Annotated in this window: 72 protein-coding genes and 1 other annotated feature (1 of these 73 only partly in view); of the genes, 68 read left to right on the top strand and 4 right to left on the bottom strand. The window is 48.0% G+C overall.

All coding sequences use genetic code 11. The annotated features are described in order from the left end of the window. A protein-coding gene (locus DP091_RS26875; RefSeq protein WP_071221035.1) for a nucleoside triphosphate pyrophosphohydrolase family protein crosses the window boundary here: on the bottom strand, window positions 1-38 show its beginning. Its footprint begins 358 nt before the window's first position; the window shows 38 of its 396 coding nt (coding positions 1-38); it begins with the start codon at window positions 36-38; its stop codon lies off the left edge, out of view. 394 nt (window positions 39-432) lie between these two features. Between DP091_RS26875 and DP091_RS26870 the strand changes: the two genes are divergently transcribed. The 4 genes from DP091_RS26870 (at window position 433) to gltX (ending at window position 4,313) form a co-directional block, all read left to right on the top strand. After that, on the top strand, window positions 433-1,521 hold the full coding sequence (locus tag DP091_RS26870; protein ID WP_113061162.1) for a PIN/TRAM domain-containing protein: 1,089 nt from the start codon (window positions 433-435) through the stop codon (window positions 1,519-1,521). Between the two features lie 77 nt (window positions 1,522-1,598). Further along, window positions 1,599-2,294 (top strand): 2-C-methyl-D-erythritol 4-phosphate cytidylyltransferase, encoded by a 696-nt coding sequence (gene ispD, locus DP091_RS26865; protein WP_113061161.1) that lies wholly within the window; start codon window positions 1,599-1,601, stop codon window positions 2,292-2,294. Beyond that, window positions 2,291-2,779, top strand: a complete 489-nt coding sequence (gene ispF / locus DP091_RS26860) for a 2-C-methyl-D-erythritol 2,4-cyclodiphosphate synthase (protein WP_071221032.1) — start codon at window positions 2,291-2,293, stop codon at window positions 2,777-2,779. The genes ispD and ispF overlap by 4 nt, the downstream gene beginning before the upstream one ends. Before the next feature lie 70 nt (window positions 2,780-2,849). Then, window positions 2,850-4,313: a glutamate--tRNA ligase gene (gene gltX / locus DP091_RS26855; RefSeq protein ID WP_113061160.1), complete on the top strand. Its 1,464-nt coding sequence runs from the start codon at window positions 2,850-2,852 to the stop codon at window positions 4,311-4,313. Window positions 4,314-4,602: 289 nt separating this feature from the next. On the opposite strand, the gene DP091_RS31150 is transcribed toward gltX, so the two are convergent. Next, window positions 4,603-4,827, bottom strand: a complete 225-nt coding sequence (locus DP091_RS31150; RefSeq protein WP_146747021.1) for a hypothetical protein — start codon at window positions 4,825-4,827, stop codon at window positions 4,603-4,605. Window positions 4,828-5,008: 181 nt separating this feature from the next. Between DP091_RS31150 and cysE the strand changes: the two genes are divergently transcribed. From cysE to DP091_RS26550, 61 genes are all read left to right on the top strand, one after another. Continuing rightward, entirely contained in the window at window positions 5,009-5,701 is a 693-nt protein-coding gene (gene cysE, locus DP091_RS26850) for a serine O-acetyltransferase (protein ID WP_113061178.1), read from the top strand. A 58-nt stretch (window positions 5,702-5,759) separates the two neighbouring features. Further along, window positions 5,760-7,166, top strand: coding sequence for a cysteine--tRNA ligase (cysS, locus tag DP091_RS26845; protein WP_113061159.1), 1,407 nt, complete (start codon window positions 5,760-5,762; stop codon window positions 7,164-7,166). After that, window positions 7,163-7,606, top strand: a complete 444-nt coding sequence (locus tag DP091_RS26840; RefSeq protein ID WP_113061158.1) for a Mini-ribonuclease 3 — start codon at window positions 7,163-7,165, stop codon at window positions 7,604-7,606. Before cysS ends, DP091_RS26840 begins: the two co-directional genes overlap by 4 nt. Window positions 7,607-7,694: 88 nt before the next feature. Continuing rightward, window positions 7,695-8,447, top strand: a complete 753-nt coding sequence (rlmB, locus tag DP091_RS26835; RefSeq protein WP_113061177.1) for a 23S rRNA (guanosine(2251)-2'-O)-methyltransferase RlmB — start codon at window positions 7,695-7,697, stop codon at window positions 8,445-8,447. A gap of 5 nt (window positions 8,448-8,452) precedes the next feature. Further along, the gene (locus DP091_RS26830) at window positions 8,453-8,971 is read left to right on the top strand and encodes an NYN domain-containing protein (RefSeq protein ID WP_071221026.1); all 519 of its coding nucleotides are present in this window, start codon (window positions 8,453-8,455) and stop codon (window positions 8,969-8,971) included. A gap of 204 nt (window positions 8,972-9,175) precedes the next feature. Next, window positions 9,176-9,820 carry an RNA polymerase sporulation sigma factor SigH gene (gene sigH / locus DP091_RS26825; protein ID WP_006212942.1) on the top strand — a complete coding sequence of 215 codons (645 nt, stop codon included), beginning with the start codon at window positions 9,176-9,178 and terminating at the stop codon, window positions 9,818-9,820. Between the two features lie 574 nt (window positions 9,821-10,394). Next, window positions 10,395-10,544: a 50S ribosomal protein L33 gene (gene rpmG, locus DP091_RS26820; protein ID WP_006212941.1), complete on the top strand. Its 150-nt coding sequence runs from the start codon at window positions 10,395-10,397 to the stop codon at window positions 10,542-10,544. Between the two features lie 24 nt (window positions 10,545-10,568). After that, window positions 10,569-10,760: a preprotein translocase subunit SecE gene (secE, locus tag DP091_RS26815; RefSeq protein WP_006212940.1), complete on the top strand. Its 192-nt coding sequence runs from the start codon at window positions 10,569-10,571 to the stop codon at window positions 10,758-10,760. Window positions 10,761-10,781: 21 nt separating this feature from the next. Continuing rightward, complete coding sequence (gene nusG, locus DP091_RS26810; protein WP_006212939.1) at window positions 10,782-11,315, top strand: transcription termination/antitermination protein NusG; 534 nt, start codon at window positions 10,782-10,784, stop codon at window positions 11,313-11,315. 71 nt (window positions 11,316-11,386) lie between these two features. Continuing rightward, window positions 11,387-11,812, top strand: a complete 426-nt coding sequence (gene rplK / locus DP091_RS26805; protein ID WP_006212938.1) for a 50S ribosomal protein L11 — start codon at window positions 11,387-11,389, stop codon at window positions 11,810-11,812. A gap of 80 nt (window positions 11,813-11,892) precedes the next feature. Then, on the top strand, window positions 11,893-12,585 hold the full coding sequence (rplA, locus tag DP091_RS26800; protein ID WP_009591966.1) for a 50S ribosomal protein L1: 693 nt from the start codon (window positions 11,893-11,895) through the stop codon (window positions 12,583-12,585). A 69-nt stretch (window positions 12,586-12,654) separates the two neighbouring features. Next, window positions 12,655-12,813: a sequence feature (ribosomal protein L10 leader region), on the top strand. A gap of 58 nt (window positions 12,814-12,871) precedes the next feature. Further along, a complete protein-coding gene (rplJ, locus tag DP091_RS26795) occupies window positions 12,872-13,375 on the top strand; it encodes a 50S ribosomal protein L10 (protein WP_009591975.1) in 504 nt (167 codons plus the stop codon). A gap of 67 nt (window positions 13,376-13,442) precedes the next feature. Next, window positions 13,443-13,805 (top strand): 50S ribosomal protein L7/L12, encoded by a 363-nt coding sequence (gene rplL, locus DP091_RS26790; RefSeq protein WP_071221025.1) that lies wholly within the window; start codon window positions 13,443-13,445, stop codon window positions 13,803-13,805. Between the two features lie 183 nt (window positions 13,806-13,988). After that, a complete protein-coding gene (locus tag DP091_RS26785) occupies window positions 13,989-14,594 on the top strand; it encodes a class I SAM-dependent methyltransferase (RefSeq protein ID WP_113061157.1) in 606 nt (201 codons plus the stop codon). 348 nt (window positions 14,595-14,942) lie between these two features. Further along, window positions 14,943-18,488 (top strand): DNA-directed RNA polymerase subunit beta, encoded by a 3,546-nt coding sequence (gene rpoB / locus DP091_RS26780; RefSeq protein WP_113061156.1) that lies wholly within the window; start codon window positions 14,943-14,945, stop codon window positions 18,486-18,488. A gap of 94 nt (window positions 18,489-18,582) precedes the next feature. Next, window positions 18,583-22,197, top strand: coding sequence for a DNA-directed RNA polymerase subunit beta' (gene rpoC / locus DP091_RS26775; protein WP_113061155.1), 3,615 nt, complete (start codon window positions 18,583-18,585; stop codon window positions 22,195-22,197). A 171-nt stretch (window positions 22,198-22,368) separates the two neighbouring features. Beyond that, complete coding sequence (locus tag DP091_RS26770) at window positions 22,369-22,620, top strand: ribosomal L7Ae/L30e/S12e/Gadd45 family protein (protein WP_113061154.1); 252 nt, start codon at window positions 22,369-22,371, stop codon at window positions 22,618-22,620. Window positions 22,621-22,760: 140 nt separating this feature from the next. Then, window positions 22,761-23,180 (top strand): 30S ribosomal protein S12, encoded by a 420-nt coding sequence (gene rpsL / locus DP091_RS26765; protein ID WP_006212930.1) that lies wholly within the window; start codon window positions 22,761-22,763, stop codon window positions 23,178-23,180. A 53-nt stretch (window positions 23,181-23,233) separates the two neighbouring features. Next, on the top strand, window positions 23,234-23,704 hold the full coding sequence (gene rpsG, locus DP091_RS26760) for a 30S ribosomal protein S7 (RefSeq protein WP_006212929.1): 471 nt from the start codon (window positions 23,234-23,236) through the stop codon (window positions 23,702-23,704). A gap of 48 nt (window positions 23,705-23,752) precedes the next feature. Next, complete coding sequence (fusA, locus tag DP091_RS26755) at window positions 23,753-25,834, top strand: elongation factor G (RefSeq protein ID WP_071221021.1); 2,082 nt, start codon at window positions 23,753-23,755, stop codon at window positions 25,832-25,834. A 95-nt stretch (window positions 25,835-25,929) separates the two neighbouring features. Continuing rightward, complete coding sequence (gene tuf / locus DP091_RS26750) at window positions 25,930-27,120, top strand: elongation factor Tu (protein ID WP_071221020.1); 1,191 nt, start codon at window positions 25,930-25,932, stop codon at window positions 27,118-27,120. Window positions 27,121-27,578: 458 nt separating this feature from the next. Next, window positions 27,579-27,887: a 30S ribosomal protein S10 gene (rpsJ, locus tag DP091_RS26745; protein ID WP_009589214.1), complete on the top strand. Its 309-nt coding sequence runs from the start codon at window positions 27,579-27,581 to the stop codon at window positions 27,885-27,887. A gap of 41 nt (window positions 27,888-27,928) precedes the next feature. Next, a complete protein-coding gene (gene rplC / locus DP091_RS26740) occupies window positions 27,929-28,552 on the top strand; it encodes a 50S ribosomal protein L3 (RefSeq protein ID WP_113061153.1) in 624 nt (207 codons plus the stop codon). Between the two features lie 26 nt (window positions 28,553-28,578). Then, complete coding sequence (rplD, locus tag DP091_RS26735) at window positions 28,579-29,202, top strand: 50S ribosomal protein L4 (RefSeq protein ID WP_071221019.1); 624 nt, start codon at window positions 28,579-28,581, stop codon at window positions 29,200-29,202. Further along, complete coding sequence (gene rplW / locus DP091_RS26730; protein WP_006212919.1) at window positions 29,202-29,495, top strand: 50S ribosomal protein L23; 294 nt, start codon at window positions 29,202-29,204, stop codon at window positions 29,493-29,495. The genes rplD and rplW overlap by 1 nt, the downstream gene beginning before the upstream one ends. A 29-nt stretch (window positions 29,496-29,524) precedes the next feature. Next, window positions 29,525-30,355, top strand: a complete 831-nt coding sequence (gene rplB / locus DP091_RS26725) for a 50S ribosomal protein L2 (RefSeq protein WP_076326223.1) — start codon at window positions 29,525-29,527, stop codon at window positions 30,353-30,355. Window positions 30,356-30,426: 71 nt separating this feature from the next. Next, window positions 30,427-30,702 carry a 30S ribosomal protein S19 gene (gene rpsS, locus DP091_RS26720; RefSeq protein WP_113061152.1) on the top strand — a complete coding sequence of 92 codons (276 nt, stop codon included), beginning with the start codon at window positions 30,427-30,429 and terminating at the stop codon, window positions 30,700-30,702. Between the two features lie 36 nt (window positions 30,703-30,738). Further along, window positions 30,739-31,071 carry a 50S ribosomal protein L22 gene (gene rplV, locus DP091_RS26715; RefSeq protein ID WP_015737624.1) on the top strand — a complete coding sequence of 111 codons (333 nt, stop codon included), beginning with the start codon at window positions 30,739-30,741 and terminating at the stop codon, window positions 31,069-31,071. A gap of 13 nt (window positions 31,072-31,084) precedes the next feature. After that, window positions 31,085-31,750: a 30S ribosomal protein S3 gene (gene rpsC, locus DP091_RS26710; RefSeq protein ID WP_006212915.1), complete on the top strand. Its 666-nt coding sequence runs from the start codon at window positions 31,085-31,087 to the stop codon at window positions 31,748-31,750. Window positions 31,751-31,752: 2 nt separating this feature from the next. Then, the gene (gene rplP / locus DP091_RS26705) at window positions 31,753-32,187 is read left to right on the top strand and encodes a 50S ribosomal protein L16 (protein WP_009589221.1); all 435 of its coding nucleotides are present in this window, start codon (window positions 31,753-31,755) and stop codon (window positions 32,185-32,187) included. Beyond that, window positions 32,177-32,374 carry a 50S ribosomal protein L29 gene (rpmC, locus tag DP091_RS26700; RefSeq protein WP_007132561.1) on the top strand — a complete coding sequence of 66 codons (198 nt, stop codon included), beginning with the start codon at window positions 32,177-32,179 and terminating at the stop codon, window positions 32,372-32,374. Before rplP ends, rpmC begins: the two co-directional genes overlap by 11 nt. 45 nt (window positions 32,375-32,419) lie before the next feature. Continuing rightward, window positions 32,420-32,686, top strand: coding sequence for a 30S ribosomal protein S17 (gene rpsQ, locus DP091_RS26695; protein WP_009589223.1), 267 nt, complete (start codon window positions 32,420-32,422; stop codon window positions 32,684-32,686). Between the two features lie 36 nt (window positions 32,687-32,722). After that, window positions 32,723-33,091, top strand: coding sequence for a 50S ribosomal protein L14 (gene rplN, locus DP091_RS26690; protein ID WP_006212911.1), 369 nt, complete (start codon window positions 32,723-32,725; stop codon window positions 33,089-33,091). Between the two features lie 77 nt (window positions 33,092-33,168). Next, window positions 33,169-33,525, top strand: coding sequence for a 50S ribosomal protein L24 (rplX, locus tag DP091_RS26685; RefSeq protein ID WP_006212910.1), 357 nt, complete (start codon window positions 33,169-33,171; stop codon window positions 33,523-33,525). 28 nt (window positions 33,526-33,553) lie between these two features. Next, window positions 33,554-34,096, top strand: coding sequence for a 50S ribosomal protein L5 (gene rplE / locus DP091_RS26680; protein WP_007132558.1), 543 nt, complete (start codon window positions 33,554-33,556; stop codon window positions 34,094-34,096). Between the two features lie 46 nt (window positions 34,097-34,142). Beyond that, on the top strand, window positions 34,143-34,328 hold the full coding sequence (locus tag DP091_RS26675; RefSeq protein WP_074961883.1) for a type Z 30S ribosomal protein S14: 186 nt from the start codon (window positions 34,143-34,145) through the stop codon (window positions 34,326-34,328). A gap of 33 nt (window positions 34,329-34,361) precedes the next feature. Next, window positions 34,362-34,760, top strand: coding sequence for a 30S ribosomal protein S8 (rpsH, locus tag DP091_RS26670; RefSeq protein WP_006212908.1), 399 nt, complete (start codon window positions 34,362-34,364; stop codon window positions 34,758-34,760). 29 nt (window positions 34,761-34,789) lie between these two features. Next, entirely contained in the window at window positions 34,790-35,332 is a 543-nt protein-coding gene (rplF, locus tag DP091_RS26665) for a 50S ribosomal protein L6 (RefSeq protein ID WP_071221018.1), read from the top strand. A gap of 111 nt (window positions 35,333-35,443) precedes the next feature. Continuing rightward, a complete protein-coding gene (rplR, locus tag DP091_RS26660; protein WP_071221017.1) occupies window positions 35,444-35,812 on the top strand; it encodes a 50S ribosomal protein L18 in 369 nt (122 codons plus the stop codon). Window positions 35,813-35,838: 26 nt separating this feature from the next. Continuing rightward, window positions 35,839-36,336, top strand: coding sequence for a 30S ribosomal protein S5 (gene rpsE, locus DP091_RS26655; RefSeq protein WP_009589212.1), 498 nt, complete (start codon window positions 35,839-35,841; stop codon window positions 36,334-36,336). A 12-nt stretch (window positions 36,337-36,348) separates the two neighbouring features. After that, window positions 36,349-36,534, top strand: coding sequence for a 50S ribosomal protein L30 (gene rpmD, locus DP091_RS26650; protein WP_006212904.1), 186 nt, complete (start codon window positions 36,349-36,351; stop codon window positions 36,532-36,534). A gap of 46 nt (window positions 36,535-36,580) precedes the next feature. Next, the gene (gene rplO, locus DP091_RS26645) at window positions 36,581-37,021 is read left to right on the top strand and encodes a 50S ribosomal protein L15 (RefSeq protein WP_071221016.1); all 441 of its coding nucleotides are present in this window, start codon (window positions 36,581-36,583) and stop codon (window positions 37,019-37,021) included. Beyond that, on the top strand, window positions 37,021-38,319 hold the full coding sequence (gene secY / locus DP091_RS26640) for a preprotein translocase subunit SecY (protein WP_113061151.1): 1,299 nt from the start codon (window positions 37,021-37,023) through the stop codon (window positions 38,317-38,319). The genes rplO and secY overlap by 1 nt, the downstream gene beginning before the upstream one ends. Window positions 38,320-38,408: 89 nt before the next feature. Next, window positions 38,409-39,053, top strand: coding sequence for an adenylate kinase (locus DP091_RS26635; protein WP_071221014.1), 645 nt, complete (start codon window positions 38,409-38,411; stop codon window positions 39,051-39,053). A 5-nt stretch (window positions 39,054-39,058) separates the two neighbouring features. After that, window positions 39,059-39,811 carry a type I methionyl aminopeptidase gene (map, locus tag DP091_RS26630; protein WP_113061150.1) on the top strand — a complete coding sequence of 251 codons (753 nt, stop codon included), beginning with the start codon at window positions 39,059-39,061 and terminating at the stop codon, window positions 39,809-39,811. Between the two features lie 9 nt (window positions 39,812-39,820). Continuing rightward, entirely contained in the window at window positions 39,821-40,126 is a 306-nt protein-coding gene (locus DP091_RS26625; RefSeq protein WP_113061149.1) for a KOW domain-containing RNA-binding protein, read from the top strand. Between the two features lie 2 nt (window positions 40,127-40,128). Continuing rightward, window positions 40,129-40,344, top strand: a complete 216-nt coding sequence (infA, locus tag DP091_RS26620) for a translation initiation factor IF-1 (RefSeq protein WP_006212898.1) — start codon at window positions 40,129-40,131, stop codon at window positions 40,342-40,344. Between the two features lie 131 nt (window positions 40,345-40,475). After that, window positions 40,476-40,589, top strand: a complete 114-nt coding sequence (rpmJ, locus tag DP091_RS26615) for a 50S ribosomal protein L36 (protein ID WP_003333770.1) — start codon at window positions 40,476-40,478, stop codon at window positions 40,587-40,589. A 20-nt stretch (window positions 40,590-40,609) separates the two neighbouring features. Beyond that, window positions 40,610-40,978, top strand: a complete 369-nt coding sequence (gene rpsM, locus DP091_RS26610) for a 30S ribosomal protein S13 (RefSeq protein WP_006212897.1) — start codon at window positions 40,610-40,612, stop codon at window positions 40,976-40,978. Between the two features lie 19 nt (window positions 40,979-40,997). Then, on the top strand, window positions 40,998-41,393 hold the full coding sequence (gene rpsK, locus DP091_RS26605) for a 30S ribosomal protein S11 (protein ID WP_009589209.1): 396 nt from the start codon (window positions 40,998-41,000) through the stop codon (window positions 41,391-41,393). Window positions 41,394-41,527: 134 nt separating this feature from the next. After that, on the top strand, window positions 41,528-42,472 hold the full coding sequence (locus DP091_RS26600; RefSeq protein ID WP_113061148.1) for a DNA-directed RNA polymerase subunit alpha: 945 nt from the start codon (window positions 41,528-41,530) through the stop codon (window positions 42,470-42,472). 39 nt (window positions 42,473-42,511) lie between these two features. Then, window positions 42,512-42,877 (top strand): 50S ribosomal protein L17, encoded by a 366-nt coding sequence (rplQ, locus tag DP091_RS26595; protein ID WP_071221011.1) that lies wholly within the window; start codon window positions 42,512-42,514, stop codon window positions 42,875-42,877. A 313-nt stretch (window positions 42,878-43,190) separates the two neighbouring features. After that, window positions 43,191-43,973: a tRNA pseudouridine(38-40) synthase TruA gene (gene truA, locus DP091_RS26590; protein WP_113061147.1), complete on the top strand. Its 783-nt coding sequence runs from the start codon at window positions 43,191-43,193 to the stop codon at window positions 43,971-43,973. Between the two features lie 309 nt (window positions 43,974-44,282). Then, window positions 44,283-44,720: a 50S ribosomal protein L13 gene (gene rplM, locus DP091_RS26585; RefSeq protein WP_071221009.1), complete on the top strand. Its 438-nt coding sequence runs from the start codon at window positions 44,283-44,285 to the stop codon at window positions 44,718-44,720. A gap of 20 nt (window positions 44,721-44,740) precedes the next feature. Then, entirely contained in the window at window positions 44,741-45,133 is a 393-nt protein-coding gene (rpsI, locus tag DP091_RS26580; RefSeq protein ID WP_006212891.1) for a 30S ribosomal protein S9, read from the top strand. A 319-nt stretch (window positions 45,134-45,452) separates the two neighbouring features. Beyond that, a complete protein-coding gene (locus DP091_RS26575; RefSeq protein ID WP_071221008.1) occupies window positions 45,453-45,905 on the top strand; it encodes a MarR family winged helix-turn-helix transcriptional regulator in 453 nt (150 codons plus the stop codon). Window positions 45,906-45,914: 9 nt separating this feature from the next. After that, a complete protein-coding gene (locus DP091_RS26570; protein WP_113061146.1) occupies window positions 45,915-47,564 on the top strand; it encodes an MDR family MFS transporter in 1,650 nt (549 codons plus the stop codon). 190 nt (window positions 47,565-47,754) lie between these two features. After that, a complete protein-coding gene (locus tag DP091_RS26565) occupies window positions 47,755-48,447 on the top strand; it encodes a phosphoadenylyl-sulfate reductase (protein WP_113061145.1) in 693 nt (230 codons plus the stop codon). A 57-nt stretch (window positions 48,448-48,504) separates the two neighbouring features. After that, window positions 48,505-49,674 (top strand): sulfate adenylyltransferase, encoded by a 1,170-nt coding sequence (gene sat / locus DP091_RS26560; protein ID WP_113061144.1) that lies wholly within the window; start codon window positions 48,505-48,507, stop codon window positions 49,672-49,674. Window positions 49,675-49,744: 70 nt separating this feature from the next. Then, window positions 49,745-50,518 carry an N-acetylmuramoyl-L-alanine amidase CwlD gene (cwlD, locus tag DP091_RS26555; protein WP_113061143.1) on the top strand — a complete coding sequence of 258 codons (774 nt, stop codon included), beginning with the start codon at window positions 49,745-49,747 and terminating at the stop codon, window positions 50,516-50,518. A gap of 61 nt (window positions 50,519-50,579) precedes the next feature. Continuing rightward, window positions 50,580-51,674 (top strand): Mrp/NBP35 family ATP-binding protein, encoded by a 1,095-nt coding sequence (locus DP091_RS26550; RefSeq protein WP_113061142.1) that lies wholly within the window; start codon window positions 50,580-50,582, stop codon window positions 51,672-51,674. Between the two features lie 83 nt (window positions 51,675-51,757). Here DP091_RS26550 and gerD read toward each other — a convergent pair whose 3' ends face one another. Continuing rightward, complete coding sequence (gene gerD / locus DP091_RS26545; protein WP_113061141.1) at window positions 51,758-52,474, bottom strand: spore germination lipoprotein GerD; 717 nt, start codon at window positions 52,472-52,474, stop codon at window positions 51,758-51,760. A gap of 238 nt (window positions 52,475-52,712) precedes the next feature. On the opposite strand from gerD, the gene DP091_RS26540 reads away from it, so the two are divergent. Continuing rightward, window positions 52,713-53,306, top strand: a complete 594-nt coding sequence (locus tag DP091_RS26540; protein WP_113061140.1) for a KinB-signaling pathway activation protein — start codon at window positions 52,713-52,715, stop codon at window positions 53,304-53,306. 57 nt (window positions 53,307-53,363) lie between these two features. On the opposite strand, the gene pdaB is transcribed toward DP091_RS26540, so the two are convergent. Next, a complete protein-coding gene (gene pdaB / locus DP091_RS26535) occupies window positions 53,364-54,167 on the bottom strand; it encodes a polysaccharide deacetylase family sporulation protein PdaB (RefSeq protein ID WP_113061139.1) in 804 nt (267 codons plus the stop codon). Window positions 54,168-54,261: 94 nt separating this feature from the next. On the opposite strand from pdaB, the gene DP091_RS26530 reads away from it, so the two are divergent. Next, a complete protein-coding gene (locus DP091_RS26530) occupies window positions 54,262-54,870 on the top strand; it encodes a stage II sporulation protein M (protein WP_113061138.1) in 609 nt (202 codons plus the stop codon). A 211-nt stretch (window positions 54,871-55,081) separates the two neighbouring features. Beyond that, window positions 55,082-55,312 (top strand): hypothetical protein, encoded by a 231-nt coding sequence (locus tag DP091_RS26525; protein ID WP_009592811.1) that lies wholly within the window; start codon window positions 55,082-55,084, stop codon window positions 55,310-55,312. The last annotated feature ends 266 nt before the right edge of the window (window positions 55,313-55,578 follow it).

The following is a 55,578-nucleotide window of genomic DNA, read 5'->3' as shown; positions in this document are numbered from 1 at the left end:
ACTTGGTCCTGAAAAGCCTGTAAACTAGGAGCGCTCATTTATACATCCACCTCGATATTATGAATTGAGTTCATTATATTCCACTACTTCAGGCGATTTCAACCAATTTGAGGTGTCTGCAGGCGGTCAATTCCATTTGTGAGGTTGATGTCAGTACACGTCAAAGCCTGATGGGGGTAGGCAAAACCGGTAGAATATGGGGATATGGAAATATTATAAAAAAACATCAATCGGCGTACTTCAAGAGAAGATACGCCGCTTTGTGAGGGTGTTTATCCTGCGATGATCCAATTTATTGGGTTCCACCGAAAAACTTTACATTCGATAATCTTAAAAAAAGATGGATCGGCACGATTACGACTTTATAAATTGGACCATACTGGAAAATAGAAGCAAAGATATTCAGGTATAAAAGGAGGTGTGCGGAAGCTCATGGTAAAAAAAGCTATTTTAGCATTTACAGTATTATGCGGAGCATGGGGCGGGTATACGTTATATCATACAATGGAACGGTCTTTCTCAGGGCTCTCGCCTATTTTTGGACAAGGTTTATTTGCAGCGGGAAGCGGAGCCTTCGCGGTGCTTGGAGGATTATTGTTTGGCATGATCGGCGTGCTGTCGGCGGATCGGGTCACGAGATGGCTGCACAGCCTGATCGCTTCGTTCTCCCGGATTCCGATGAATGAGCTGGCTGCGGGCACAGCCGGACTGTTGAGCGGTCTGCTGCTGTCGCTATTGCTGTCACCGGGGATGTCTTTACTTGGGCAAGCAGGGCAGCTGCTGCAGGTTGGCATTACGCTGCTTGGCGGTTACATCGGGTTTCGCATTGGACTGGAGAAGAAGGATGAACTGGCGTCCTTGTGGATGTCGGGCAAGTGGAGTCAAGCGGCAGAGCCTGAGGGCCGGCGCATAGAGGAACATAAGATTTTGGATACGAGCGTCATTATTGACGGGAGAATTGCGGATATTTGCAAGACCGGATTTATCGAAGGAACGATTGTCATTCCTGAGTTTGTTTTGGAGGAGCTTCAGCATATTGCGGATTCCTCGGACCTTCTTAAGCGAAATCGCGGTCGGCGCGGCCTTGATATTTTGAACAAAATCCAAAAAGAGCTGGACGTCAAGGTACTCATTTATGAAGGCGACTTTGAGGAAATATCCGAGGTCGACAGCAAGCTGGTGAAGCTGGCCAAAGTGCTTCAAGGCAAAGTGGTCACCAATGATTTTAACTTAAATAAGGTTTGTGAGCTGCAGGGTGTGTCGGTCCTGAACATTAATGATCTCGCTAACGCGGTCAAACCGGTGGTCCTGCCAGGGGAAGAAATTCTGGTACAGATTATCAAGGACGGCAAGGAGCATGGTCAAGGCGTCGCGTATCTCGATGACGGCACGATGATCGTCGTGGAGGGCGGCCGCGAGTACATCGGCACGATGATGGAGGTGCTCGTTACCAGCGTACTGCAAACCTCGGCGGGCCGGATGATCTTCGCAAAACCAAAACTGTTGGAAAAAGCCCAGTAAAGGGGTATGATGGGGATATACATATCCGCTATTCGTCCGTTTGGGGCGTGTTGGGTGAGACAGGAGTTTGGTGCTTGATGAGTAACTTCGGCGCTGTCATTGTAGCGGCGGGAAAAGGAACGAGGATGGGCACCCGGGAGAGCAAGCAGTACCTGGCTCTGAACGGAAAGCCCATTATCGTTCATACGCTTGAAGCATTCAGCCGGATACCATGGCTGCAGGAAATTGTGCTTGTGACGGGGAAGGAGGATGTCCCTCGCTGCGAATCCTGGATACAGGAGTATGGTTTGGACAAGGTGTCCGCTGTAATCCCGGGGGGAAGCGAGAGGCAGCAGTCCGTATACCAAGGCATCAAGCAAATTTCTTCAGAATGGGTAATGATACATGACGGCGTAAGGCCGTTTGTAACGCAAGAGGAGATTGAAGCCTGCCGCGATGCGGCAATCCGCGAGGGCGCCTCGGTGCTTGGGGTTCCCGTGAAGGATACGATTAAACAGGTGAACGGCAGGGGTCAGATTACAGGCACCCCGGACCGTCAAAGTCTGTGGGCCGTTCAGACCCCACAGGCTTTTCGTCTTTCCGACCTGCTGTCCGCCCATGAGGCAGCGGCAAAGGATGGGTTTACAGGCACCGACGATGCCATGCTGATGGAGCGGGCAGGACATCCGGTAACCGTGGTGGAGGGGAAATACAGCAATATCAAAATCACCACGCCGGAGGATCTGGAATATGCGGCTTTTTTACAGAAACGTAAGGGAGAGGACATGGAATGATTCGAGTAGGACAGGGGTTTGACGTACATCAGCTCGTAGAAGGAAGGCCGTGCATCATCGGAGGCGTCACGATTCCTTATGAGAAAGGGCTTCTCGGGCACTCCGACGCCGACGTGCTGCTGCATGCCGTAACGGACGCGATCCTGGGGGCGCTTGGGCTCGGCGACATTGGGCGCCACTTTCCCGATAACGATCCTGCCTTTAAAGACGCCGACAGCCTGAAGCTTTTGGAGCAGGTATGGGTCATGGCCAAGGAACGCGGGTATACACTTGGTAATATCGATTCCACGATTATTGCGCAGAAGCCAAAGATGGCACCCTATATTCCGCAGATGGCGGAAGTGATCGCCAAAGCGCTGGATGCTGAGGTGGATCAGGTGAACGTGAAGGCGACCACTACCGAGCAGCTCGGGTTTACCGGCAGGGGCGAAGGAATCGCCGCGCAATCGGTTGTCTGCCTCGTAAAAGGTGTGCTATCATCTTGAAGTATGTGTTCAATAAGGGATTATTTTGAGCTAGGAATCTTGAAAGAATAGGGAAGCGGAGGGGTTTACAATGACCGGAGAAGTCCGCGTGCGCTATGCACCGAGTCCAACGGGACATTTACATATCGGCAATGCCAGAACGGCATTATTCAATTATTTATTCGCCCGCAAAAACAACGGGAAATTCATTATTCGCATCGAGGATACGGATGTAAAACGCAACGTAGAAGGCGGAGAGCAAAGCCAGCTGAAATACTTGAAGTGGCTGGGCATGGACTGGGATGAAAGCGTGGATGTCGGGGGCGAGTACGGGCCTTATCGCCAAACCGAGCGTCTTGATATTTATAAACAATATTGGCAGGACCTTCTGGATCGCGGGCTCGCTTACCGCTGCTACTGCACGGAAGAAGAGCTGGAGCAGGAGCGGGAAGAGCAGATGACTCGCGGCGAAACGCCGCGTTATTCCGGGAAGCACCGGGAGTTGACGGAAGAGCAGCGTCAGGCATTTGAGGCTGAAGGCCGTGTGGCCAGCATCCGCTTCCGCGTTCCGGAAGATCGTATCTACACATTCGATGATATGGTGAAGGGTACGATTTCGTTTAACAGCAAAGAGACGGGCGACTTCGTTATCGTCAAAAAAGACGGCATTCCTACCTACAATTTCGCGGTAGCCTTAGACGATCATCTGATGAAGATCAGCCATGTGCTCCGAGGGGAGGATCATATCTCCAATACGCCGCGCCAGCTGATGATCTATGAAGCCTTCGGGTGGGAGCCGCCTCAGTTCGGACATATGACCCTGATCGTGGGCGAGGATCATAAGAAGCTGAGCAAGCGTAATGAATCGATCATCCAGTTCATCGAGCAGTATGACCAGCTTGGCTATTTGCCAGAAGCGCTGTTCAACTTCATCTCGCTGCTTGGCTGGTCTCCGGAAGGGGAAGAGGAAGTGTTCTCCCAAGAGCAGCTGATCTCGATCTTCGATGAGCATCGTCTGTCCAAGAGCCCGGCGGTATTCGATACGAACAAGCTGGCTCATATGAATAACACGTACATTAAGAACGCGGATCCGGACCGAATTGCCGATTTAGCCATTCCGCATCTGCAAAAAGCCAGCCGCTTGCCGTCCGAGCTTACGGCCGAGCAAGAGGAGTGGGCACGCGCGCTCGTGGCGCTCTATCAGGAGCAGCTGACGGCGGCTTCGGATATCGTGGATCTGTCGGAAGTGTTCTTCCGTACGCATCTGGAGCTGGATGCCGAAGGAATTGAAGTGATGGGCGGCGAGCAGGTGCCAGTCGTATTGTCGGCATTCCTTGCGAAGATCGAGCAGGCGGATGAGTTTAACGCTCCGAAGATTGCGGCGCTGATCAAGGAAGTTCAGAAGGAGACCGGATTTAAGGGCAAACAGCTCTTTATGCCGATCCGCGTAGCCTTGACGGGACAAACCCATGGCCGCGACCTGAACCAGACGATCTGGCTGCTTGGCAGGGATCGCGTGCTTGACCGTTTGCGTTCTCAGATCAAAGGCGCATAAAATTCGGGCGGCTTACTCGATAAACGTTCCTTGTCAGCCCGTATATCATCAGTTATAATTACACCAAACTATAAGTGAAGTATTCTTTGATCTAGGGTTTTATTAAATGGAGCATTTACTCATACAGGGAAGTTAGCGGAGAGGACGGAATCGTGTTGTAGAAGCGAAGCGTTCGCCTTTGTTTTCGGATTTCAACTATGTAGATGTATGTTCAAGAAATCTGAAAACAACAGCGATCGAAAGCACGATCCGTCAGCGCAGCGTCTCTAGTGAGCAACGGGTTCATTAATCACTGACTTAGATCAACAAATATAAACGTATAAAAAGCTACGATCAGGAGAAGTACGCGTAAAACAGGCACGTTCCAGAGAGGACAATCGGCAGAAGACAAGGACCACTTGAATTTGCCGGCTGAGAGTTGTCCCGTCGCCTGCAGCGGAAATGCACCTGTGAGCTGCATGGTTGAAGCGAACACAATCGTTAGATCATGCCGGTCGTCTGCCGTTAATGACATGAAGAGAATCGGTAGAATCCGTCCCTGACGAAGGGAGGAAGCTTGTGCCGGTTCTAAGCAGAGTGGAACCGCGGTCTAGCGCCTCTGCAGCGAAAAGCTGCAGGGGCGTTTTTTAGTTGCAGGAATAACGATGGATAGCAAGTTGCATGCGCGATTGGAAGAGGGGAAAGAGGGAGCGTTCATGTTTAAACAGATGAAATCGGATATTCGGACAGTGTTCGAGAATGACCCGGCTGCCCGGGGACTTTTTGAAGTGGTATTCACCTACTCGGGGCTTCACGCACTGTGGGCGCACCGGGTAGCTCATGCATTATTTAAGCGGCGATGGTATACGCTGGCCCGGTTGATTTCCCAGTTCAGCCGGTTTATGACAGGGATCGAGATTCATCCGGGAGCCCGTATCGGGCAGCGGCTGTTCATTGACCATGGGATGGGGGTTGTCATTGGGGAGACCTGCGAGATTGGGGATGACGTGGTGATCTACCAGGGGGTTACGCTTGGTGGAACCGGTAAGGAAAAAGGCAAGCGGCACCCGACCATCGGCAACAACGTGGTCATCGGATCGGGGGCGAAAGTGCTAGGTTCCTTTACGATTGGGGATAACTGTAACATTGGTTCCAATGCAGTCGTATTAAGACCTGTTCCTCAAAACAGCACCGTAGTCGGCAATCCGGGGAAAATCGTGAAACAGAACGGGGAGCGGGTGCGCGACCGGCTGGATCACACGAATCTGCCCGATCCGATTGTTGATATGCTCCGCTCGATGCAGAAGGAGATCGATCAGCTCCGGGCGGAGCTTCATGAGAGCAAACGAAACCAGCCCAAAGGCATGGTAACCGAGGCCGCCGTTGTGTCTTCGGCCAAAGAAGAGTAAGCCCGTAAGCCGTGAAGGAATAATAAGCGATGGAATGAAAGGATTGAGATGATACCCTATGGCACTGCAAATCTATAATACGCTAACCCGCATGAAAGAAACGTTTGTTGCTCAGGAACCCGGGAAGGTAAAGATCTACGTGTGCGGTCCTACCGTGTACGATTATATCCATATCGGGAATGCTCGGCCGATGATCTTTTTCGACGTGGTTCGAGCTTACTTTGAGAACCAGGGTAATGATGTGAATTACGTCGTGAACTTTACGGATGTGGATGACAAAATGATCCGGAAAGCGGAGCAAACCGGGACGACCGTTCCGGAGGTCGCGGATAAGTTTATTAACGCCTATTACGAGGATCTGGACGGTCTTGGCATACCAAGAGCGACATTGAATCCACGGGTAACGGACAATATGGAGAACATTATCGAATTCATCCAGGAACTCATTGACCGCGACTTTGCTTATGAGAACGGGGGAGATGTATTCTACCGGACCCGCAAATTTGACGATTACGGGAAGCTGTCCCAGCAAAATCTCGATGAGCTGCAATTCGGGATCCGGATTGAGGTGGATAAGCGGAAAGAAAATCCGGAAGACTTTGTTCTATGGAAAGCCGCGAAGCCTGGAGAGATCTACTGGAGCAGTCCTTGGGGCGACGGCCGCCCGGGCTGGCATATTGAGTGCTCCGCCATGGCCCGTCGTTATCTCGGGGATACGCTGGATATCCACGGCGGCGGCCAGGACCTGCAGTTCCCGCACCATGAATGCGAAGTTGCGCAGTCGGAGGCGCTGACAGGCAAACCGCTGGCGAACTACTGGATGCACAATGGATATATCCGCATAAATAATGAGAAAATGTCGAAATCGTTAGGCAATGGTGTATTGGTTAAGGAACTTCGTGAACAATATACGAAAGAAGCTATCCGCTATTTCATGTTGTCCACCCATTACCGCAACCCGCTGAATTATAGCGATGAGGTGATGGAGCAGGCGCAGAACAGCGTGGAACGTCTGGCGAATGCGGCGGCCAATATCGAGCATCGATTGAGTACCGCGATCGGTTCGAAGGAGGATACCGTAAGCCAGGAAGTTGGGGATAAAATATCGGCCGTCCTTGTCGAATTTCACCAGAAGATGCAGGATGATTTCAACACGCCGGACGCCATCACCGCTATGTTCCAATGGGCCAGCGAGGCGAATCAGCTGCTGAAGGAAGCCTCGATCCCTGCGGCGGACCTGCATGAAGTGCTGCGCGCTTTCAACGAAATGAACAGCGTGCTGCGCATCGTAAATACAGGCACGGATGAATTGCTGGATGAGGAGATTGAAGCTCTGATTGCCGAACGTATCGAAGCCCGGAAGAATAAAAACTGGGCCCGAGCGGATGAAATCCGCGACAAGCTGGCGGACGAAGGCATCGTGCTTGAGGATACGGCGCAAGGTATGCGCTGGCGGCGTAAATGAGCGGGCCTGAGTTTCATGATCCCGCAGCAGGCTGGTTCGATTTTCCGCCGTCGAAGCCGGTCCGGTTAATCCCGCCCATCGTGCTTGCCTATATCGGAGATGCCATTTATGAGGTGGCGGTGCGGCAGTTTTTGATATCACGGGCGAATCTCCGTCCCCACCATCTGCACCGTACAGCAACAGGATTTGTGTCGGCGAAGGCACAGAGCCGAATATTGGCTTATCTGGATCCGGAGTTGGCAGAAGAAGAGCGAGATATTGTGCGTCAGGGACGCAACGCCAAATCTGGCAGCATTCCCAAAAATGCCGACGTCCTCGAATACCGGCATGCAACGGCATTTGAGACGCTGGTTGGGTATTTATATTATACGGGTGAGCATGATCGGCTGCGTGAGCTCATAGGGAAGAGCATCGAGTATATTGAGGGGTCTGTTAAATAGACCGTTAGACAATATTGCATCACATTGAAACGATACAGCCGGTGTTTCCGTAAGGGGGACGCCGGCTGATATGCAGGAGGAGACCTACATGTTGCAAGAAGAGGAAGTAGTAGCTGGTAAGCACTCCGTAACGGAAGCGCTCAAATCAGGACGTACGATCAACAAAATATGGATTGCCGAAAATGCGCAAAAGCACCTGACCCTGCCGATCATCGCGGAAGCGAAAAAACTGGGTATTGTCATTCAGCATGTGGACAAACGCAAGCTGGATCAGATGGTTCCGGGAGTTCAGCATCAAGGCGTGGTTGCCCAAGCGGCACCCTATGCTTATGTGGAAGTGGAGGATTTGCTGAAGGTTGCGGAGGAAAAAGGCGAACCGCCTTTCTTGCTGCTTCTTGACGAGATCGAGGATCCGCACAATCTGGGCTCGATTCTCCGGACGGCAGACTGCACGGGTGCGCATGGCGTCATACTGCCTAAGCGCAGATCCGCACAAGTAACGGCAACGGTATCCAAAACATCCGCCGGCGCAGTGGAGTACGTGCCCGTAGCTAGGGTGACCAATCTGGGCCAAACCATCGATCAGCTGAAGGAAATGGGTGTATGGGTTGTCGGGACCGTTGTTGATGCCGTTCAGGAATTGTATGACACCGAGGTTTTTGACGGGCCGGTCGCTATCGTTATCGGTAATGAGAATAAAGGGATGGGGCGTCTGATCCGTGAGAAATGCGATGTGCTTGTGAAACTGCCGATGGCCGGAAAGATCAATTCGCTTAACGCCTCGGTTGCCGCAGGTGTCGTTATGTACGAAGTGCTTCGCCGTCGCCGCCTTCAAGGTTAGCAATGATGGCCGATTGGCGGGATGTGCTGCTGGTCGACGGTTATAATATGATCGGCGGCTGGCCATATCTTGCGAAGCTCGCCAATAGCAGCATGCATGAAGCGCGAGACATGCTGCTGGAGAAATTAGCGGATTACCAGGCGTTCTCAGGCCTCAGAGTCGTGGTGATTTTTGACGCATACCGTGTTCCTGGACTGGGGAAATCCTACACGCAAGGTAAGGTTCAGGTGTTTTTTACGAAGGAGAAAGAAACCGCCGATGAGTGCATTGAAAGGCTAGTCGGAGAGTTCAGCCACCGTCGGCGTAAAATTTATGTGGCGACCAGCGATTTAATTGAGCAGCACGTGATTTTTGCTCGGGGAGCACTCCGGCTGTCCGCCCGGGAATTGCTTAACGAAGTGGAGCAGAGCGAGCGCGAAGTGAAGCAGAAAATAACGAAAGAGCAGACCAAGAGCAGGAATACACTTGACGGGAAGCTGCCGCCGGATGTGAGACAGGCGTTTGAGCGCTGGCGAAGGGAATAGAATTGTTTTACACAATGGGGACGAGAGGCCGGCTCATTTGGAGAATGAAACGGTATATGAATCTATGAAAAAGTTTACATTATATGTTATTATCGGCGTAATTTAGGCAGATCGTGGTTGACGGTCTAGTAGACATCATATATACTTGTCATATATTTCAAGCGAGTGACGGGCTACCGTGCGTTCCGGGCCGGAGGGATTCTATTGAGTGTGGACCTCAAGGAAGTCATGTTGTCAGGGTATGATGTGATAAGCGATGAAGACATTGTCGAGGCGGTCCGCGAGGGTGATAGCGGGGCGCTGGAGTATTTGATCAATAAATACCGGAATTTTGTACGTGCTAAAGCCCGCTCCTATTTTCTGATTGGCGCTGACCGGGAAGATATTGTCCAGGAAGGCATGATCGGGCTGTACAAGGCAATTCGTGATTTTAAAGGGGATAAGCTGTCCTCGTTCAAGGCCTTTGCCGAGCTCTGCATTACCAGGCAGATCATTACGGCAATTAAGACCGCTACGAGACAGAAGCATATTCCGCTCAATTCGTATGTCTCATTGGACAAGCCGATTTATGATGAGGATTCGGACCGTACGCTGCTGGATGTCATTTGCGGTACTGCGGTAAGCGATCCGGAGGAACTGATCATCAATCAAGAGGAATTTGTCGGCCTGGAAGACAAGATGTCAGAAATCTTAAGTGATCTGGAACGGAAAGTCCTGATGCTTTATTTGGACGGTCGATCCTATCAAGAGATTGCGGTAGACTTAAGGCGTCATGTAAAATCGATTGACAATGCACTCCAGCGAGTAAAGCGAAAGCTTGAACGTTACCTGGAAGTCAGGGATAATTAATAGCAAGTGTCGGATAAGAAGCAGAAGGCTCAATCAGAGCCTTTTTTTAATTGCCTGATCGCTATTGAATCAGGATGGCTGGCAAAGGACTCTTATATACTTTGCCGCCATTTATTTTTAGTTGGCAGATAGGATAGGACGATATTCCAAGATGTCCATTTTCGCCAAACGCAAAATGTGTAATATTTGGTGTTTCATCTCTTGGAAGATTGAACATACTGGATATAGACTAAATGCTATGCAGGATGGACAAAGACTGTGAAACGCCACAGTTTTTTACAGCGAGATGTTTACGATATTCCGGGGACTCATTCCCTGGTTTAGCTGGCAATGGCATTTATTGCAGCCCGCAATCAGAGAGAAAAAGGCTTGAAATGGCGCTATCCTTGTGATAAAGTGTTTTAGGTAGGCCTAAATTCGCGTGTTTTATGAATGGATCGTTGTTACAGCTTTTGGAACAACGGTTTTATTCATCTCGCAGAAATAACCGGGTTTCGATGAGAACAAGGTTGTTTCTACTAGGATCAATATCGATTCTTCTGACAAAGAAGGACGTCTTCGGGAGGTGCACATCATGCGGGTAATTATCACTTTGGCTTGTACAAGCTGCAAACAAAGAAACTACACAACCACCAAAAACAAGCGAAATCACCCCGACCGCATGGAGATGAAGAAATTTTGCAAGTTCTGTAACGAGCAAACTCCTCATCGCGAAACCAGATAGTTTTCTTTTGGAGGTGTAGTCGGCGTGAAACGTGGTTTCAAGTCTCTGTTTTCCTTTTTCTCTGAAAGCTGGGCGGAACTTAAAAAAGTTCGCTGGCCCAATCGTAAAGAACTGACGAACTATACTTTAATTGTTCTCGGCACCATTGTGTTTGTCACGATTTATTTTTGGGTTGTAGACATCGGTATTTCCGCTGTGATCGAAGCGATAATTTAGAAGGGTCCCAGGTGGCTTGATATGGAAAAAAGATGGTACGTAGTTCATACCTATTCTGGGTATGAGAATAAAGTCAAAGCCAATTTGGAAAAACGTGTCGAGTCCATGGGCATGGAGGACAAAATATTCCGCGTTCTTGTTCCGATGGAAGAAGAAATCGTAAACAAAGACGGCAAGAAAAAAACCGTCATGCGTAAAGTTTACCCGGGATATGTCTTGGTCGAAATGATTCAGACCGATGATTCTTGGTATGTTGTCCGCAATACACCAGGAGTGACCGGTTTTGTTGGTTCGACAGGGTCCGGTTCTAAACCGACGCCTTTGCTTCCAGAAGAAGTAGAACAGATTCTGAAGCATATGGGCATGGAAGAGCCGAAACCGAAGATCGAATTCGACATCAAGGAATCCGTTCGTATCAAGGTTGGTCCTTTTGCGAATTTTGTGGGCTCCGTGGAAGAGATTTTGGCTGAAAAGAGCAAGTTGAAAGTTCACGTCAACATGTTTGGACGGGAAACCCCCCTGGAGTTGGATTATACTCAAGTGGAGAAGATCTAATTCTTCAGGTTTCTTGTGGGAGGGCGTGTCAAAGCGTCCGCTACCACTATTGATGCAAGGAGGTGTCAACCATGGCTAAGAAAGTTATCAAGATTGTGAAACTGCAAATTCCTGCAGGTAAAGCGAATCCGGCTCCTCCAGTAGGTCCTGCATTGGGTCAAGCGGGTGTCAACATCATGGCATTCTGTAAAGAGTTCAACGCACGTACTGCTGATCAAGCTGGTCTGATCATTCCGGTTGAAATTTCGGTGTTTGAAGATCGTTCCTTTACGTTCATCACCAAAACTCCACCGGCTGCTGTTCTGCTTCGTGTGGCTGCTAAGATCGAAAAAGGATCCGGCGAGCCTAACAAGAAGAAAGTCGCTACTGTTAAGCGTGACGCTGTTCGTCAAATCGCTGAGCAAAAAATGCCTGACCTGAACGCTGCATCTGTTGAAGCTGCAATGAAGATGGTAGAAGGTACTGCCCGTAGTATGGGTATCACAATCGAAGACTAATTGTCTTTTGATTGAAACCGAACTAGGTTCGGATTATGTGGGAGGAATTTCCGCTAACACCACAAAGGAGGAAAACAAACATGGCTAAACACGGTAAGAAATACGTTGAAGCTGCGAAGCTGATTGACAGCGAAGCAACTTATGAGCCTTTGGAAGCTGTAGAGCTTGTGAAGAAGGCTGCAACTGCCAAATTCGACGAAACTGTTGAAGCGGCTGTACGTTTGGGTGTAGACCCTCGTAAACAAGACCAGGCTGTTCGTGGTGTTGTTGTCTTGCCTCACGGCACAGGTAAAACACAACGCGTTCTGGTATTTGCAAAAGGTGAAAAAGCGAAAGAGGCAGAAGCTGCTGGCGCTGATTTTGTTGGCGATCAAGACATGATCAACAAAATTCAACAAGGCTGGTTCGAGTTCGATGTCTGCGTAGCTACACCTGATATGATGAGTGAAGTCGGTAAACTTGGCCGTCTGCTCGGTGGTAAAGGCCTGATGCCTAACCCTAAAGCTGGTACGGTTACATTCGATGTTGCTAAGGCTGTTCAAGAAATCAAAGCCGGTAAAATCGAGTACCGTCTGGACAAAGCAGGTCAAATTCACGCTCCGATCGGTAAAGTGTCTTTCGATGCAGCTCAATTGAATGAGAACCTCAAAGCTCTCATCGATGCATTGAATCGTGCGAAACCAGCTGCCGCTAAAGGTGTTTACCTGAAAGGCATCGCTGTTTCCTCGACAATGGGACCAAGCGCTCGCGTGAACACAACCGTCTACAGATAATATTACCATTGACTTTGGTCAATGAGGTTTGATATTATGTAACAGTTGTGAGTCTTCGAGACTGACCCTTAAAGTTGAATATGCTTACCGTAGACAGTAGGTGCCCTAAGCAGGCTTAATTTCCTACCGAGGTGTTATGATAGAACGTCAACAATTTGTCCGGTTACGCCGGCCAAATGATGATTCATCAGGCCTTCGTGATTCTACGGAGGCTTTTTTAGTGCCCGTAGGAAGAGCGGAGAGCTTGGTGCTCTTACGCTACTAATACAACCAGGAGGTGTAATCATTGGCAAACGCAAAAGTGATTCAAGCGAAACAAGAAGCGGTTGATGTCGTTGCTGCTAAGCTGCGCGAAAGCGTATCGACAGTAGTTGCTGACTATCGCGGACTGAACGTTGCGCAAGTAACTGAACTTCGTAAACAGCTTCGTGAAGCTGGCGTCGAGTTCCAAGTACTGAAAAACACGCTGCTTCGCCGTGCAACTGCGGCAGCAGAGCTGACTGATCTGGACGAAGTCTTGACTGGTCCAACAGCTGTTGCATTTGGTACCAATGACGCTGTCGCTCCAGCAAAAATCCTTAACGATTTTGCTAAGAAAAATGACGCGTTGAAATTGAAAGGCGGCGTAGTAGAAGGCCGTGTAATCGGAGAGAGCGAAATCAAAGCTCTGGCAGAACTTCCGTCCCGCGAAGGTCTCCTCTCCATGCTCCTCAGCGTGCTTCAAGCTCCAGTGCGCAACTTCGCGCTTGCAGTTAAGGCTGTTGCTGAGAAGGAAGAACAAGGCGCATAAGCTTTGTCTTGCTGAAGCTGTGTAACAACAACTATAAAATCTTAATAATAAATGGAGGTTCAACCCAATGAGCAAAGAGCAAATCTTGGAAGCAATTAAAGGTATGTCCGTTCTGGAACTGAACGATCTTGTAAAAGCAATCGAAGAAGAATTTGGTGTAACTGCTGCAGCTCCAGTAGCTGTTGTAGGTGGCGCTGGTGTAGCTGCTGAAGCAGAGCAATCCGAATTCGACGTAATCCTGACTAGCGCAGGCGCGTCCAAAATCAACGTAATCAAAGTGGTTCGCGAAATCACAGGTCTTGGCTTGAAAGAAGCAAAAGAACTGGTTGACAACGCTCCAAAACCATTGAAAGAAAAAGTAGCTAAAGAAGAAGCTGAAGCTGTTAAAGCTAAATTGGAAGAAGCAGGCGCATCCGTAGAAGTTAAGTAATTAACTTCTTGAGATTCACGTCAGCAAGAATCAAACCCCTTGAATATTTGTTCAAGGGGTTTGTTATTGTGGCGGGGGGATCACAAGGTACTGATTCTCCGCAAGAAAGGTTATACTGGGATAAGAGCGCTTAAGAGCGAAATATCTTAGGCGGGCAGACTTTGATTCAAGACGGAGGAAATGATGCCGAATCAACATTATTACTCGAATCAGCCGGAAATTGCTCATGACCGTAAAGAGTTAAAGACGGAGCTTCGGGGGCAGACTTTCAACTTTATCAGTGACGCGGGCGTATTCTCTAAAAGCGGCGTAGATTATGGGAGCAAGGTATTAATAGAGGCTATGAGCTTTAACCAGCATGCCGAGGTGTTGGATGTAGGCTGCGGATATGGTCCGATCGGACTGTCGGCGGCAAGAATGGCTCCCCAAGGCCATGTGACGATGATCGACATTAATAGCCGTGCTGTCGAATTAGCTAAGGAGAATGCGAAACGTAATGGTATATCCAACGTGACCATCTTGGAGAGCGATTTGTTTGCTGCGGTGCAGAGTCAGCAATTTGACGTGGTTCTCACCAATCCACCGATTCGTGCCGGGAAAGAGACGGTACATGCCATATTCGAAGAAGCGTGGAAGCATCTGCGCGAGGATGGGCAGCTGTGGGTTGTGATCCAGAAGAAGCAAGGCGCGCCTTCAGCGAAAGCCAAGCTGGAGAGTTTATTTCATCAGGTTGAGGAAGTAACGAAGGATAAAGGGTATCGAATATTCAAGGCGACGAAATCTTCTTGAAATAGTTCGGCTGGGCTGTTGACTTGGGTATGTCGGTATGGTATTATTATAAAATGTCAGTATTAGGATGGTCTCTTTGTCTTTAGTTGACTGAAATGTCAAGACTTAATGTGCGGAAAGATGCATAAAGTCGATCATATTGACGTATAATATGTACATTTTGGGCAAATCTACAGGATATGAGATGATTATCATAACCATGGATAAGCTGCTCTTTTTTCGAAAAGGTATTCGATAAGGGCTTTTCTCTATTTATGGGAGTGTCCTCTGTATGTTCCATTATAGTGTTACAAACAGAGGTTCGCAATGAAATTTTTAAAGTGAGTAGACATGAGGGGTGAGTTTAAGTTGGCAGGACATCTTGTTCAATATGGTCGACGCACTCGGCGAAGTTATGCTCGTATTAACGAGGTACTCGAAGTTCCGAACCTGATTGAAATCCAACAAAAATCTTATGAATGGTTTTTGGAGGAAGGACTCCGCGAAATGTTCCAGGACATCTCGCCGATTCAGGATTTCACAGGTAATTTGGTACTAGAGTTTATTGACTACAGCCTTGGAGAACCGAAATACACCGTCGATGACGCGAAAGAACGCGACGTTACTTATGCGGCGCCGCTCCGCGTGAAAGTCCGGCTCATTAACAAGGAGACCGGAGAGGTCAAGGAGCAGGAAGTGTTCATGGGAGACTTCCCGTTAATGACGGAAACCGGAACATTCATTATCAATGGTGCCGAACGGGTTATTGTCAGCCAGTTGGTTCGCTCTCCCAGCGTCTATTTCAGCACAAAAGTGGATAAAAACGGTAAGACGACGTACACTGCAACAGTTATCCCTAACCGCGGCGCTTGGCTTGAACTGGAGATGGACGCGAAGGACATTATCTATGTCCGGATCGACCGTACCCGTAAAATCCCTGTAACGGTACTTTTACGTGCACTTGGTTTTGGTACAGATGCCGAGATTCTGGATCTTCTGGGCAATGATGAATATATTCAAAATACGCTGGATAAAGACAACACCGACTCTACGGAAAAAGCGCTCATCGAAATCTATGAACGTCTTCGTCCGGGCGAGCCGCCAACACTGGAGAATGCGAAGAGCCTTCTCGTGGCCCGTTTCTTCGATCCGAAGCGTTATGATTTGGCTAACGTTGGTCGCTACAAGATCAACAAGAAGCTTCATATCAAGAACCGTCTCTTTAATCAACGTTTGGCAGAAAGTTTGATAGACATCGATACCGGTGAGATCATTGCAGAAGCTGGTCAAACCGTAGACCGCCGTCTTTTGGACGAGATCATGCCTTACCTTGAGAAGAGCGTAGGCTTTAAGAATTATCATGTTACCGGCGGTGTCATGGACAGCGAGGATATCCCGCTGCAAACGATCGATGTATTCTCGCCAATCGAGGATGCCAAAGTCGTGAAGGTCATCGCGAACGCAAACATTGATAAATCGGTGAAGCACATTACACAGGCAGATATCATTTCTTCCATCAGCTACTTCATCAACCTGCTGCATGGGATCGGCAATACCGATGATATTGACCACCTGGGTAACCGTCGTCTGCGTTCTGTAGGCGAATTGCTTCAAAATCAGTTCCGTATCGGTTTGTCCCGGATGGAACGTGTCGTTCGTGAAAGAATGTCGATTCAGGATGCAAACGTGATTACGCCGCAGGCGCTTATCAACATACGTCCGGTTATCGCATCGATTAAAGAGTTCTTCGGCAGCTCCCAGTTGTCCCAGTTCATGGATCAGACCAACCCGCTTGCGGAACTGACGCATAAACGTCGTCTGTCTGCTCTCGGACCCGGCGGTTTGACTCGTGAGCGTGCGGGCTTTGAAGTGCGGGACGTTCACCACAGTCACTATGGCCGTATGTGTCCGATCGAGACGCCGGAGGGACCGAACATCGGTCTGATCAACTCCTTGTCGACGTTTGCGCGCATCAACGAATATGGCTTCATTGAAGCTCCGTATCGTTGGGTGGATCCGAAGACCGGTAAAGTAACAGAGCAAATCGATTACCTGACCGCAGACGAAGAGGATAACTACATCGTTGCCCAGGCGAATGCCGAGCTTAACGAAGATGGTACCTTCGCTGACGAAATGGTTATCGTCCGTTATAACAAGCAATCCGATAACATCCTTCCTATGCCAAGCGACCGTGTAGACTACATGGACGTATCGCCTAAGCAGGTCGTGTCGGTAGCGACGGCGCTCATTCCGTTCCTTGAGAACGATGACTCCAACCGCGCGCTGATGGGATCCAACATGCAGCGGCAGGCTGTTCCGCTTCTTATTCCTAAAGCTCCGCTCGTCGGAACCGGAATGGAACACAAGTCTGCGAAAGACTCCGGTGTATGTATTGTATCCAAACATGACGGGATTATTGAACGTTCATCCGCTAATGAAATCTGGGTTCGCCGTGTGGAAAATGTCGACGGACAAGAAGTCAAAGGCGATCTTATTAAACATAAATTACACAAATTTATGCGTTCGAACCAAGGAACATGCATCAATCAGCGTCCAATCGTTAAACGCGGCGATGTCATCAAAAAGGGTGACATTCTGGCAGACGGTCCATCCACCGAGATGGGCGAATTGGCACTGGGCCGCAACGTCGTTGTTGCGTTCATGACTTGGGAAGGTTACAACTACGAGGATGCGATTCTTCTTTCCGAGAAACTGGTCAAAGAGGATGTCTACACTTCGATTCATATCGAGGAGTACGAATCCGAAGCTCGTGACACGAAGCTCGGTCCGGAAGAAATTACGCGTGATATTCCTAACGTAGGTGAAGAAGCGCTGAAGAACCTTGACGAGCGCGGAATCATCCGCATCGGTGCCGAAATCAGCGCCGGAGATATTCTCGTAGGTAAGGTAACGCCTAAGGGTGTAACCGAGCTGACGGCGGAAGAGCGACTCCTGCATGCGATCTTCGGTGAGAAGGCTCGCGAAGTGCGCGATACCTCGCTGCGCGTACCTCACGGTAGTGACGGAATCATCGTAGACGTGAAGGTGTTTACACGCGAGAACGGTGACGAATTGCCACCGGGCGTTAACCAACTGGTTCGCGTTTACATCGCACAGAAACGTAAAATCTCCGAAGGTGACAAAATGGCCGGACGTCACGGTAACAAAGGTGTCGTTGCCCGTATTTTGCCTGAAGAAGATATGCCGTTCCTGCCAGATGGCACGCCGGTTCAAGTTGTGTTGAACCCTCTAGGGGTTCCATCACGGATGAACATCGGTCAGGTGCTCGAGGTTCACTTGGGTATGGCTGCGCTCCAGCTCGGCATTCACGTAGCTTCACCGGTATTTGACGGTGCGAGCGAGTATGACGTGTTTGATACGATGGAAGAAGCAGGCATGCAGCGCAATGGTAAGACCGTATTGTACGACGGGCGGACGGGTGAGCGTTTTGAACGTGAAGTTACCGTCGGCGTCATGCACATGATCAAGCTCGCGCACATGGTTGATGATAAAATTCACGCCCGTTCTACGGGACCATACTCTCTCGTTACGCAGCAGCCGCTGGGTGGTAAAGCTCAGTTCGGTGGACAGCGCTTCGGTGAGATGGAAGTGTGGGCACTTGAAGCATACGGTGCTGCATATACGCTGCAAGAAATTCTTACCGTCAAGTCGGATGACGTGGTCGGCCGGGTGAAAACCTACGAATCCATCGTCAAAGGCGAGAACGTTCCGGAACCGGGTGTTCCTGAATCGTTCAAGGTATTGATCAAAGAGCTTCAGTCTCTCGGTATGGATGTTAAAATCCTGAGCGAGAATGAAGAGGAAATCGAGATGAAAGAACTCGATGACGAAGACGATGCTCAAGGTGATAAACTGAGCCTTAACTTGGAAGGCACTGAAGTCGGAGTGGAATAACGGTCAATCATTCACCCCCGTCGGCTTTATAAGTCGGCGGTGGTGTTATGGTCGTATAGCACATAAATAGGACTAGGTTGAGGAGGGTTGCTCCTTGTTGGACGTTAACAATTTTGAGTACATGAAAATCGGTCTTGCTTCACCGGAAAAAATTCGCTCTTGGTCTCGCGGAGAGGTGAAGAAGCCGGAAACGATTAACTACCGTACATTGAAGCCGGAGAAAGAAGGCCTGTTCTGTGAGCGGATTTTCGGTCCGCAAAAGGACTGGGAATGTCATTGCGGTAAGTATAAGCGTGTCCGTTATAAAGGAGTAGTCTGCGATCGCTGTGGCGTTGAAGTAACACGCGCCAAAGTCCGTCGTGAACGGATGGGCCATATCGAGCTTGCGGCTCCTGTATCGCATATTTGGTATTTCAAAGGCATTCCAAGCCGTATGGGTCTGGCTCTGGATATGTCCCCACGATCTCTGGAGGAGATCATTTACTTCGCATCTTACGTTGTAACCGATCCGGGAGATACACCGCTGGAGAAGAAACAACTGTTGTCCGAGAAGGAATATCGCAGCTACCGTGAGAAATACGGCTACGGATTCCAAGCAGGCATGGGTGCTGAAGCGGTTAAGAAACTTCTTCAAGACATCGACATTGACAAAGAGCTTGAATTCCTGAAGGAAGAACTGCGCACTGCACAGGGTCAGCGCCGCAACCGGGCCATCAAACGCCTGGAAGTGATTGAGGCGTTTCGTAACTCCGGCAACAATCCGGAGTGGATGATCATGGATGTGCTGCCGGTCATTCCGCCGGAGCTTCGCCCGATGGTTCAGCTTGATGGTGGACGTTTCGCTACCTCCGACTTGAACGATCTGTACCGTCGTGTCATTAACCGGAACAACCGTCTGAAAAGACTGCTGGATCTCGGCGCGCCGGATATTATCGTACAGAACGAGAAGCGCATGCTGCAGGAAGCTGTCGATGCACTGATCGATAACGGCCGCCGCGGTCGTCCGGTCACAGGTCCTGGTAACCGTCCGCTTAAATCCCTCAGCCACATGCTGAAAGGTAAACAAGGACGTTTCCGTCAGAACTTGCTCGGTAAACGGGTTGACTATTCCGGTCGTTCCGTTATCGTTGTAGGTCCTTACCTGAAAATGTATCAATGCGGTCTGCCTAAGAAAATGGCGCTTGAGCTCTTCAAGCCGTTCGTTATGAAAGAACTGGTCAACAAAGGCCTTGCACATAATATCAAGAGTGCGAAGCGCAAAGTAGAACGTGTAAGTCCAGAAGTATGGGATGTGCTCGAAGAGGTTATTAAAGAGCATCCGGTTCTTCTGAACCGTGCACCGACGCTTCACAGACTCGGTATTCAAGCATTTGAACCGATTCTGGTTGAGGGCCATGCGATCCGTCTTCACCCGCTCGTATGTACAGCGTATAATGCTGACTTTGACGGTGACCAAATGGCGGTTCACGTTCCTTTGTCTGCTGAAGCTCAAGCTGAAGCACGTCTTTTGATGCTGGCATCGGGTAACATTTTGAACCCGAAAGACGGTAAGCCGGTTGTTACGCCTTCTCAGGATATGGTACTGGGTTCCTTCTATCTGACCATGGATAACAAGGAAGAAAAAGGTACCGGCATGATTCTGGGCAGCGTGAACGAAGCGGTTTCCGCTTATCAGCGTGAAGCAGCTGGTCTGCATGCACGCGTAGCGATTCCGGTGAAAGCATTGGGCAAAACCAGCTTTACGGAGAAACAGCAGAATGCGATTTTGATTACGACGATCGGTCGGATTATCTTTAACGAGATTTTCCCTGCCAGCTTCCCGTATATCAATGAAGCGACTCGTACGAACCTGCTGCAAGGAACGCCTGAGAAGTATTTCGTATACGAGAAGGGTGCAGATATTCAAAAAGTGATTCAGGAACTGCCAATCAGCGGTGCTGTTGGTAAGGAATATCTGGGTTCCATCATTGCACGCTGCTTCGAAACGTACCATACAACGGAAACCTCTGTGATTTTGGATAAAATCAAGCAGCTCGGTTTCACGTATTCCACTCGTGCAGGCGTAACGGTTGCGGTATCCGACGTTATCGTCCCTGACGAGAAAAATGAAATTCTGAAAGAGTCCGACGAGAAGGTTAAAGTAGTAACGAACCAGTATCGCCGCGGCTTGATTACGAATGAAGAACGTTATGACCGTGTTATCGATATCTGGTCCAAGACCAAGGATGATATTACGGATGTACTCATGAAATCGATGGACCGCTTTAACTCCATCATGCTCATGGTAGATTCCAAAGCACGGGGTAACAAATCGCAGATCACTCAGCTCGGTGGTATGCGGGGTCTGATGGCGAACCCGTCGGGTCGTATCATCGAACTCCCAATCAAATCGAACTTCCGTGAAGGACTGACGGTACTCGAGTACTTCCTGTCCACGCACGGTGCGCGTAAAGGTCTTGCCGATACGGCGCTTCGTACCGCTGACTCCGGTTACTTGACTCGTCGACTTGTTGACGTAGCCCAGGATGTTATCGTTCGCGAAGATGAGTGCAGCACGGATAAAGGCTTTACCGTTAGTCGTATTCAGGACGGTAAAGAAGTTATCGAGGATCTCTACGACCGTATTGAGGGACGTTATGCATTTGAAACTGTCCGTCATCCGGAAACGAAAGAGATCATCGTAAATCGTAACGAATTGATTGATTCCGACAAAGCTGAGGAAATCGTAGCAGCTGGCGTTGAGAAGCTTCAAATCCGTTCCATCTTGAGCTGTCGTGCACGTTATGGCGTCTGCAAAAAATGTTACGGCCGTAACCTGGCTACTGGTAAGCATGTTGAGATTGGTGAAGCGGTTGGTATTATCGCGGCGCAATCCATCGGCGAACCGGGAACACAGCTCACGATGCGTACGTTCCACACAGGCGGCGTTGCCGGCGATGATATTACACAAGGTCTTCCGCGTATCCAGGAGCTCTTTGAAGCCCGTAATCCTAAAGGTCAAGCGACCATTAGTGAGATCGACGGTGTGGTTAAAGAGATCCGCGAAACGAAGGACCGTCGTGAAATCGAAGTACAAGGTGAAGCTGAGACTAAGGTTTACGCTGTTACCTACGGCTCCCGTCTGCGCGTAAGCGAAGGCAAGCAAATTGAAGCCGGGGATGAACTGACTGATGGTTCCATTGATCCGAAGGAAATGCTTCGTATCAAAGGTATCCGTGGCGTGCAGAACTACATCCTTCAGGAAGTTCAACGCGTATACCGTAACCAGGGTGTAGAAATTAATGATAAACACGTTGAGGTTATGATCAGACAGATGCTGCGTAAATTCCGTATCGTTGATGCGGGAGATACGACACTGCTGCCAGGCTCCTTCGTGGATATGCATGAATACGAGACAGCTAATAAAGACGCTATTCTCTCCGGAAAAGAACCAGCGGTTGCTAAACCGGTTCTCCTCGGGATTACAAAAGCATCTCTCGAAACGGATTCGTTCTTGTCAGCAGCCTCCTTCCAGGAGACGACTCGCGTGTTGACTGACGCTGCCATTAAAGGTAAAGTCGATCAGCTGCTTGGTCTGAAAGAGAATGTTATCATTGGTAAACTGATCCCTGCAGGTACCGGTATGAACCGTTATCGCAGCGTGAAGTTCGAGGGACAAAACGATGTGAATGACGAAAGTCAGGAACTCGAAACAGCTTCTATAGATTAAGAAACAGTCAGGTGATGAGGAGATTTCCGTATCTTAAGATGCGGAAGACCTCCTCGTCCCAAAGTTTCTTTTTTCCTGATTTAATAGCTTGACATCGATTAGGGCAGATGCTAATATAGCAAAGGTGCGTGAATAGTTTCTTTGTTCCCTGTTCTTTTGGAGGAATGACTTGTGTCTAATGATAAAGGATTACAGGATGCACACATCAAGATTGGCACCAAACAAACGATGAAGGCCGTTGAATCCGGTTTGGCTAGAGAGGTTTATGTGGCTGAAGATTGCGACCAACGTTTGATTTCAAAAGTCGTATCCGAGTGTGATAAGAATGGTGTGCATATCAACTATGTACCCACGATGATAGAGCTTGGAGAAGCATGCGGTATTGAAGTTGGTGCAGCTATGGTAGCTGTCTTGAAATCATGATTTGAGAAATCGTTTTTGTTGGAGAAGACGTTACTTCTCTCGGCAAAAACTTTTCATTTGTTCTTTTATGAACCGCCTGGGTCTGTGGACTTAAACGAGGTTTGTAATCGAATGATAAATACGGGAAGGGGGTGGCTAGCATGCCAACAATTAACCAACTGGTTCGCAAGGGCCGTCAAGCTAAAGTTTACAAATCGAAATCTCCAGCTCTTCAAAAAGGTTTTAACGCTTTGAAACGTGAGGAGACCGACTTGAGCGCTCCGCAAAAACGCGGTGTATGCACTCGTGTAGGCACAATGACGCCGAAAAAACCGAACTCCGCACTTCGTAAATATGCTCGTGTTCGCTTGACGAACCGCATTGAGGTGACGGCTTACATTCCGGGTATCGGACATAACTTGCAAGAGCACAGTGTTGTATTGGTTCGCGGTGGACGGGTAAAAGACCTTCCGGGTGTACGTTACCATATCGTTCGCGGCGCACTTGATACCGCTGGTGTAAACAACCGGATGCAAGCTCGTTCCAAATACGGCACGAAGCGTCCTAAAGCGAAAAGCTAATTGATGCTCATGTTTTCGTAACATGACTCATGACTGAAGAAAGGGGGATATCCATGCCACGCAAAGGTCCAGTAACTAAAAGAGACGTGCTGCCAGATCCAGTGTATAACAGCAAGCTGGTAACTCGTCTGATCAACCGCATCATGTTGGATGGTAAAAGAGGTGTTGCTCAAAGCATCCTTTACAATTCGTTCAACATCATTAAGGAACGTACTGGTAATGATCCGATGGAAGTGTTTGAAGCAGCTATCAAGAACATCATGCCAGTATTGGAAGTTAAAGCTCGTCGTGTCGGCGGTGCTAACTACCAGGTTCCGATCGAAGTTAAACCAGAGAGACGTACATCCCTTGGATTACGTTGGCTCGTAAACTACTCCCGCAACCGCGGCGAGAAAACCATGGAAGAGCGTTTGGCGGCTGAGATCATCGATGCTTCCAACAACACAGGCGCTTCCGTTAAGAAACGCGAAGATACACACAAAATGGCTGAAGCGAACAAAGCGTTTGCTCACTACCGTTGGTAGGATTCAGCAACTAATTAATACTTCTAATTTTGAAGGGAGACTATTCGCATGGCGACAAGAGAGTTCTCCTTGAAAAATACACGTAATATCGGGATCATGGCGCATATTGACGCTGGTAAAACGACCACGACAGAGCGGATTTTGTTCTATACAGGCCGTACGCACAAAATCGGGGAAGTTCACGAGGGTGCAGCTACAATGGACTGGATGGAGCAGGAGCAGGAGCGCGGTATCACGATCACATCCGCTGCGACTACCGCTTCTTGGAAGGGTCATCGCGTTAATATTATCGACACCCCGGGGCACGTTGACTTCACAGTAGAAGTTGAACGTTCCCTTCGTGTATTGGATGGGGCAGTAGGTGTATTCAGTGCGAAAGAGGGCGTTGAACCTCAGTCGGAGACTGTTTGGAGACAAGCAGACCGTTATGGAGTTCCGCGGATCGCATACGTAAACAAAATGGATATTATCGGTGCCGACTACTTGAACGTAGTTAAAGATATGAGAGAGCGTCTGCAAGCGAATGCGGTAGCGATTCAGCTTCCGATCGGTGCAGAGAATGATTTCATTGGCATCATCGATATTATCGAGGAAAAAGCTTTTATGTATAAGGATGACCTCGGTCAAAATATCGAAGAAACCGAAATTCCAGCAGAATTCAAGGATCAAGTGGAAGAGCTTCGCAACGAGCTTGTTGAGAAGGTAGCAGAACTTGACGAAGACTTGACAATGAAATATCTTGAAGGTGAAGAAATCACCATCGCTGAGTTGAAAGCCGCTCTGCGTAAAGGTGTTGTCGAAGTTAAGATCTTCCCGGTTATCTGTGGTTCTTCTTACCGTAACAAAGGCGTTCAGCTGATGCTTGATGCCGTAATCGATTATTTGCCGGCTCCAACTGACGTTCCTGACATCAAGGGTACCCTTGAAGATGGAACTGAAGCTATCCGTCATTCCTCCGATGAAGAGCCATTCTCGGCTCTGGCATTCAAAATCGCTACGGACCCTTATGTTGGTAAGCTGACATTCTTCCGCGTATACTCCGGTGTACTGCAATCCGGCTCTTACGTACTGAATGCAACTAAAGGTAAGCGTGAGCGCATTGGTCGTATCCTTCAAATGCATGCGAACAGCCGTCAAGAAATTTCCGAAGTATTCGCCGGAGATATCGCAGCAGCCGTAGGTTTGAAAGATACGGGTACAGGTGATACACTATGTGATGAGAAAAATCCGGTTATCCTGGAGTCCATGAACTTCCCTGATCCGGTTATCGAAATCGCAGTAGAACCTAAGACAAAAGCTGACCAAGATAAAATGGGTGTGGCTCTCGGTAAGTTGACGGAAGAGGATCCAACTCTTCGTGCACATACTGATGAAGAAACAGGCCAAACGATCCTGGCAGGTATGGGTGAGCTTCACTTGGACATCATCATCGACCGTATGCGTCGTGAGTTCAAGGTAGAAACTAACGTGGGTAAACCACAAGTAGCTTACCGCGAAACATTCCGTGCACCAGCTCGCGTTGAAGGTAAATTCGTTCGTCAGTCCGGTGGTCGTGGTCAATACGGTCACGTATGGGTTGAGTTCGAACCTCTGGAACCAGGTAGCGGTAACCAATTCGAGAGCAAAGTTGTCGGTGGTTCGGTACCAAGAGAATATATTGGTCCAGCACAACAAGGTATTGAAGAGCAAATGAAGAACGGTGTACTCGCCGGCTTCCCGCTTGTTGACGTTAAAGCAACAATCGTCGACGGTTCTTACCATGATGTTGACTCCAATGAAATGGCGTTTAAAATCGCCGGTTCCATGGCTCTGAAAGCAGCTAAAGACAAGTGTAAGCCTGTCCTGCTTGAGCCAATCATGAAAGTTGAAGTTACCGTGCCTGAGGAATACATGGGCGACGTAATGGGTATGCTGAACTCCCGCCGTGGACGTATCGAAGGTATGGACTCCCGTGGTGGTACTCAAATTATCCGTGCGAAAGTACCTCTTTCCGAAATGTTCGGTTACTCCACTACCCTTCGCTCCGGTACACAAGGACGCGGTGTGTTCTCCATGGAACTCTCCCACTACGAAGAAGTTCCTAAGAATATCTCCGATGAAATTGTGTCCAAGATCAAAGGCGGAGAGTAATAACGTTTTACCTGCTGGATAGGAGGCGGGACCAACATCCCGTTAACTCCGCTTCCGGCCTAACATATATATCCCCTTAAGGAGGAATTGTTCAAATGGCAAAGGCTAAATACGAACGTACGAAACCCCATGTTAACATCGGTACTATCGGTCACGTTGACCATGGTAAAACAACTCTGACAGCTGCAATCACAACTGTATTGTCCAAAACTTACGGTGGTGCTGCTGTAGCATTCGACCAAATCGACAAAGCTCCAGAAGAGCGCGAGCGCGGTATCACAATCTCCACTGCTCACGTTGAATATGAAACTGATACTCGTCACTACGCACACGTTGACTGCCCAGGTCACGCTGACTATGTTAAAAACATGATCACTGGTGCTGCTCAAATGGACGGAGCGATCCTGGTTGTATCCGCAGCTGACGGCCCAATGCCGCAAACTCGCGAGCACATCCTGTTGTCCCGCCAAGTAGGCGTTCCTTACATCGTTGTATTCTTGAACAAATGCGACATGGTTGAAGACGAAGAGCTCTTGGAATTGGTTGAAATGGAAGTTCGCGACCTGCTGAGCGAGTATGACTTCCCAGGCGATGACACTCCGATCACTCGTGGTTCCGCTCGTGAAGCTCTGCAAAACCCAGATGGCGAATGGGCACAAAAAATCGTTGAAATGTTCAAAACAATCGACGAGTACATCCCATTGCCTGAGCGCGACACTGACAAGCCTTTCTTGATGCCTGTCGAGGACGTATTCTCCATCACTGGTCGTGGTACCGTTGCTACAGGTCGTGTAGAGCGTGGTACGATCAAAGTTGGTGACGAGATCGAAATCGTTGGTATCGCTGAAGAAACTAAGAAATCCGTTGTTACGGGCGTTGAGATGTTCCGTAAATTGCTGGATTCCGCACAAGCTGGTGACAACATCGGTGCATTGCTTCGTGGTGTTGAGCGTACTCAAATCGAGCGCGGTCAAGTACTTGCTAAGCCTGCTTCCGTTAAACCACACACAGAGTTCACAGCTCAAGTATACGTACTGAGCAAAGAAGAAGGCGGACGTCATAAGCCTTTCTTCACTGGCTACCGTCCACAGTTCTACTTCCGTACTACGGACGTAACTGGTGTGATCAACTTGCCAGAGGGTTCTGAAATGGTTATGCCTGGTGATAACATCACTGTAACGGTTAACCTGATCAACCCAATCGCGATTGAAGAAGGAACTAAGTTCTCCATTCGTGAAGGCGGCCGTACCGTAGGTGCTGGTTCCGTTGCTAGCATCATTAAATAATTAAGGCTTGCGAACAGCCTTGAATATAGCAACAGTGTATTGTAACGAGTAACAATGTGATGTCCTGATAAAAGAGTCTGGTCCTTTGGACCAGGCTCTTTTTCTTTTTATAAGAGCAGTCCGAATAACCTGATTACATGCTCTGAAGGAAGTTGCGGCTAAGATTCGAAACTATCTATTATATAGAAGAGATCTCACTACAATATGATATGCGGGAGCGATGGAATCTATTAACCAAGTCCTGCAACTTTCGGTGAATGATGCAAATACATATTAATTATGAATTAGTGCTTGCAATACGCCTATCTTTTATATATAATAGTGAATGTTGTTCTGCGACGTTGCGATGATGTGAGAGGTTACCGACACACCCGGCCCCTTTGCCATGAGGTGGGTGGTTGGAAAATTTTCGCGGAGTATGTCCGATACCAAATTGGGCGATAGAAGGAGGGAATAAAATGGCAAAGCAAAAAATTCGTATTCGCTTGAAAGCATACGACCACAGAGTTCTTGATCAATCCGCTGAGAAAATTGTTGAGACAGCAAAACGTTCGGGTGCTGGTGTATCCGGTCCGATCCCGCTGCCAACTGAGAAACAAGTAATTACCATTCTCCGTGCGGTGCACAAGTATAAGGATTCTCGGGAACAGTTCGAAATGCGTACACATAAACGCTTGATCGACATCGTGAACCCGACTCCACAAACTGTGGATGCCTTGATGCGCTTGGACCTGCCGTCCGGTGTAGATATCGAAATCAAACTGTAAGCATTGCATAATGAATTAGAGAAGAGAAAAGAGGTGTCAACATGAAAGGTATCTTAGGTAGAAAGCTCGGAATGACTCAAGTGTTTACCCCTGAGGGTGTTGTAATTCCTGTAACGGTTATCGAAGCAGGTCCTTGTGTTGTTCTTCAAAAGAAAGATCTGGAAAACGACGGATACGAAGCGATTCAAGTCGGTTTCTCTGATAAGAAAGAGAACAGATCTAACAAACCAGAAGCAGGCCATGCGAAAAAAGCAAACACTGCGCCTAAGCGCTACGTTCGCGAAATTCGCGGTGTTGACCTCGCGAGTGTCGAGGTTGGACAAGAGCTGAAGGCTGATGTCTTCACAGAAGGCGAATTTGTTGACGTAACGGGTATTTCCAAGGGTAAAGGTTTCCAAGGTGTAATCAAGCGTTGGGGCCAAAGCCGCGGACCAATGTCTCACGGTTCCCGTTATCACCGCAGACCAGGTTCCATGGGTTCGATCCAGGCAAACCGTGTTCCTAAAGGAAAGCGTCTGCCAGGTCACATGGGCAATGAGACAGTTACGATTCAAAAGCTCGAAGTTGTTAAAGTCGATGCAGAGCGTAACGTAATCCTTGTAAAAGGCTCCATTCCTGGACCTAAAAAAGGTTTCGTTCAAATCAAAGAAACGGTGAAGAAATAATCGCCTAAAGAAAGGAGGAACAAACAATGCCTAAAGTAGCACTTTATAATGTCAGCGGTAGCCAAGTTGGCGAAGTAGAATTGAATGAAGCTGTATTCGGCATCGAGCCGAACGCACACGTATTGCACAGTGCAGTATTGCTGCAGCGCGCTTCGCTTCGTCGTGGTACCCACAAAGTAAAAGGACGTTCTGAAGTACGCGGCGGCGGACGTAAGCCTTGGAAACAAAAAGGTACTGGCCGTGCTCGTCAAGGTTCGATCCGTTCTCCACAATGGAAAGGCGGCGGTGTGGTATTTGGACCAACTCCGCGCAGCTACACGTTTAAACTTCCTAAGAAAGTTCGTCGTTTGGCTATCAAATCCGCATTGTCTTCCAAAGTGATTGACAACGCGATTATCGTATTGGATCAATTGACGCTGAATGCGCCGAAAACAAAAGAGTTTGCTAACATTCTTAGCAATCTGAAAGTAGGCCGTAAAGCTCTGATCGTTGCTCCAAGCTATGATGATAATGTAGCCCTTTCCGCTCGTAATATTCCTGGTGTGAAATTCGTAGCGGCTGACGGCATTAATGTTCTTGACGTACTGTCGTACGATCAACTGATCATTACGAAGGAAGCAGTTCAGAAGGTAGAGGAGGTGCTCGCGTAATGAAAGACCCACGCGATATAATCAAGCGCCCGGTGATCACGGAACGTACGGCTGACTACATGGCAGAGCTGAAATATGCTTTTGAAGTGGATATCCGTGCTAACAAGACCGAGATCAAGCAAGCTGTCGAATCTATTTTTAAAGTTAAAGTATCGAACGTGAATACGATGCGTGTTCCTGCTAAACCAAAGCGTTATGGCCGTTATTCCGGTTACACAACCGAATGGAAAAAGGCAATCGTGACTTTGGCTCCAGACAGCAAACCGCTCGAGTTCTTTGAATCGGTTGAATAAGAATTTCTTAAGTAAGGAGGGAAAATTCAGTGCCTATTAAAAAGTATAAACCGACATCCCCGGCTCGACGCAACATGTCCGTGTCGACTTTCGAAGAAATCACCACGAATCAGCCGGAAAAATCGTTGCTGGCTCCGCTGAGCAAAACAGCTGGCCGTAACAACCAAGGTAAAATTACGGTTCGTCATCATGGCGGCGGACACAAGCGTAAATACCGTATCATCGACTTCAAACGGAATAAAGACGGCATTCCAGGTCGCGTTGCTACAATCGAATACGACCCGAACCGTACTTCCAACATCGCTCTGATTCACTATGTAGATGGTGAAAAGCGTTATATCATCGCTCCTAAAGGTCTGAAAGTTGGAGACCAAGTAGTATCTGGAGTAGGTGCTGACATCAAGATCGGTAACTCACTTCCACTGGAAAACATTCCGGTAGGTACAGTTATCCACAACATCGAGTTGAAGCCAGGTAAAGGCGGACAATTGGTTCGTGCTGCTGGTACAGAAGCTCAACTTCTCGGTAAAGAAGATAAGTACGTAACTGTTCGTCTTTCTTCCGGTGAAGTTCGTCGTATCCTGAAAGTTTGCCGTGCAACCATCGGTTCTGTGGGTAACCAAGACCATGAGTTGATCAAAATCGGTAAAGCGGGTCGTAGCCGCTGGCTTGGACAACGTCCTGAAGTACGTGGTGTCGTCATGAACCCTAACGATCACCCTCACGGTGGTGGTGAAGGCCGCGCTCCAATCGGACGTAAATCGCCTATGTCTCCATGGGGTAAACCAACCCTTGGTTACAAAACACGTAAAAAAGGTAAAGCTTCTGACAAATATATCGTTCGCCGCCGCACGAAGTAATGCGCGATTGTGCATAGCTTCGTGACAGGCTCGAAGGTAACGAGACAATTTGGTGAAGGGAGGATTTCAATATGAGCCGTAGTTTGAAAAAAGGACCTTTTATTGACGGATATCTGCTCAAAAAAGTGGAGGAAATGAACAGCGCAAGCAAAAAGGCTGTGATCAAAACCTGGTCCCGCCGCTCCACTATTTTCCCGCAATTTATCGGTCACACGTTCGGAGTATACGATGGCCGTAAACATGTACCTGTATATGTAACAGAGGACATGGTAGGACACAAGTTGGGTGAGTTCGCTCCAACTCGTACTTACAAAGGTCATGAAGATGATAAGAAAACAAGAAGATAATTAATGAAGCTCTTTGTTTGAGAGGAGGTTAAACATATGGAAGCAAAAGCACATGCTAGATCGATTCGTATTGCTCCTCGTAAAGCTCAACTCGTTGTTGACTTGATCCGCGGTAAGCAAGTCGGCGAAGCGATCGCAATTCTTCGTCACACTCCGAAAGCTGCATCTCCGGTTGTTGAGAAGCTTTTGAACTCGGCTATCGCTAACGCTGAGCATAACTACTCTTTGGATGTAACTAAATTGGTTGTGACGCAAGCTTATGTCAACCAGGGACCGACTATGAAACGTTTCCGCCCGCGTGCGATGGGACGTGCAAGCCGGATCAATAAACGCACCAGCCACATTACTTTGGTGGTAGCTGAAAAATAAGGAGGGAAAACGTGTGGGCCAAAAGGTAAATCCAGTAGGACTCCGTATCGGTATTATCCGTGATTGGGAATCCAAATGGTATGCAGGCAAAGACTTCGGTGATCTTTTGCTGGAAGACGTGAAAATCCGTGAATACCTGAAAAATAAATTGAAAGACTCCGCTGTATCCCGTATCGAAATCGAGAGAGCGGCTAATCGTGTGAACGTGACGATCCACACTGCGAAGCCAGGTATGGTTATCGGTAAAGGTGGTTCCGAAGTAGAAGTACTGCGCGGACAAGTGACTAAAATTGCCGGCGGTAAAAAAGTTCACATCAACATTTCTGAAATCAAAAACCCTGAACTGGACGCTATTCTTGTTGCTGAAAGCATTGCACAACAGCTGGAACGTCGTGTATCTTTCCGTCGTGCACTGAAACAAGCGATTCAAAGAACTATGCGCTCTGGAGCAAAAGGGATTAAAACATCGGTCAGCGGACGTCTTGGCGGAGCCGAGATTGCTCGTACGGAAGGCTACAGTGAAGGAACTGTTCCACTTCATACGCTTCGTGCAGACATCGACTATGGTACAGCAGAAGCGCATACGACTTACGGCCGTATCGGCGTGAAAGTATGGATCTATCGTGGAGAGGTTCTTCCTACGGCTAAGAAACAAGCTGCTCAGGAAGGAGGCAACTAATCATGTTGGTACCAAAACGTGTAAAACACCGCAAACAACAGCGCGGCCATATGAGAGGTCAAGCTAAAGGCGGTACTGAACTGAACTTCGGCGAATTCGGTCTGCAAGCTACAGAACCAGGCTGGATCACGAACCGTCAGATCGAGGCTGCTCGTATCGCGATGACTCGTTACATTCGTCGTGGCGGTAAAGTATGGATTAAGATTTTCCCAGATAAGCCGATTACTCAAAAGCCTCTCGAAGTGCGGATGGGTAGCGGTAAAGGTAACGTTGAGAAATGGGTTGCCGTTGTAAAACCAGGCAAGATCATGTTTGAACTTGGAGGCGTGTCCGAGGAAATCGCCCGCGAAGCGATGCGTCTCGCCGCTCACAAGCTGCCTGTTAAAACGAAGTTTGTGAAACGAGAAGAAGTGGGTGGTGAAGCAAATGAAAGCTAATGAACTGCGCAACTTAACCACTGCAGAAATCGAGCAAAAAATCGCCGGATTTAAAGAGGAACTCTTTAACCTCCGTTTTCAATTGGCCACAGGCCAGCTTGACAACCCGACTCGGATCCGTGACGTTCGCAAAGAAATAGCTCGTGCTAAAACCGTTATCCGTGAAAGAGAACTTGGGATTAGTTAATGAAACAGAAACTCGCTGTTCTGTATTCAGGAAGGAGGCTAACAAATGAGCGAAGAACGCAATGCTCGTAAAGTGCAAATTGGTAAAGTTGTCAGCGATAAAATGGATAAAACCATTGTTGTAGCTGTTGAAACTTATAAGAAGCATGACTTGTATCACAAACGCATTAAATACACGAAAAAATTTAAAGCGCATGATGAGAACAATCAAGCTCAAATCGGAGATACCGTTAAAATCATGGAAACTCGTCCGCTCTCCAAAGACAAGCGCTGGAGATTGGTAGAAGTGGTTGAAAAAGCGGTTATCATCTAAGATATGATCAGTTTTTGATGGAAGGAGGAAATTTAAATGATTCAACCATTTACACGTTTAGCTGTGGCTGACAACTCCGGTGCGAAGGAACTGATGTGTATCCGCGTATTGGGTGGTACTGGTCGTCGTACAGCTCAAATCGGTGATTTGATCGTATGTTCCGTCAAACAAGCAACACCAGGCGGCGTTGTCAAAAAGGGTGATGTAGTAAGAGCGGTAGTCGTTCGTACGAAACGTTCTGTACGTCGTAAAGACGGATCTTACATCTCATTTGACGAGAATGCAGCTGTTGTTGTTAAGGACGACAGAAGCCCACGCGGAACTCGTATTTTCGGACCAGTTGCTCGCGAACTTCGCGAAAGAGACTACATGAAAATCGTTTCCTTGGCTCCGGAAGTAATCTAATAACACCCCAAAAAGTGACGTAACTTTTCGGGAACCCGATAAATAGTTGAACTGGCTAGTCATAGGAGGTGTAACGAATGCCTAAAGTGAAAAAAGTTCTGGAATCCCATAGCAACAAACTGCACGTGAAAAAAGATGATACAGTTATCGTCATCAGCGGTAAAGACAAAGGCAAAAAAGGCCGTGTCATCGCAGCGTACCCTCGTGAAAATCGTGTTTTGGTTGAAGGTGTGAACATGATCAAGAAGCACCAGAAGCCAAACCAAATGAACCCACAAGGCGGTATCATCGAGAAGGAAGCTCCGATCCATGTATCGAACGTTATGCACGTTGATCCGAAGAGCGGAAAAGTAACCCGTATCGGTTACAAAGTACTGGACAACGGTAAAAAAGTTCGCGTAGCAAAAAGATCCGGAGAAGTTATCGATAAATAAGACGGTTTAGAAAGGAGGTCCTTGAATCATGGCAGCAAGAATGAAAGAACGTTTTTTGAACGAAGTAACTCCTGCTCTGATGCAGAAGTTTAGCTATAAGACAGTAATGCAGGTACCAAAAATCGAGAAGGTTGTCATCAACATGGGTGTAGGTGACGCTGTAGCTAACTCGAAGGTGCTTGATTCCGCTGTGAACGACATGCAGCTGATTGCTGGTCAAAAACCGGTTATCACCCGTGCGAAGAAATCCATCGCGGGATTCAAACTGCGTGAGAACATGCCGATCGGTGTGAAGGTAACACTGCGCGGTGAGCGTATGTACTACTTCCTCGACAAGCTGTTTAACGTTACACTTCCACGTGTACGTGACTTTCAAGGCGTGTCCACCAAAGCATTTGACGGACGCGGTAACTATACGCTCGGTCTGAAAGAGCAACTCATTTTCCCTGAAATTGAGTATGACAAAGTGGATAAAGTTCGCGGTATGGATATCGTTATCGTAACGACTGCTAAAACCGACGAAGAATCCCGTGAACTGCTTGCTCAACTGGGCATGCCTTTCGCGAAATAAGACGGTTGTCCTTTTCTCCGAAACTATTTAGGAGGTGTCAGGCTAAGTGGCAAAAACTTCGATGAAAGTTAAACAACAACGTACACCGAAATACAAAGTACGGGCATATACCCGTTGTGAACGTTGTGGTCGCCCACATTCGGTACTGCAGAAGTTTAAAATTTGCAGAATTTGTTTCCGTGAATTAGCTTATAAAGGCCAGATTCCTGGCGTGAAAAAAGCAAGCTGGTAAGAAGTTTATAAACGGGAAGGAGGTTTATCCTACATGACTATGTCCGATCCAATTGCAGATATGCTAACTCGTATTCGTAACGCGAACACGGTTCGCCACGAAACAGTAGAAATGCCTGCTTCGACGATTAAAAAACAAATCGCTGACATTTTGAAGCGTGAAGGCTTCATCCGTGATGCAGAGTTTGTGGAAGACAACAAACAAGGGATCATTCGTGTATTCCTGAAATATGGTTCCAACAACGAGCGCGTAATCACAGGTCTGAAAAGAATCAGCAAACCAGGTCTTCGCGTTTACACGAAGAGCAACGAAGTACCTCGCGTACTTGGTGGTTTGGGTATTGCGATCATCTCCACGTCTAAGGGAGTTATGACCGACAAAGAAGCTCGTCAATCCAAAGCTGGCGGAGAAGTTCTCTGCTACGTATGGTAATCAACGTCACAAGATAGGAGGTGTAATGAATGTCCCGTATTGGTCGTAAACCAATTGCTATTCCAAACGGTGTGGAAGTCACACTGGATAACACTGTAATCACTGTTAAAGGACCTAAAGGTACCTTGACTCGTGAACTGCATAAAGACATGCAAATTACAGTAGAAAACAACGAGATCAATGTTGTTCGTCCTTCCGACAACAAAACACATCGCTCTCTTCACGGCACGACCCGCAGCGTTGTCTCGAATATGGTCAACGGTGTAACTGAAGGATTCTCGAAAAACCTTGAGTTGGTAGGTGTCGGATACCGTGCAAGCAAATCCGGAGATAAAATCGTTCTGAACGTGGGTTACTCCCACCCAGTTGAAATTACACCGGAGCCAGGTATCGAGTTCGACGTACCGGCAAACACAAAAATCACGGTTCGTGGTATCGATAAAGAGCGCGTAGGTGCATACGCTGCTAAGATTCGTTCCGTACGTGAGCCTGAGCCATACAAAGGTAAAGGTATTAAATACGAAGGTGAACGCATTATCCGTAAGGAAGGTAAAGCTGGTAAGAAGAAATAAGTTAACTGACCGGGGATTCGCCTGGTTGATAACTTACTTCTTCTCCCATACTTACCCGATGCGTCTAAAAGTGAAGCTTTTAAGGCAAAACTGAAGGGAGGAAATGGAAGCATGATCACGAAACAAGACAAGAACAAAGCTCGTCTGAAAAGACACCTGCGTGTCCGTAAGAAAATCCAAGGCACAGCAGAACGTCCACGTCTGAACGTGTTCCGTTCTTCGAAACACATCTATGCTCAATTGATCGACGACGTGGCTGGCGTGACTTTGGCATCAGCTTCTACGCTGGATAAAGAACTGGCTAACGACATCAAGAACGGCGGAAGCGTTGAATCCGCTCGTAAAGTCGGCGAACTCGTTGCAAAACGTGCTGCAGACAAAGGTTACAAAGTGATCGTATTCGATCGTGGTGGATACTTGTATCATGGACGTATTCAAGCACTTGCAGAGGCAGCTCGCGAGGCAGGCCTTGAATTCTAAGATATTTTCAAAAGGAGGTAAACGACTTGCGTGTAGATCCTAACACTTTAGAACTGACTGAAAGAGTAGTAAACATTAACCGCGTTGCTAAAGTTGTAAAAGGCGGACGTCGCTTTAGCTTTAGTGCACTGGTAGTTGTCGGTGATGGCAAAGGTTGGGTAGGAGCAGGTATCGGTAAAGCAGGCGAAGTACCGGATGCAATCCGCAAAGGTATTGAAGATGCTAAGAAAAACCTGATTCACATTCCACTTGTTGGAACAACTATTCCTCACCTCGTAACAGGTCACTTCGGAGCAGGCCGAGTATTGTTGAAGCCGGCATCTGAAGGTACTGGAGTTATCGCTGGCGGACCGGTTCGTGCAGTACTTGAACTGGCTGGCGTAGGCGACATTTTGACAAAATCTCTAGGTTCTTCGAACTCCATGAACATGGTCAATGCGACTTTGGAAGGGTTGTCCCGCCTGAAGCGTGTTGAAGATGTTGCCAAGCTTCGCGGCAAATCCGTCGAAGAGCTGTTGGGTTAAGGAGGGAATCTCATGGCTAAACTTGAAATCACCCTCGTACGCAGCGTGATTGGTCGTCCAGAGGATCAGCGTGCAACCGTGAAAACACTCGGACTTCGCAAAATCAACCATTCCGTCGTTCAAAGCGACAATGCTGCAATTCGCGGAATGATCAAGAAAGTAAATCACCTGGTTTCTGTTAAAGAAATCGAAGGTTAATCCCGGGCAGTTTATTCCCGGACATATTAAGGAGGTGCAACGAACGATGAAGTTACATGAGCTGAGCCCAGCACCTGGATCCCGCAAAGAGCGCAAGCGCGTTGGACGCGGTACTAGTAGCGGCACGGGTAAAACGTCGGGTCGCGGTCACAAAGGACAAAACTCTCGTTCCGGCGGTGGTGTTCGTCCAGGCTTCGAAGGTGGACAGAACCCATTGTATCGTCGTCTTCCGAAGCGCGGTTTCGTAAACCCAACTCGGAAAGAGTACGCGATTGTGAACATCGAAGAACTTAACAGCTTTGCAGCAGGTACTGAAGTGACTCCAGAAGTTTTGGTTGAGAGCGGTATTGTTAACAATACAAAGAGCGGAATCAAAATTCTTGGCAACGGTGAAGTTACCGTTTCTTTGACTGTAAAAGCTACTAAGTTTTCTCAATCTGCGGTAGAGAAGATCGAGGCTGCCGGCGGTAAAACCGAGGTGATCTAATGTTTAAGACCCTGAAAAATATATGGCGTGTGGATGACCTTCGCAAGCGTATTTTGTTCACCTTATTCGTTCTGATCATCTTCCGTATTGGATCCTTTGTTCCGGTTCCCGGTGTTAACAAAGATGTTTTTACCCAGACGAATCAGGCAGGCAATGAGTTGTTCGGTCTTCTTAACACGTTCTCGGGGGGCGCACTATCGCAGTTTTCGATCTTCGCCCTTTCGATATTTCCATATATTACTGCGTCCATTATCGTACAGTTGTTGTCGATGGACGTCATTCCAAAGTTTGCGGAATGGAACAAACAAGGGGAACACGGGAAGAAACAGTTGGCTCAAATTACTCGTTATGGTACGGTAATATTGGGTTTGATTCAGGCATTCGCAATGTCCATCGGTTTTAACCGTATGTACGGCGCCGAAATGGTTCCTGGAGCAACCTTTATCGACTTTGTTGTTATTGCGATCGTGCTTACCGCAGGTACATCATTCTTGATGTGGCTCGGCGAACAGATCACGGAACGCGGAATCGGTAACGGTATTTCGATCATTATCTTTGCTGGTATCGCTGCTGGTATTCCGATGCACATTCGGACAACGATCGAATCGAACTTCATTCAGGATGGTCAAGTGTTCATGAACATTCTGAAGGGTGTCATCATCCTACTGATTTTGGTTCTGATCATTACCGGTGTTGTATTCATTCAGCAAGGTATCCGTAAAATTCCGGTTCAATACGCGAAGCGTGTTGTAGGAAACAAAATGTACGGCGGACAGAACACACACATTCCGCTGAAGATTAACGGTGCAGGCGTTATTCCGGTAATCTTTGCGATGTCATTGCTGCAGTTCCCGGTTATCCTCGCTAGCTTCTGGGGACACCAGAATTGGGCGAAATGGGTTACGGCGAATCTGGCTTATGACAGCCCGCTTGGAATGGTACTGTATGTACTCATGATCATTGGTTTCACGTTCTTCTACACTTTCGTGCAGATGAATCCGAACCAAATGGCTGATAATATGAAGAAGAACGGCGGCTATGTTCCGGGCATTCGTCCTGGTAAAGCTACCGAGAAGTATCTGACCCGGGTTATGACCCGTCTGACCATGACAGGAGCTCTGTTCCTGGCCGTGATCTCCGTACTTCCGGTGTTCTTTGGATCACTTGCAGGTCTTCCGCGTACGGTTCAGATTGGTGGTACGTCCCTCTTGATCGTAGTCGGTGTTGCACTGGATACGATGAAGCAGATCGAAAGCCAACTGATCAAACGTCATTACAAAGGTTTTATCAATAAATAGGCGATAGGTTCCGGCGAGTGATCTGTATCGCTTCCCGGCGCCTATTGTGTTGTTCTTGCTAGTCAATCAAGGGGAGGGAGTGACGTAAGGTGAACATCTTATTCATGGGTCCTCCTGGGGCAGGAAAAGGGACGCAAGCAGAGAACATCGTGAATGAATTCGGTATTCCTCATATTTCAACGGGCGATGCATTTCGTCTCGCGATCAAACAAGGAACTCCCATCGGGATTAAAGCGAAGGAATTCATGGATCAGGGTCTGCTGGTACCGGATGACGTAACGATTGGTATTGTGGAAGAGCGTCTGCAGCAGTCCGATTGCGAAAAAGGTTTTTTATTGGACGGTTTTCCAAGAACCCTTTCGCAAGCGGAAGCGCTGGATGAGATTCTCGCCCGCTTGAATACTGGTCTCGATCACGTCATCAACCTGAAAGTTGATCGGGAAAAGCTTCTGGCTCGCCTTACCGGCCGCCGGATTTGCAAAAACTGTGGTTCGACTTATCATGTGATCTTTAATCCTCCTAAACAGGAAGGCATTTGTGATAAATGCGGCGGCGAATTGTACCAGCGCTCCGATGATAACGAAGAGAGCGTAGGCATTCGTTTAGACGAATATATCAACAAAACAGCACCACTCCTCACGTTTTATGAGAACAAAGGTCTTTTGCGTCAAATCGATGGTGATCAGGAAATCGACGCGGTTTCAACACAAATTGCGTCTATACTGAGAGGTTAAGTATAATGATCATTTGTAAATCCGAAACGGAACTGAGCTTGATGAGAGAAGCAGGAAGGATCGTGGCGGAATGCCACAAACTCCTTGCCGCTCATGTAGAACCGGGCATTACGACCGGGGAACTTGACCTTATGGCCGACAAGTTCATTCGAAGCCAAGGCGCTGTGCCATCTTTTAAAGGCTACAACGGATTTCCTTCCAGCATTTGCGCATCAGTCAACGAAGAATTGGTGCATGGATTTCCAGGCAAACGCAAATTAATCGAGGGCGATATCGTTACGTTTGATATCGGTGCACAGTATCAGGGTTACCATGGTGACTCGGCATGGACCTACGCTGTAGGAGAGATTTCCGAAGAGGCCCAGCGTCTGCTGGACGTAACGGAAGGATCGCTCTATGCTGGACTTGCGCTAATCAAACCCGATGTCCGCTTGTTTACAATCTCTCATGCCATACAGCGTCGTATCGAGGATGCAGGTTTCTCTGTCGTCCGGGAATACGTTGGTCATGGTGTGGGTACCGATCTGCACGAGGATCCGCAAATTCCGAACTATGGCATCCCTGACCGTGGACCAAGACTCAAACCGGGCATGGTGCTCGCAATTGAGCCGATGGTCAATGCGGGTAAGCGGAACGTCAAGACGCTGGAAGACAACTGGACGGTTGTAACGGTAGACGGCTCACTATGTGCTCACTTCGAGCATACGGTAGCAGTCACGCCGGATGGCATGGAAATTTTGACGAAGCTGCCGGAATAGGGTGATAACATGAATAATGAAGTCACGCTTCAGCCCGGGCAGATTGTTAAGATACTAAAAGGCAGAGATGCCGGACAGTATGCCGTTATCGTTTCGATTGAGGACAGCAGGTTCGTGTGGATCGCGGATGGGGACAAACGCAAGTTTGACGGGGCCAAGAAGAAGAATGTTCTTCATCTTGAACCTCAATCCTACATTAGCAGTGAAGTGGTAAACAGTTTGCAAGAAAGCGGTCGGGTTACAAACGGTAAACTGCGTTTCGCACTGGACCGGTTTGTATCCGATAAATCCAAGGCAGATCAGAAAGGAGACTAACTGTGGCTAAAGAAGATGTCATTGAAGTCGAAGGAACGGTCATTGAGCCGTTGCCGAATGCTACCTTTAAAGTCGAGCTGGAGAATGGTCATCAAATTCTCGCTCATGTTTCCGGAAAGCTGCGGATGCACTTTATCCGTATCCTTACAGGAGACAAAGTGGTTGTTCAACTCTCGCCGTATGATTTAACCAAAGGTCGTATCACGTACCGTAAATAGATTCAAGGTTCCCCTGGGGAATCAAGGAAAGCTGCGAAGCGGTTTTACTGACGTAAAACTCAGCAGCGGTAACAAACTACTTTAGTTTCGAAGCTGGTTTTACAACGTAAAACTTGGAGGAGGTAATTAGCATGAAGGTAAGACCTTCTGTAAAGCCTATTTGCGAAAAATGCAAAGTCATTCGCCGCAAAGGGAACGTAATGGTTATCTGTGAAAATCCGAAACACAAACAAAAACAAGGTTAAAGAAGGGGGTGTAGCGTAAAATGGCTCGTATAGCTGGTGTGGATTTGCCACGTGACAAACGCGTTGAGATCGCCTTGACTTACATTTTCGGAATCGGTAAAACGACTTCCCAGAAAGTACTGAAAGAAACTGGAATCAATGCAGACACTCGTGTCCGTGATTTGACAGAAGATGAAGTCAGCAAATTGCGCGAAACGATCGATGGTATGGTTAAGGTAGAAGGTGACCTGCGTCGTGAAATTTCCTTAAATATTAAACGTCTCACGGAGATCGGCTGCTACCGCGGTATTCGTCACCGTCGTGGATTGCCTGTTCGTGGTCAACGTACTAAAACGAATGCTCGTACACGTAAAGGTCCTCGTCGTACCGTAGCGAACAAGAAGAAATAAGAAAGGGGGATAATAGACAATGGCTAAACCAAAAAAAGTCGTACGTACTAAACGTCGTGACCGCAAAAATATTGAAAGTGGCGTGGCTCATATTCGCTCCACATTCAACAATACAATCGTAACGATTACGGATCCTCACGGAAACGCGATTTCTTGGGCAAGCTCCGGCGGCCTTGGATTTAAAGGTTCCCGTAAGTCGACCCCGTTCGCTGCGCAAATGGCTGCTGAAACAGCTGCCAAAGCGGCTATGGAACACGGTATGAAAGCGGTGGAAGTAATGGTTAAAGGTCCTGGTGCTGGTCGTGAAGCAGCAATTCGTTCTCTGCAAGCAGCAGGTCTCGAAGTCAACCTGATCAAAGACGTTACACCAATTCCACATAACGGATGCCGCCCACCAAAACGTCGTCGCGTATAATGAAGTCATCCTGTTAATGTGGTATAAATCCGTTGCAATCTGCTAATAATGGTTGTTTAGGCATACTACTACATGGATTACTGGATAAGATGACAGTTTCATATAGGAGCGACGTTTGAAGGAGGGGTACTTGCGTGATTGAAATCGAAAAGCCGAAAATTGAGACCGTTGATGTCAATGAAGATGGAACCTATGGGAAATTCGTAGTTGAGCCTCTGGAGAGAGGGTATGGCACGACGCTGGGGAACTCGCTTCGCCGCATCTTGTTATCCTCGCTACCGGGAGCTGCAGTCACATCGGTTCAAATCGATGGCGTACTGCATGAATTTTCCACGATTCCGGGTGTCATGGAAGACGTGACCGAGGTCATCCTGAACCTGAAAGCTTTATCTCTGAAAATTCATTCCGATGAAGAGAAAGTGTTCGAGATTGATGCGGAGGGTGAAGGGGTTGTTACTGCTGGTGACATCCGTGCGGATAGTGATGTGGAGATTCTGAATCCAGATCTTCATATTGCAACGCTCGGCCCTGGTGCAAGACTTCATATGCGTATTTTTGCCAGTCGCGGTCGTGGCTATGTCCAGGCGGATCGGAACAAACGCGATGACCAGCCTATCGGCGTCATTCCCGTCGATTCGATCTATACTCCGATTAGCCGTGTTAACTACGGTGTGGAAAATACGCGTGTTGGTCAAGTAACCAACTACGATAAACTGACGCTTGAAATTTGGACGGATGGCAGCATCCGCCCGGAAGAAGCGGTTAGTCTCGGCGCGAAAATCCTGACTGAGCATCTGTTCCTCTTCGTGGGTCTGACCGACGAAGCGAAGGATGCAGAGATCATGGTTGAGAAAGAAGAAGACAAGAAAGAAAAAGTGCTTGAAATGACGATCGAAGAGCTGGATCTTTCCGTTCGTTCCTACAACTGCTTGAAACGTGCCGGCATTAATACGGTACAAGAGCTGACCACGAAAACCGAAGAGGATATGATGAAAGTCCGGAACCTCGGACGCAAATCCTTGGAGGAAGTTCAAGAGAAGCTTGAAGAGTTGGGCCTGGGACTTCGTACGGAAGAATAGCATAGATTCGGCTTAGCTTAGCAAAGGAGGGAAAAACACATGGCATACCAAAAGTTGGGCCGCGATTCCAGTGCGCGTAAAGCGTTGTTCCGTGACCTGGTAACCGACCTTTTCTTATATGAGCGCATTCAAACGACTGAAGCCAAAGCGAAAGAAGTTCGTTCGATCGCTGAGAAGTTGATCACAAAAGCAAAAAAAGGTGATCTTCACGCTCGTCGTCAAGTAGCTGCATTCGTGCGTCGTGAAACAGTAGACGGTGAACAAGATGCAATCCAAAAATTGTTCTCCGAAATCGCTCCTCGTTACTCCGAGCGTCCAGGCGGATACACTCGTATCCTGAAACTGGGACCTCGTCGTGGTGACGCAGCTCCAATGGTTTACTTGGAACTGGTAGATCGCGCGTAATATAGCTTTGTTCCATTGAAGTGACTGTAGTTATGTATGCCCGGCTCTGTAGATGTTTATTCTTGGAGCCATGAACGGGAAGTGGTGCGAGATATAGTCGATCATCTGGTTCGACTCGTCTCGACTACTCCATGGGCAACAATAACGGGGACCTTCTAGTCATGTGGCTGACTCGAAGGGTTCGGCTTAACATGATGAAAAGGAGCTCCTATGGGGCTCTTTTTTTGATGGATGTAGAATGTATAAGTTATCAGCGAAGCTGATGACATTCTATAAGCGAAAGAAAACTTCCGCTATACTCAGGAGGTCAGCAATGCGTAATCTTCTGATGAAGGTCAGTTACGACGGTACCGATTATAACGGCTTTCAGACCCAGCCCGGTGGCCACACGATTCAGGACTATTTGGAGGAAGCGATCCGCCGCTTGTCTGGTGAACAGCTCAAGATTACGGCTTCTGGCCGGACAGATGCTGGGGTGCATGCTCGTGCCCAAGTATTCAATTTCTACACAGCTTCTCCAATTCCCGTTGAGCGTTGGTGTATGGCATTAAACACCTGGCTGCCGGAAGATATCGTGGTTTCGGATGCGATGGAGGTACCGATGGAATTCCATTCCCGCCACGCAGCGAAACGCAAAACCTATCGATTTACCATCAATGCAAACCAATATCCGGATCTATTCAATCGGCGGTACCAGATCCATCATCATGGGAGACTGGATATCGCAGCCATGGAGCAGGGACTTTCTCATCTGATCGGAACGCATGACTATACAACGTTTGCGTCACGGAAGTCAACGAAGCCGTCTCACGTTCGTACAATTTTTGATGCCTGGATCGAGAAGGATACGTCTATGTGCCGTCCAGGCACGAGAGATCAAGGAGTCATTCATACGTACGTATCCGGGAACGGGTTTCTGCAGCATATGGTTCGGATCATTATGGGGACGTTGATTGAGGTAGGGGAAGGCAAGCGCCATCCGGATGATATGTTGGTCATACTGGAAGCCAAAAACCGGGCAGCAGCCGGTCCGACAGCCATGGGCAAGGGCCTGATGTTATGGGAAGTGGAGTATGATATCGCCGGTAAGGATTAACCTCAATGCCGGTCGGTATCAGAGCACGGATATGGCGATCACATAAAGAAGAAGAAATCGCTTCTGGATGCGATGGGCGACTTGTTTGAATAACACGCATGGTGTAAGGTGGAAAACCAAAAAACACTTGCGGAAGTGGGCGTAATCCTGTATTATATAAGTTGTGTTTTCTTAACGGCTCTCCCACAGCCCCGGTTAAGAAAATGCCGAATGCAAGGCTGCAACACCATGACAATGCTTTAAACATGAATGAAGATAAATAATGAAAATTAATGATGATTTTCGGACGAATACAAGGAGGAACTATACATGCGTACCACCTATATGGCGAAGCCAAATGAAGTTGAGCGCAAATGGTACATCGTTGATGCCGAAGGCAAGACGCTTGGCCGTTTGGCAAGTGAAGTTGCGGCTCTGATCCGCGGCAAACATAAGCCTCAATTCACTCCACATGTTGACACAGGGGATTTCGTGGTTGTTATCAACGCCGAGAAAATCCACCTCACTGGCAAAAAGATGGAGAACAAAAAATACTATCGTCACTCCCTGCATCCAGGTGGATTGAAAGTAACTACAGCTCAAGACCTGATTGCGAAATACCCAGAGCGTGTAATCGAAAGCGCGGTTCACGGCATGCTTCCTAAAACTCGCATGGGCGAGAAAATGAAGCTGAGACTGAAAGCATATGCAGGCACAGCGCATCCACATGAAGCACAAAAACCAGAAGCTTACGAACTTCGCGGTTAATTAAAAAGGAGGACAGTTTCATGGCACAAGTACAATACTATGGGACAGGTCGTCGTAAACACTCGGTAGCACGTGTACGCCTCGTACCGGGTGAAGGACGCATTGTCATCAATAAACGTGATATTAATGAATATTTCGGTTTGGAAACACTCAAGCTGATCGTTAAACAACCTTTGAATCTGACAGAAACACTGGGCAAATATGACGTTCTTGTCATCGCTCACGGTGGCGGTATCTCCGGTCAAGCTGGAGCAATCCGTCACGGTATCTCCCGTGCTCTTCTGAAAGCAGATCCAGAATTCCGTCCTTCTCTGAAAAGAGCTGGATTCCTGACTCGCGACCCTCGTATGAAAGAGCGTAAGAAATACGGTCTTAAAGCAGCTCGTCGCGCTCCTCAGTTCTCCAAACGTTAATATTTGTTTCTTACCAAGCCCTTGGCCATTATGGTCAAGGGCTTTTTTATGTTTAGAAAAAGCGGTTGTCCACAAAGATATTCACAGGATTGACAACACACTCCGATTATACTGGCAGTTCTAGAACCGGTTGTTCACATGATGTGCACAACGTGCGAATAGATGGATGGACATATGGATGATCTTACATCGTTACCCACTTGACTTCATATGTAAATAGAGATATATTATTAATTGCGAATTAATTAAGTGCTTAAATAATTAATATTAAATCATTAATTAAATAAGTATTTTTCGGAGCAGGTAAGGGGGGATATGGTTGGATCGCAATGAAGAGATTTTTAAGGTGTCGTCGATGTTCCGGGCACTACTGAAGAACATTCATCAGGAATGGAACAAGTCGAGCGCCGGGAAGTACAACTTAAGCTTTCCACAATTTCAGGTGCTGTATGTATTAAAGCTGCGAGGGCCACTGAAGGTATCGGAGCTTGCCGAAGCTTTGTCTTTAACACCTCCGGCTATAACCGGCCTAACGGATAAATTGGTTGCGGAAGGATACTTGCAGAAAGAGCGTGCAGAGGATGACCGGAGAGTTGTCAACATCACACTTTTGGAACCGGGTCTGGATGTAATTAGGAAAGTGAAGAAGGATCAGAAGGAAATGATTCAAGGCTTTTTTAACTTCCTCTCTGAGGAAGACATTCAGCATTTGAGAAGAATCTTCTCCTTGATGCTGTCAAACATAGATAAAGACAATCACAACAACGGGTAGAGGTGGAGCATGGAGCATTTAACGCTTAAACGTAAAGTTTCAATTATGATTGCGATCATGGCTGCGATGTTCTTCGCAGCCATTAACCAGACGATAACGAGCACCGCAATGCCGCGGATTATCGCCATTCTTGATGGCATGGATTATTATACATGGACCATCAATATTTATTTGTTAACATCAACGATCGCAACGATATTGGTGGGTAAGCTGTCCGACATGTTCGGACGTAAGCCGTTTATTTTGATAGGTATATTATTTTTCATGTTAGGGGCTTTCCTGACGGGTACATCAACAGACGTGTATCAATTCATTATTTATCGTGGTATTCAAGGTATAGGTGCCGGTATAATCCAATCAACCGCATTTATGTCGGTCGGGGACTTATTTCCACCGCGTGAACGTGGCAAATGGATGGGGCTGATGACCGCGGTATTCGGTTTTTCCAGTGTCCTTGGTCCTACGCTTGGCGGATACCTGGTCGATAACATCGAATGGCGTTGGTTATTCTGGATTTTCCTGCCGCTGGGTGTAGTAGCCTTCATCATGATTTGGACGCTGTTTCCGAAGGTTGAACGCAAGACTGGCCAGTCCATTGACTATTTGGGTTCCTTATTCCTTACAACGTCTATCGTTCCTTTACTCCTGGCCTTTTCTTGGGCAGGTACGGAATATGCTTGGGGATCGCCTCAGATTATTGGTCTCATCGCAGCTTCAGTCGTATCAGCTCTTATCTTTATCTTGGTAGAGATGAAAGCGATGGAACCGGTATTGCCACTTAGTTTGTTCAAAAATAGTGTCGTTACCGTTTCTAATCTGATTGGATTTTTTATGAACTTTGGTCTGATGGGTGCCATGATTTATATTTCCTTCTATGTTCAAGGTGTGCTTGGCATCTCACCAACCTATGCGGGTTATGTAACCATCCCCATGTCGATTTTCATGATGGGTACGAGTGCTATAGCAGGTCAACTCATTGCTAAAAGTGGTAAGTACAAACGGTACGCACTTCTTGGAGTTCCAATTATGATGGTCGGTATGGGCATTATGGTGTTCATGGACAACATTTGGCTTACTGTGGTTAGTACCATTATTTTCGGTATCGGTCTTGGTTTGGGTATGCCGGTATTCTCACTGGCTACGCAGAATGCCGTACCCCACAATGAGCTCGGTGTAGCAACGGCTTCATCCCAGTTGTTCCGTAATCTCGGCGGTACAATCGGGATCGCGGTTATGGGAACGGTTATGTCGAACAATCTGACGAAGAATTTGAAGGAAGGACTTCAGTCGGCTAATGCACCTGATTTTAGCTCGGTGGATCCGCAGCTAGCACAGCAGATGTTGTCCTTCGCTAATCCGCAGACACTGATGAATAAACCGCTGATCGAACAAACGCAGGCAAGTCTTCCTGCCGATGTACAGCCTTTGTTCGCGCAAATGATCGACAGTATCCGCGAAGCACTTGGAAATACATTGTCCATGGTGTTCCTCACAGGTACGTTAGTTCTTGTAGTCGCGCTGCTGCTCGTATTCTTCTTAAAGGAGATTCCGCTGCGAACGACGAATCAGGCATCTGCTCCCAAATCCGAGGACTCGGAGGGGAAGAGTGCTGGTGCAGGTACTAGAGCTAAAGAGGTAACGGTGGCAACAACAGACTAAGATTGGTATTTGTCAAAATGTTTGGAAATCGAAGAGAAAGAAGACCCTTTCTGCTTATGCAGGAAGGGTTTTTTCGTTTATCTTGGTAACGATTTGATGGTTGACATTTATTAGGAATGTTTTATACTGTATTTAATTCATATTATTTCAGTAGGATTATCGGGATTAATATCGGGGGAGGCATCCAATCATGAATTTGCTGGAGAAAGAGGATTTGATCCGAGTGCAAGCAGAAGAGCTTGAGCATGCATCGGCTGAGGAAGTCATCGCATATGCGATCAAGACATTTCCCAATATAACGTTTGCCTGCAGCTTTGGAGCAGAAGATGTGGTATTGGTGGACATGATTCAAAAGATTAGCCCGTCGACGGATATTTTTTATCTGGATACCGATTTCCACTTCAAGGAAACGTACGAAACGCGGGATCGTATGGCCGAACGTTATGGCCTCGAATTCGTGCGGGTTTCTCCGCTCATTACGCCGGAAGAGCAAGCGGCACAGCATGGTGAAGCATTATGGAGCGTCAGCCCGAATGAGTGCTGTAACATCCGAAAGGTAGAGCCATTGACCCGGATTCTGTCTCAATATGAGGCTTGGATTACAGGAATACGTAGAGATCAAGCCCCTACGCGGGCGAATTCGAAGAAGATTGAATATGATACCAAGTTCGGTTTGGTGAAGTTCAATCCGATTGCGGCCTGGACTAGCGAGGATGTGTGGAACTACATTCGAACTAACGAGATCATCTACAACCCGCTGCATGATCAGAATTATCCGAGCATTGGTTGCGAATATTGCACACGACAGGTCATGCCAGGAGAAGACCCACGTGCTGGACGCTGGTCAGGTCATGAGAAGACGGAATGCGGACTTCATAAATAAACGAATCATGATCGACTTAGGATCGTACAGTTACAGCATAAGAAGGAGGAATTATTCATGACAGCCATACTCCCTCATGGCGGAACGCTGGTACAGCGGGTAGCCCAAGGAGCAGAGCGTGAAGATTTATTGAAACAGGTCGACACTCTTCATAAGATCCCCGTAAACGCTTGGAGCATCTCGGATCTGGATTTGATCGGGGTCGGGGCATTTTCGCCACTGCAAGGATTTTTGAACGAACAGGATTACAAGTCTGTGGTTTCCTCTATGCGTTTAGCGGACGGTACGATCTGGAGCATACCGGTTACCCTGGCTGTTGATGAGCATACAGCGGCTAAACTTGCCGTCGGCGAGAAGGCGGCCCTTGTAGGCGAAGAGGATGGGGTCGTCTACGGCGTTATCGATGTAGAGAGCGTCTATCAGGTGGATCAGCAAGCTGAGGCTGTTCAAGTATTTAAGACGGATGATCCGGAGCATCCCGGCGTGAAGAAACTTTTCGAACGTCCTTCAATCTATGTAGGCGGGCCGATCCAAGTGCTGAATCGTCCGCAGCCGGAACGGTTTGGCGAGTTTTATTTTGATCCGGCAGAGACCCGGGAACAGTTCAAAGCGAAGGGCTGGAATACAGTTGTAGGCTTTCAGACACGTAATCCGGTTCATCGTGCACATGAATACATTCAGAAGAGTGCCATGGAAATCGTAGACGCACTATTCCTCAATCCGCTTGTAGGAGAGACCAAATCGGATGACGTTCCTGCCAATGTGCGAATGAAGAGCTATCTGACCTTGCTGGAGAACTACTATCCAGCGGATCGCACCTTCCTGGGCGTATTTCCGGCTGCCATGCGTTATGCGGGGCCTAGAGAAGCTATTTTCCATGCAATGGTCCGTAAAAACTATGGCTGTACCCATTTTATCGTTGGCCGGGATCACGCAGGAGTCGGTGACTATTACGGCACGTATGAGGCTCAGGAAATTTTCAAGAATTTCACTGCAGAAGAGTTGGGTATTACCCCACTGTTCTTTGAGCACAGCTTCTTCTGCACCACATGCGGAAACATGGCTTCAAGCAAAACATGCCCTCATCCTAAGGAGGATCATCTGACTTTGTCGGGAACGAAGGTTCGAGGCTTGCTTCGCGAAGGACAGTGCCCGCCACCGGAATTTACGCGCCCGGAAGTCGCGCAAGTGCTGATCGAAGGCATGAAAGAGCAGATTACGGTCTAACAAAGGCATAAATAACCACCTTGTCCCATATGATGGAGTAGAACAACTCATGGGACGAGGTGGTTTTGTTATGTCCAGGCGGAGATCAGACAAGGTTACGGTATGGATATCGCTAAAGAGAGTCAAGCAAACCCTGATTGGAGCTGCGCTGCTGGCACTGCTCATTGTCGTTGTAACATACGAAATCCCCTCTGCCAAAACGTCGAATACTTGGAGTTTGCCGCTTGCCGGCAAAGTCATTGCCCTTGATGCAGGACATGGCGGCCCAGATGGCGGCGCGGTAAGCAGACAAGGTGTCATCGAGAAGGATATAAACCTGGCCATTACCTTGTATTTGCGTGATTATTTGCAGCAGGCAGGCGCACTCGTCATTATGACAAGAGAAGGAGACTATGATCTGGCTGCAGAGAGCACAAAGGGGTATTCCAAGCGTAAAACGGAGGACCTCAAGCAACGCGTGCGGATGATCGAAGAGAGTAAGGCGGATCTGTTTATCAGCATGCATCTGAACAGCATTCCGTCCAATCGGTGGAGAGGGGCGCAGACCTTTTTCCCTCCAAATAACGAAGAAAGCAAAAAACTTGCCGAATGGATTCAGGCTGAAATCCGGCATAACCTGGAGAATACGCAGCGTTTGGCCAAAACGGATGATAAGGTATTTTTGCTTCAAGCCCTGCGCATGCCTTCTGCATTGGTAGAGGTCGGTTTCTTGTCCCATCCAGAGGAATCCGAATTGCTGCGTGATGAGAAATACCAGAGAAAGGTCGCAGCTTCTGTATATAATGGCATTTTGCGTTATGCCTCCGGAGAGTCGGCCAGCGAGTCGTCACAAGCTGCAGAGTAATGGTATAATGGACAGGAATCGAAACATTGTCTATTCCATTACATAGAGCAGAGGTGCTTATATGCTGACTAGAGAAACGGTGCAGGAGATACTCCAGCCTTTACGCGATCCCGAAACCGGGAAGAGCCTGATGGAGCTCCAGCGTATTCGAGATATTGTTGTAAAGGAACGCACGGTCCGATTATCCGTGACATACAGCAGTGAAGATGTACGCGCTTCCCTGGAAGCGCAGATCAGGGAAATTCTTGAAGCTATGGGGGCAGAGGATATACATATCCGCATGCGCCCTCTGGACAATGCCGTTAGCGGCGCAGCCCGGGAGGAAGATAACGATCGCGAGAAGCTGACAAAAGGACATGCCGCCGGCATGGAGCAGAATATGCTCCTTAGCGAGCAATCCGGCGTTCATTTCATTGCGATTGCCAGCGGAAAAGGCGGCGTGGGTAAATCCACCGTTACGGTGAATTTAGCTGCAGCTTTGGCTCGGCAAGGCAAGAAGGTAGGTTTGATTGATGCGGATATTTATGGCTTCAGCGTACCGGATATGATGGGTATTGAAGAGGGGCCGTCCGTAACGGAGGAGGGCGTCATCCATCCGGTTGAGCGTTTTGGTGTCAAGGTGATGTCCATGGGCTTCTTCATCCGCGAGAATAGTCCGGTGATTTGGCGCGGACCGATGCTTGGCAAAATGCTGCGTCAATTTTTCACGGATGTCGCATGGGGGGATTTGGACTACATGCTGCTGGACCTGCCGCCAGGAACAGGTGACGTGGCGCTGGACGTGCACCAGATGATTCCGCAGAGCAAAGAAATCATCGTAACGACTCCGCATGCTACGGCGGCGTTTGTAGCTGCCAGAGCGGGTGCCATGGCCTTGCAGACCGATCATGAAATCTTAGGCGTCGTCGAGAACATGTCTTATTATGTCTGCTCCCATGGCGGGGAGAAGGATTATGTATTTGGTCGTGGAGGCGGAGGGAAGCTTGCCGAGACGCTTCATACCGAGCTGCTCGCGCAGCTTCCGTTAGGAGCGCCGGATAACCACCCTTCAGAGCCGGACTTCTCCCCATCGGTGTATAAGGCAGGTACCGAGAGCGCAGGGATTTACGATGAAATAGCCGCAAGAATTGCAGTCAAGCTTGAGGAATCCATTTAGACATGGTCAATACGCAAATATTGAAACAGGCTCCCATAGTTGGGAGCCTGTTAATGTTTATGAGAGAGGTGGGGAGGTGCTGCTTAACTGCCGCCGCCACCACCGCCGCCTTCTTCTCCTTCGCCGCCTTCACCGCCACCTTCACCACCGCCGCCACCGCCTTGTTCCTCTTGTCCTTGTCCTTCGCCTTCTTTTTTCTTCTCCACTTTAGGCTGAAGTTCGTCTTTTACAACCGTTTTAAGCAGTTCAAGCACCTCCATGCGGAACAGCGGGTTCTGCATAGCTTCCTGCATTACGGTCATGGACTGTTTGCGATAATCCGGGGTATTGGTCAGTTCAAGAAACGATTTCATTACGTCTGGAGATTTTAACATATCTTGAATCGATTTTTGATACGTTGGGTCCTTGATGAGCTGCATATGCAGCTGCTTGCTCTCAGAATTGATGGCTTTGGCAAAATCACCGGCGAATTGCGGATCGGTCATAATCTTCTCAATTTCCTTCTTATATTCCTCTGATACCAGTGTATCCTTAACGGCCATGCGAATTTGATCCCCGGACTGGGCGGATATCATCCGCATTCCCATTGATCCGCCGCTTCCGGAGGAACCGCCGGATCCGCCGCCAAGCGCTTCCTCTACCGCTTTTTTACCTTCGTCGGTTTTCAGAATGTCGACCACCATGGATTTGATTTCTTTATATCCGAGCTGCGGGGACGAGCTTTGTTCTGCACCACAAGCGGTAAGCACCAAGGCAGCAACGAAGACGATAATACATAAACGAAATAACGGCCACTTCATTACCGTTGTCCTCCTTTTTCAAGATCATTGGATTTATAAGCGAAGCCGAACAAATTCGATAATCGCAAGCAAAACATCCTCAGCTTTACGGTAGGTCCTCTGGTGAAGCACGCTCGATCGATGTTTTTCTTACGGTTCTTCGCATAGTATGTGATGGATTTGAAGAAATATGTCGGATTCAGAATGGTTTTTTATTGTGAACGTTGGTAAAATAATGATCTGTGGGGGTGGAAGTTAGTTGAGCTTACGAAAGTGGTCTAAATTATTTTTGAAAACGCTGCTCGTCGGGGCAGTGGCGGCATTAATTGTAGGTCTGATCCTGCAGTTGTTTAATGGCGCGATCGAATTTACGGGAATGGCCGATTTATTGATATACCCGCTGATTTTGTTGGGCTCTGGGGCTCTGGTGAGCGTATACTCCCAGATGGGCTTTTTTGCGTACCTGACTTTAAATTATATGGGGATAGGCATATTCCGCCGAAAGACTTGGCAATACATTCAGATTGTCTTGGCTGTTTTAGCATTGCTGGAGCTAATGTTCTTCCGTACCTTTGTCGGCGGATCCACTAGCCTGCAGCAGGATTTGATTTTAGGTGTTTCCATTTTGATTATTGCTGTTGTTGTTGCTTATCTCAAAGTGAAGAGCACAAATGCTAATGCATGGATTCCGACCCTCTTCTTCATGATGGCGATTTCCATTGTGGAGATTATCGGTGTATTGCAAATTGGAGTCAGCAACGCCACGATCTTTATGGTGGTACCATTGCTCATCTGTAATGCATACCAAATTCTGACGCTTCATAAAGTTACACAAGACGAAAAAAAGAGCTAACACCTTAGCTCTTTTTTTGTTAAGCATTATTCAATTACAGGGTTCCCCATCGAGAGTTTAAAGTCCGCCTGCATCTTCGATGCTCTTCTGCAATGAAGCGTGATCCCGAACCTCGGTGCCTTGGGTGCTGCCCTGTTGAAGCAGATCGGTGACCGTAACGAACTCGTAGCCCTTATTGCGAAGTTCCTTGATGATGAGAGGGAGAGCTTCGTGTGTTTGCTTCACGGAGTCGCTGGCATGCATCAGCACGATGTCTCCCGGATGTGCTTTGGAGACGACGCGGTCCACAATTTTATCGACGCCGATATTCTTCCAGTCCCTGGAGTCGGTATCCCACTGGATCACCGTGTAGTTAAGGCTCTGGGCTATGCCGAGCACTCTTTTGTCAAAATCCCCGTTAGGCAACCGTATTAATTTGGGTTCTTGTCCGGTCATTGCGGTTAAAATAGTATGTGCCGAAGAAATCTGCTTGCGTATTTCCTCATCGGTGAGCGTGCTGTAATTATCGTGCTTGAAGCCGTGGCTCCCGATTTCATATCCGCTTTCCTTAATGGCATTCACGATATCGGGATGCGTTTTGCTCCATGGCGCAGACAGGAAGAAGGTTGCTTTTTGAACTCCATTGTCTTTTAAGGCCTGTAAAATAGGCTCTGCGCGCTTTTCGCCCCAGCTGATGTCAAACGTTAACGCGATCTGTTTCTTATCCGTAGACACGCTGTAAATCGCTGACGGGTTGTTCTCGGAGAAGACCGAGATGTTGTCACTCTCCACATAAATAACGCCGATTGCAAAGATCGCCGCGGCAAGGACGAAGAAAAACCGCTTAATCTTTCTGCCGTTGAATACATAAAAAGAATTCATAATACGTGCGCCCCTCTCCCTTCAGTGTGCAATAGCTTGTTTACTTTCAACATATGCTCGTACTTGCGAGTTATACCAATTTAGGAGGTAGCGAATGTTACGTTTTAGCATTTTTCTCAGAGATGTGAGATCGATCCGGAAGGCACTGCTCTTGGCAGCGGTCTTATTTATCGCCGGAATCGTGGCGGGAGCAAGTTCAGAGGGGTTCGAGCAATTCCTTCTTGGTCAGCTTCAAGGATTAGGGGAGATTAGCCAGCAGCTCGGTTCCTCCGATCATCCCGAATGGAACTTCTTTGTCTTTATCTTTCTTAACAACAGCATTAAGAGCGTGCTGGTCCTGTTCTCAGGCTTGCTGCTTGGGGTAATACCGTTCTTCTTCCTGGTCATCAATGGCATGGTGATAGGTTTCTTACTGAAAGTTGTGGGGGAGAGCGGAGAGAGCCTGTTTGATCTGATTGTAAAAGGGCTCTTGCCACACGGGATCATTGAAATACCGGTCATTGTGATTGCATGCGGATATGGCCTGGCTTTTGGCGGGCTGGTGTTAAGAAGTATAACGGCGACAGGCGCGCGCAGAAGCGGGATAGGTGCGGAGTGGCGCGGATTTTGGCGCAAGCTGGGCACTGCATCCTTATGGGTTGTCGTGCTGCTGCTCATTGCGGCAATGATTGAAAGTACAATTACGTTGTGGCTGATGTCATAAATTTCCCTGAAATTGTGCATACCTAATAAAGCAGCTTAGCAGAGTAAAGAGAGAGCTGCGTGGACAGGACGTTCATCATAATGTGCAGACAGCATTCATTCGGTTTAGAGATCCCGCCAATACGGTTAATCACCAATACATAGGCAAGAGCAGCTTTAATCCGATTGAAGTGACGTTACATGTTCGCTTAACTATATAAGGAGGTCCTATCATGCTGGGAATGCTATTCAATGAAAAAGAGTGCAAAGAGCTTGATTATGTACTGCGAAAAGAACTGGACGAGATGCTGCTGGATTTGAGCGACCAACGATTGGACCAAAACATCAGGCAGGCTATAGCTAACCGATACAAAACGGTGTTCCGCATGTATGCCCGGTTTGCCCCGCAGAAGGAACTCTCCAAATATGCGCGTAACGGGAAGTTTCCGCAGATCAAACATTAATTCTGTGAAAAAGTGTTGACTAACCGGCTAAGTATATGGTAAATTAATTTTCGCTTCCTTTTCGAAGGTGATGCCGCCAACCGGCGGCCATCAAACTTCATAATCAACTTCAAAAAAACTTTTTAAAAAAAGTACTTGCAAAGTTGATAGGAAGTATGGTATATTATAAAAGTCGCCGCTGAGATGCGGATGACAAACAAGAAACAGAGATTGATCTTTGAAAACTGAACAACGAGTGAGTAAAACGAACCACTTCGGTGGGACGT

Origin of the sequence: Paenibacillus sp. MDMC362, assembly GCF_003269305.1 — a bacterium.
Taxonomy (GTDB): domain Bacteria; phylum Bacillota; class Bacilli; order Paenibacillales; family Paenibacillaceae; genus Paenibacillus_AQ.
The sequence above is the reverse complement of the archived record's forward strand: the minus strand, read 5'-3'. Positions and strand labels throughout refer to the sequence as shown.

Coding starts and splice junctions, on each gene's coding strand:
- rpsS (WP_113061152.1), top strand. CDS start 30,427: ATGAGCCGTAGTTTGAAAAAAGGACCTTTTATTGACGGATATCTGCTC.
- sat (WP_113061144.1), top strand. CDS start 48,505: ATGACAGCCATACTCCCTCATGGCGGAACGCTGGTACAGCGGGTAGCC.
- rplF (WP_071221018.1), top strand. CDS start 34,790: ATGTCCCGTATTGGTCGTAAACCAATTGCTATTCCAAACGGTGTGGAA.
- truA (WP_113061147.1), top strand. CDS start 43,191: ATGCGTAATCTTCTGATGAAGGTCAGTTACGACGGTACCGATTATAAC.
- pdaB (WP_113061139.1), bottom strand. CDS start 54,167: ATGAATTCTTTTTATGTATTCAACGGCAGAAAGATTAAGCGGTTTTTC.
- rplC (WP_113061153.1), top strand. CDS start 27,929: ATGAAAGGTATCTTAGGTAGAAAGCTCGGAATGACTCAAGTGTTTACC.
- rplX (WP_006212910.1), top strand. CDS start 33,169: ATGCCTAAAGTGAAAAAAGTTCTGGAATCCCATAGCAACAAACTGCAC.
- ispD (WP_113061161.1), top strand. CDS start 1,599: ATGAGTAACTTCGGCGCTGTCATTGTAGCGGCGGGAAAAGGAACGAGG.
- rpmG (WP_006212941.1), top strand. CDS start 10,395: ATGCGGGTAATTATCACTTTGGCTTGTACAAGCTGCAAACAAAGAAAC.
- DP091_RS26785 (WP_113061157.1), top strand. CDS start 13,989: ATGCCGAATCAACATTATTACTCGAATCAGCCGGAAATTGCTCATGAC.
- rpmJ (WP_003333770.1), top strand. CDS start 40,476: ATGAAGGTAAGACCTTCTGTAAAGCCTATTTGCGAAAAATGCAAAGTC.
- rlmB (WP_113061177.1), top strand. CDS start 7,695: ATGTTGCAAGAAGAGGAAGTAGTAGCTGGTAAGCACTCCGTAACGGAA.
- rplV (WP_015737624.1), top strand. CDS start 30,739: ATGGAAGCAAAAGCACATGCTAGATCGATTCGTATTGCTCCTCGTAAA.
- rpmC (WP_007132561.1), top strand. CDS start 32,177: ATGAAAGCTAATGAACTGCGCAACTTAACCACTGCAGAAATCGAGCAA.
- rplD (WP_071221019.1), top strand. CDS start 28,579: ATGCCTAAAGTAGCACTTTATAATGTCAGCGGTAGCCAAGTTGGCGAA.
- fusA (WP_071221021.1), top strand. CDS start 23,753: ATGGCGACAAGAGAGTTCTCCTTGAAAAATACACGTAATATCGGGATC.
- gerD (WP_113061141.1), bottom strand. CDS start 52,474: ATGAAGTGGCCGTTATTTCGTTTATGTATTATCGTCTTCGTTGCTGCC.
- nusG (WP_006212939.1), top strand. CDS start 10,782: ATGGAAAAAAGATGGTACGTAGTTCATACCTATTCTGGGTATGAGAAT.
- ispF (WP_071221032.1), top strand. CDS start 2,291: ATGATTCGAGTAGGACAGGGGTTTGACGTACATCAGCTCGTAGAAGGA.
- DP091_RS26530 (WP_113061138.1), top strand. CDS start 54,262: ATGTTACGTTTTAGCATTTTTCTCAGAGATGTGAGATCGATCCGGAAG.
- DP091_RS31150 (WP_146747021.1), bottom strand. CDS start 4,827: ATGTCATTAACGGCAGACGACCGGCATGATCTAACGATTGTGTTCGCT.
- rpmD (WP_006212904.1), top strand. CDS start 36,349: ATGGCTAAACTTGAAATCACCCTCGTACGCAGCGTGATTGGTCGTCCA.
- cysS (WP_113061159.1), top strand. CDS start 5,760: ATGGCACTGCAAATCTATAATACGCTAACCCGCATGAAAGAAACGTTT.
- DP091_RS26570 (WP_113061146.1), top strand. CDS start 45,915: ATGGAGCATTTAACGCTTAAACGTAAAGTTTCAATTATGATTGCGATC.
- rplE (WP_007132558.1), top strand. CDS start 33,554: ATGGCAGCAAGAATGAAAGAACGTTTTTTGAACGAAGTAACTCCTGCT.
- rplM (WP_071221009.1), top strand. CDS start 44,283: ATGCGTACCACCTATATGGCGAAGCCAAATGAAGTTGAGCGCAAATGG.
- DP091_RS26565 (WP_113061145.1), top strand. CDS start 47,755: ATGAATTTGCTGGAGAAAGAGGATTTGATCCGAGTGCAAGCAGAAGAG.
- gltX (WP_113061160.1), top strand. CDS start 2,850: ATGACCGGAGAAGTCCGCGTGCGCTATGCACCGAGTCCAACGGGACAT.
- rplN (WP_006212911.1), top strand. CDS start 32,723: ATGATTCAACCATTTACACGTTTAGCTGTGGCTGACAACTCCGGTGCG.
- rplO (WP_071221016.1), top strand. CDS start 36,581: ATGAAGTTACATGAGCTGAGCCCAGCACCTGGATCCCGCAAAGAGCGC.
- rpsJ (WP_009589214.1), top strand. CDS start 27,579: ATGGCAAAGCAAAAAATTCGTATTCGCTTGAAAGCATACGACCACAGA.
- rplL (WP_071221025.1), top strand. CDS start 13,443: ATGAGCAAAGAGCAAATCTTGGAAGCAATTAAAGGTATGTCCGTTCTG.
- DP091_RS26550 (WP_113061142.1), top strand. CDS start 50,580: ATGCTGACTAGAGAAACGGTGCAGGAGATACTCCAGCCTTTACGCGAT.
- rplW (WP_006212919.1), top strand. CDS start 29,202: ATGAAAGACCCACGCGATATAATCAAGCGCCCGGTGATCACGGAACGT.
- rplP (WP_009589221.1), top strand. CDS start 31,753: ATGTTGGTACCAAAACGTGTAAAACACCGCAAACAACAGCGCGGCCAT.
- rplK (WP_006212938.1), top strand. CDS start 11,387: ATGGCTAAGAAAGTTATCAAGATTGTGAAACTGCAAATTCCTGCAGGT.
- rplR (WP_071221017.1), top strand. CDS start 35,444: ATGATCACGAAACAAGACAAGAACAAAGCTCGTCTGAAAAGACACCTG.
- map (WP_113061150.1), top strand. CDS start 39,059: ATGATCATTTGTAAATCCGAAACGGAACTGAGCTTGATGAGAGAAGCA.
- DP091_RS26625 (WP_113061149.1), top strand. CDS start 39,821: ATGAATAATGAAGTCACGCTTCAGCCCGGGCAGATTGTTAAGATACTA.
- DP091_RS26870 (WP_113061162.1), top strand. CDS start 433: ATGGTAAAAAAAGCTATTTTAGCATTTACAGTATTATGCGGAGCATGG.
- rpsG (WP_006212929.1), top strand. CDS start 23,234: ATGCCACGCAAAGGTCCAGTAACTAAAAGAGACGTGCTGCCAGATCCA.
- rpsH (WP_006212908.1), top strand. CDS start 34,362: ATGACTATGTCCGATCCAATTGCAGATATGCTAACTCGTATTCGTAAC.
- tuf (WP_071221020.1), top strand. CDS start 25,930: ATGGCAAAGGCTAAATACGAACGTACGAAACCCCATGTTAACATCGGT.
- rpsL (WP_006212930.1), top strand. CDS start 22,761: ATGCCAACAATTAACCAACTGGTTCGCAAGGGCCGTCAAGCTAAAGTT.
- rplQ (WP_071221011.1), top strand. CDS start 42,512: ATGGCATACCAAAAGTTGGGCCGCGATTCCAGTGCGCGTAAAGCGTTG.
- cwlD (WP_113061143.1), top strand. CDS start 49,745: ATGTCCAGGCGGAGATCAGACAAGGTTACGGTATGGATATCGCTAAAG.
- rpsQ (WP_009589223.1), top strand. CDS start 32,420: ATGAGCGAAGAACGCAATGCTCGTAAAGTGCAAATTGGTAAAGTTGTC.
- secY (WP_113061151.1), top strand. CDS start 37,021: ATGTTTAAGACCCTGAAAAATATATGGCGTGTGGATGACCTTCGCAAG.
- DP091_RS26840 (WP_113061158.1), top strand. CDS start 7,163: ATGAGCGGGCCTGAGTTTCATGATCCCGCAGCAGGCTGGTTCGATTTT.
- rpsK (WP_009589209.1), top strand. CDS start 40,998: ATGGCTAAACCAAAAAAAGTCGTACGTACTAAACGTCGTGACCGCAAA.
- rpsM (WP_006212897.1), top strand. CDS start 40,610: ATGGCTCGTATAGCTGGTGTGGATTTGCCACGTGACAAACGCGTTGAG.
- DP091_RS26830 (WP_071221026.1), top strand. CDS start 8,453: ATGGCCGATTGGCGGGATGTGCTGCTGGTCGACGGTTATAATATGATC.
- rplA (WP_009591966.1), top strand. CDS start 11,893: ATGGCTAAACACGGTAAGAAATACGTTGAAGCTGCGAAGCTGATTGAC.
- DP091_RS26525 (WP_009592811.1), top strand. CDS start 55,082: ATGCTGGGAATGCTATTCAATGAAAAAGAGTGCAAAGAGCTTGATTAT.
- rpsI (WP_006212891.1), top strand. CDS start 44,741: ATGGCACAAGTACAATACTATGGGACAGGTCGTCGTAAACACTCGGTA.
- cysE (WP_113061178.1), top strand. CDS start 5,009: ATGTTTAAACAGATGAAATCGGATATTCGGACAGTGTTCGAGAATGAC.